A 57,234-nucleotide genomic window follows, 5' to 3' on the forward strand; every position below is an offset into this window, starting at 1 on the left:
GGCGCGGCGCGGTGGGACGACTTGCTGCCACCGGACTGCGTCGGTGCGCGGGTCGCCGGGACGCTGCTGGCGGCGCTGCCCGGCGGGTCGAGCAGGATGGTGAACTCGCGCAGGCTCTTGCCCGAGGCGTTGTTCACTTCGACCAGCAGATCGAGATAGGGGTCGTTGACCGGCACGGCGCTGGTGATACGGATCACCTTCTTGCCGTTGGCGCCGTCGACCACCGAGAACTGGAGGGAAACCGTCGGGGCCGCCGCCACGCCAGCCTGGGCCGCGTCTTCAGAGGAAGCCATGCGGGCGGTGAGGTTCTGCAGCTCGGCGGGGCTGTCGGGATTGATCGGGATTTCGGCCAGCAGTGGCTGTCCGAGGGCGGATTTCACCTGGATCTGGCCCAGCTCCAGAGCGGCTGCCTGGCTACTGCCGAGGGCGAGCGCCAGCAGTATCGACAGCTTCAGCGAACGATTCATCGTGTTTTCCCCCGAACGACCCCGTGACATTCTTATCGGCACACCGAAACACGGCAGCACCCGCAACGAGGCGTCACTTTAGTTAGATACAAGCCAATCAACAATAGCGTTGATCAGTATTTACAGCACCTTGCTGGCGCTTCTTCTCGTGAAACGATACCCCCGGGAAACCAAAAACCCGCTCCCCGGGGGCATCGCCTGCATCAATGCCCGGTCGGCTGGGATGTCGAGTTCAGGGCCTTCAACTGGGCCTGGAGTTCGGCAATGGTCTGGTCCTGCTGCTTGAGCTTGGCATCGGAGTCGTGGGACTTGCCCTCCTCCTTCGCTACATCGCCCTGCAGTTGCTTCACCGTCGCCTGCTGCTTCTGGATGGCTTGGTCGAGCTGCTTCTGGTCACCGGCCGGCGAAGCAGGCGTCGTCGACGGCTGTGCCGCCCGGGCAGGTAGAGCGAACACCAGCGCACACATTACCAACCCGGTCAGCACATGCTTCATTACAGATAGTCCTTGATGAGAAGTTCAGCGATTTGAACGGCGTTGAGCGCCGCACCCTTGCGGATGTTGTCCGCAACAACCCACAGGTCCAGGCCGCGCTCGTGCGAGATGTCTTCGCGGATGCGACCCACGAAGACGGGATCCTTGCCGGCCGCATCGCTCACCGGCGTCGGGTAGCCACCCGCTTTGCGCTCGTCGATCACGACTACGCCCTCGGCCTGTTCAAGCAGCTCGCGCGCTTGTTCGGCGGTGATCTTGTCGTGGGTCTCGATATGCACCGCCTCGGAGTGGCCGTAGAACACCGGCACGCGCACCGCGGTGGGATTCACCTGGATGGTGGGATCTTCGAGGATCTTGCGCGTCTCCCACACCATCTTCATTTCTTCCTTGGTGTAGCCGTTGGGCTGGAAGTCGTCGATGTGCGGAATCACGTTGAACGCGATCTGCTTGGAGAATTTCTGAGTTTCCACTTCCTGGAAACTGAGCAACGCGGCGGCCTGCTTGCCCAGCTCTTCCAGGCCACTGCGACCCGCGCCCGACACAGACTGGTAGGTCGCCACGTTGATGCGCTCGATGCCCACCGCGCGGTGGATCGGCGCTAGCGCCACCAGCATGCCCATGGTCGAGCAGTTCGGGTTGGCTATGATGCCGCGCGTGGTGTACTCGGCAATGGCGTGCGGGTTCACCTCGCTCACCACCAGGGGGATATCGTCCTGGTAACGAAACTCGGAGGTGTTGTCGATCACCACGGCACCGGCCGCAGCGGCACGCGGCGCATGCTCGCGGCTCACCGAACCGCCCGCCGAAAAGAACGCAATGTCGACGCCGTTGAAGTCGTAGTCCGCAAGGTTGCGCACGGTGACCTGTTTGCCGCCGAAGGAGATTTTCTCGCCCGCCGAACGCTCGCTCGCCAACGGCACGAGCTCGCTGATGGGGAATTCACGCTCGGCCAGGATGGCCAGCAGGGTTTCACCCACGGCGCCCGTTGCGCCGATCATTGCCACCTTGTAGCTGCTCTTCTTGCTCATATCCCGTAATCAGGTTGGAGGATGGGGAGAACCGCCCCGATCTCCGCATCTGCGGAAATCTAGCCGGGGCGGCGCGCAAAACAACAACAAACACGCATGGGCGTGAATGTCATCACGCTTTATGTACGGACCGGTGCGCCAGAACCGCCGGATTGAGCGGGGTCGGCGGTTTTCCTGCCGCCTCACCAAAGCCCAGCGCGGCTATCACATTGTCCACCGCCAGGTTGGCCATGGCGCGGCGGGTTTCTTCGCTGGCGCTGGCGATATGCGGGCTGAGCACGGCATTGTCGAGCGCCAACAGGTCCGGATGGACCTGCGGCTCGCCCTCGAACACGTCCAGCCCAGCCGCCGCCAACCTGCCCTCGCGCAACGCCACAGCCAAGGCCGCGTCGTCGACGATGCCGCCGCGGGCAACATTGACCAGCACGGCGGACGATTTCATCTGGGCCAGCTCCGGCGCACCGATGGCATGCCGGTTCTCCGGTGTAAACGGCAGCACCAGCACCAGGAAATCCACCTGGCGCAGCAGCTCCGCCTTGCCCACCAGGGTGGCCTTGCACTCGCGCTCCACCATCTCCGGCAGGCGCGAGCGGTTGTGGTACAGCACCTTCATGTCGAAGCCGGCCGCACGACGGGCAATGCCCTGCCCGATGCGCCCCATGCCGAGAATGCCCAGCGTGCGGCCGTGCACGTCCAGCCCCATCCAGTCGTCGAAGCGCATGTTGCTGCCCGGCCACTGCCCCGCCCGTAGCCAGCGCTCCGCTGCACCCACGCGGCGGGCCGCCGTCAGCATCAGTGCCCAGGCGAAATCGGCCACGCTCTCGCTCAACACGTCCGGCGTGTTGCTGGCGAGAACGCCGTGGCGCGTCAGCGCCTCGAGATCAAGATTGTTGTAGCCGACGCCCAGGTTGGCGACTGCTTTCAGGCGCGTGTTGCCGTCGAGCACGGTCGCATCAATGCGATCGCCCAGGCCCACGACCGCAGCGTCGACACCGGCCAGCTTGCGCTTGAGTTCGTCGGCCGAGTGGCGATGCTCAACGGCTTCGGCGTCAACGTCGAAGTGTTCCGCCAGGCGGGCTAGTACGTCGGGAAACAGAGGGCGGGAGACCCATACTTTCGGTTTGACTGTCATCAGCATGCACTTCTTCGTGCTGCGCCAGCCCGCAAGCGGACTGACGCGTTTCAGGGAATGCGGGGAGATACCTCGCCAACATCGCCGCATTGGCCGCGGTGACGAAGCGCTTGATCCATCAGAACGAGGGCCACCATCGCCTCGGCGATCGGCGTCGCGCGAATGCCGACGCAGGGGTCGTGGCGCCCCTTGGTGACCACGTCCACCGGCTCGCCGGCGAGGTTCACACTGCGACCGGGAATGAGGATGCTCGAGGTCGGCTTCAGGGCGATGGAGGCCAACACAGCCTGCCCCGTACTGATGCCACCGAGGATGCCGCCCGCATGATTGGATGCAAAGCCGTCCATCGCCATCTCGTCGCGATGCTGGCTGCCGTGTTGTGCGACCACGCCGAAGCCGTCACCGATCTCCACGCCTTTCACGGCATTGATCGACATCAGCGCGGCAGCGAGTTCGCCATCGAGCTTGCCGTAGATCGGCTCGCCCCAGCCCGGCGGCACGCCGTCGGCCACCACATTGACGCGCGCGCCTACCGAGTCGCCCGATTTGCGCAAGGCGTCCATGTAGGACTCCAGCGTGGCAACCTCATGCGCATTCGGCCAGAAAAACGGGTTCTGCTCGACGGCGTCCCAGTCGAACGAGCCGGGCGTGATATCACCGATCTGCGCGAGATAACCGCGCACGCGCACGCCATAGCGCTCAGCCAGCCATTTCTTGGCGATCACGCCGGCCGCCACACGCATGGTCGTCTCACGCGCCGAGGAGCGGCCGCCACCGCGAGGATCGCGGATGCCGTACTTCTGCCAGTAGGTGTAGTCCGCATGCCCGGGGCGAAAGGTCTGGGTGATGTCACCGTAGTCCTTGCTGCGCTGATCGGTGTTGCGGATCAGTAGCGCGATCGGCGTGCCGGTCGTCTTGCCTTCGTAGACACCGGAAAGGATCTCGACGTCGTCCGCCTCACGACGCTGCGACGTGTGGCGGCTCTTGCCGGTGGCGCGGCGATCCAGATCGGCACGGAACTCTTCCACGGCGATGGGCAGCCCCGGGGGGCATCCGTCGATCACACAGCCAATGGCCGGACCGTGGCTCTCGCCAAACGTAGTGACGGTGAGGAGTTTGCCGAAGGAATTGCTGGACACGGTGCGCGGGTCGTCCGAGGGATAACCCTCACAGCTTACCGCGACGCAGCAAATCCTGCGCCCTTTGTATGAATCTCGCGCCACTCGCGCGCCAGCATGGCAAAGATGACGTCATCGACCCACTCGCCCCGGAACCACAGGCTCTCGTGAAAATGGGCTTCCTGACGCATGCCGACGGCCTTCAGCAGCGCCATGCTGGATGCATTGCGCGGGTCGACGGAGGCATGCAAGCGATGGACGTCCAGCCTGCTGAACAACGCCCGGAACAACCCACCCAAGGCCTCGCGGGCAAAGCCGTGGCCTTGCGCCGAAGGCGCCAGCGTAATGCCGAACTCGGCCTGCTTGTCATCAGAGAGGCAAAGCCCGAGATCGCCGATCAAACTGCCGTCGTCAATGCGACGAATGGCCCACTGGAACCACTGGCCCGGCAACGGCTCAGCGATACCGGATTGGTTACAGATGAAACCCTTCGCCTCGCTCAGAGTCTCGGGCCGCCATCCCTGGTAACGCGACACCTCCGGATCCGCGCGATAGGCGAACAACGCCGCCGCATCGCTTTCGCGCAAGGCATCGAACCATAGTCGTTCCGTCGACAGGTCCATCAGGCTCAACGACCGTGACGGGCCTGTGCCGCCGCGCGAATCGCCGCGGCATGTTCGATCAGGTCGCGGCGTTCCAGCGCGAACACACCCATCGCGCCCACCTTGAACTCGATCCACACGAATGGCACTTCCGGCAGCAACTCGACCAATTGACGCTCGCTTTCACCGACTTCCACGATGAGCAGACCGTCTTCTGTGAGGTAATCGGCCGCTTCGTCGAGCATGCGCACGCAGATGTCCAGGCCATCCTCGCCCGAGGTCAGGCCAAGCTTAGGCTCGTGGCTGTATTCGCCCGGCAACGCGGCGTACTCGTCCTCGGTGACGTACGGCGGATTCGACACGATGAGGTCGTAGCGACGACCCTTAAGGCCATTGAACAGATCCGACTTCACCGCCTCGACGCGACCTTCCACGTGCTGGAACACGATGTTCTCGCGCGCCAGCGACAAGGCATCGTCACTGATGTCGACAATGTCCACCTGCCAGTCCGGGTTGTACTCGGCCATGGCGATACCAATGCAGCCCGAACCAGTGCACAGGTCCAGCGCGCGCTCCACGTGACGATGATCCAGCCACGGCTGGAAGCCCGACTCGATCAACTCGGCGATGGGCGAACGCGGCACCAATGCGCGACGGTCGCTCTTGAACTTCAGGCCTGCGAACCAAGTTGTGCCGACCAGATACGCCACCGGCAGACGCTCATTGACGCGGCGCTCGATCAGCGCCAGCACGCGTTCGCGTTCTTCCGTAGTGAGCCGGCCCGCGCCGTAGGCCGGCGGGATATCCGGCGGCAGATGCAAGCTCGCCAGCACCAGATGAGTGGCTTCGTCGATGGGGTTGTCGTGGCTGTGCCCAAAGGTGAGCCCCGCCGCCGAGAACCGGCTGGCGCCGTAGCGGATGAAGTCGATGATGGAGGCGAGTTCGTGGGTCACGGCGGGCACTGGGAGCATCAAAGGGGGCGCAGAGTATAGCCGGTGCAACCCCGTGCGCCCCGCGAAGGGCCCCGATGCGCCGCAAGGCGTAATCGGCGCGCGCTTCATTCATACTTGGCGGATGACTTTCAACGTACTCCTGCAATACATCCTGCCCCACCGTGCGTTGTCGCGGGTGGTCTACTGGGCCACGCGCTGGACCTTCAAGCCGTGGAAGAACTTCCTGATCAGCACCATCGTGCGCAACTATCAGGTCAACATGGCCGAGGCAGCGCAGCCCGATCCGCTGGCCTACCAGCATTTCAATGCGTTCTTCACCCGCAAGCTGCGGCCCGATGCCCGCCACGCAGACGCCAATCCCAATGCCCTGATCTCGCCGGCAGACGGCAAGATCAGCCAGATGGGCAAGATCGTCGACGGCCGCATCTTCCAGGCCAAGGGCCAGGAGTACACCGCCGCCGAATTGCTCGGTGACGAGGCCAGCGCCGCGCCGTATCGCAACGGCCGCTTTGCCACCATCTACCTGTCGCCGCGTGACTATCACCGCGTGCACATGCCGCTCAAAGGCACGCTGAGGGAAACCGTGCACGTGCCCGGCCGCATCTTCAGCGTGGCGCCGTTCGCAGTGGAGGCCATCCCACGCCTGTTCGCGCGCAATGAGCGACTGGTCTGCCACTTCGACGGTGAGCATGGCCCGTTCGTGGTGGTGATGGTCGGCGCCATCCTGGTGTCCAGCGTGGCCACCGTGTGGGACGGTCTGGTGATCCCGCCGTACGCCTCCTCGATCCGCCGCAAGTCCTTCGCCGGGCAGAACATCACGCTTGAACGCTTTGGCGAGATGGCCCGCTTCAACATGGGCTCGACCGTCATCCTGCTGCTCCCCGAAGGCATGGCAGAACTGGATGGGCTTACGCCGCAGCAGGCGGTGCAGGTCGGCCAACGGCTCGGCGAGCAGCACCAGGGCTGACCGAGCCCGCGCGTCAATTTTTTGACGCGCCGAGTGACACATTTTGTCGTTTTGTGACCTTTTTGGCGCAACCACCCGCCGGGCGCAGTTATGCTCCCGGCCCGGCGGCGCCTTGCGCGTGCCATCCCCAGGTCAGATCGAGGAGAGCCCGTGCGCATCGTCACCCGACTCATCGCCATGAATCGCGGACGCCAGCTTGGCAAGCAGTTCCGTGAGATCGAGCGCCAGATCCAGGCACTACCCAAGCGCAGCCGCGCCCGCCTGGGCACCATGGCATTGCGGGAGATCGGCCAGGCCTCGCGCTGCGACTTCCCCCATCTGTACGGCACGCCGCCGGAAGAACGCTACATGCCCTGGGGCCAAGGCACGGATGTCGGCCTGGCCCGCGCCCGCTCGGACAATGCCGAAGTCGCCATGCGCGGCATCGCCCTATGGCTGGCCGTGGCGTACCACGAAACCAAGAACACCCCGCACCAGAACATCAAGCCGCACCACCGCGACCTGATGCGCCTGCTGCGCGAACTCAAAGAAGACCATCGCGCCGACCCCATGCGCGACTGGATGCAAACCACCGCAGCGGCCTGAGCTCCTCGCCCGCCTCACGAAAAAACGCCGCCCTCAAAGGCGGCGTTTTTCGTTGGAGCACCATTGATCGCTAGCGCGATGGCGTCAGCGGCAGGTCGGCAGCTTGAGCACCTGCCCCGGCTTGATCTGGTGATGCTTGAGGTCGTTCATGTCCGACACCTCCTGCAACGACGAGCACCCCACCTTGCTGACGATGCTGGTCAGCGTGTCACCGCGCTTGACCACATAGCTACGCATGCGCGACGTGCTGCTGGAGCTGCGCGAGGACGATGCCGGCGGCGGAGACGGCGCGGGTGGTGCCACCGGTATCACGGCGGTATGCAGGTCGTTGGCCAGAATCGGCCATGGGCCATCGGTACAGCGCGCCTCGTACGGCTTCTCCAGTACCTTGGGCACCATGATGCGTACGCCCGCCGGCTGCGCCACCTGCGGGTCCAGGCGCGGATTGAGGTTGCGCAGCGTGCGGAACCAGCCATCCTGCATGCCTGCGGCGGAGCCCAGGCACACCGTCAGCTCGGTAAGCGATGCCGGGCGTTTCAGCACGACGCTGCCCTGCGCCCCATCCACGCGCGGGAAACGCAGGTTGTAGCTTTCCGGATGCAGGAACAGCCACGCCGCCGCCAGCACGGAAGGCACGTAGTCGCGCGTTTCCTGCGAGAGCTGGTTGTAGATGGTCGGGTCGTACAGGCTCACCGACGTGTTGTCGCCCACCAGACGACGCATGCGACCCTCGCCGCCGTTGTAGGCAGCCAGCGTGAGCTCAAGGTTGTTGTTGAACGCCTTGAGCTGTTCGTCCATGTATTCCGCGTTGGCGCGGGCGGATTCGGCGGGGTCGAAGCGCGAGTCGAAACCGTTTTCGGTATTAAGGCCAAAGCGCAGGCCGGTGGCATACATGAACTGCAACGGGCCCGCGGCGCCGGAACGCGACACCGCATGCACCTTGCCGCCCGATTCCTTAGCCATGATGCCGAACAACAGCGCTTCGGGCAGATCCTGCTTCTGGTATTCCGGCCACATCTGATAGCGCAGGAACTGATAGTTGACGTAGGCATCCATCAGATTGCCGCGCCACTGCGTCAGCCACATCTCCAGCGCGGCCTTCACCGGGCCGTTCATGGCGATCAGTTGCGACAACTGTTGACCACGCAGCAAGGTCACGCTGCGCTGTGCTTCCGGCAGGCTGGCGGCTCCGGTCTTGCCGGCATCGCTACCTTCCGGCTGATCGTTGCCCATGCTGCCCAGGTCGTCACCCAGATCGAAGTTGCCGTCCTTCAGACGCAGCAAGCGATCGAACACGGAAAAGAAGCGCTGCGGATCGCAGCCGGGCGTCGAGGGGCAATGCGCGGAGGCGTTTTTCAACTGATCCAACGCCGTGTTCAGCGTCTGCTGCGAGGCCTGGGCGTTGCCGGCGCGCGCCTGCGCGAGCGCCGTCTCGTAGCCCTTGCTGGCCTGGTCCAATTGCGCGTACAGCTGGTTGGCCTGCGGCGTGGCGGCGGGCTTCGTGCCCCCTCCACTTGAACAACCCACCAGCAACAACAGTGCGCCGGCCAGGGGAGCCATGCGCAACGAACGGGGAAAAACAGGGGAAACCATGGACGACTTCACTGTCGGGCCGAAAGGGCGACCTTACTGCGCCCGGCCGTGTCGACTCAACCGAAAAAACCACCACGTCGTGCCAGCGTATGCCGCTACGCTCATGTAACGGCGCAAGAACCTGATGGCTAGCTACAATCGCAGGGCATCTTAAGGATAGAACGCCATGACTGAGATTCTTATCGGCCGCAACGACGACACCAGCGTCAGCCTCGATCCACGCTACGGCAACCGCCACGGCATGATCGCGGGCGCCACTGGCACCGGCAAATCGGTGTCACTAATGGCGTTGGCCGAAGGTTTCTCGAAGTTGGGCGTGCCCTGCTTTCTCGCTGATGCCAAGGGCGACCTCGCAGGTCTCTCCATGCCTGCCGGCGAACCGGGTGACAAGCTCCAGGCGCGCCTGGACAAGCTTCATCTCACCGACTGGAAGCCGCAGGCCAACCCGGTGATCTTCTGGGACATCTACGGCAAGCTCGGCCATCCAGTGCGCGCCACCATCAGCGAGATGGGCCCCACCCTGCTCGGCCGCATCATGGAACTCAACGACACGCAGGAAGGCGTGCTCGAAGTGATCTTCAAGGTCGCAGACGACCAAGGCTGGCTGCTGCTCGACCTGCCCGACCTGCGCGCCATGCTCGGCTTCGCCAGCGAGAACGCGAAGGACATCTCGGCGCACTACGGCCTGATCAGCACGCAGAGCATCGCCGCGATCCAACGCGCACTGCTCAAACTGGAGCAGGACGGCGCCGACCAGTTCTTCGGCGAGCCCGCGCTGGAACTAGCCGACCTGATGCGGCAAGACATGAGCGGTCGCGGCGTGATCAACGTGCTGGCTGCTGATCAACTGATTCTGAAGCCGCGCCTGTATTCCACTTTCCTGCTGTGGCTGCTATCGGAACTGTTCGAGCAGTTGCCGGAAGTGGGCGACCTTGACCAACCCAAACTGGTGTTCTTCTTCGACGAGGCGCACCTGTTGTTCGACGACGCACCGTCAGCGCTGCAACAGCGAGTGGAACAGGTCGTGCGCTTGATCCGTTCCAAGGGCGTGGGCGTGTACTTCTGCTCGCAGAATCCGGACGACGTGCCCGGCAATATCCTGGGTCAGCTCGGCAACCGCGTGCAGCATGCGCTGCGCGCATTCACGCCGCGCGACCAGAAGGCAGTCAAGGCAGCGGCGGAGACCTTCGTGGCCAACCCGAAGCTCAATGTGAGCGATGCCATCACGCAACTGGGGGTTGGTGAAGCCTTAGCCTCGACCCTGCGTGATGGCGGCGTGCCCTCGCCCGTTGAGCGTGTGCTGGTGACGACACCCACCGCGCGCATCGGCGCGATCACCGATGCCGAACGCGCCACGGTGCGGCAGCGCTCGCCAGTCGGCGGCAAATACGACACGCCGATCAACCGTGAATCGGCCGCGGAAATCCTCGCCCAGCGAGCGAGTACGAAGGCCGCGGATCCGCAGACCATCGGCAGGCCGGCACCCGGCGGCACAGCAACGAAAGAAGAACCCGGCTGGACCGACGCCGTGCGCGATGCACTGCTCGGCACCAACCGCCGTCAGGGCATGATCGAGGCGATGGCGAAATCCGCCAGCCGTGCGGTGGGCTCGAAGCTTGGTCAGCAGATCGTGCGCGGCGTGCTCGGCGGCATCTTCGGCGGCAAGCGCTGAGCAACTCTTTCTCCCGACGCCTCCCATGCTTGCGGAGGCGAGGTATCCCATGCCGCGCATCCAAACGATTTCAGTCGATACGCCACTTGCCGAACGCATCGTCGCCGGCCTCAGCTACCCGTTGCGTGGTGGCGGGCTGGCAGCCTGCGTGGTTCTGGCGCTAGGCCAGTGCCTGGTGATGATCCCCGCCTATGTCGGCATATTCGTCGGCTTTGCCCTGTGGACGGCGACATGGCGCTACGCCGCCGCGTGCATGCTGCACACCGCCAACGGTTTCGCCGACCCTCCGGATGTCGGCATCGAGGAAGACCCGGCGGCCGGTCACTGGCTCACCATCGTCCACATGGCGGTAGTCGTCGTCTGTGCTGCCAGCACGGTGCTCTACCCCGCCATGTTCTGGCCGCTGGTGCTGTTCTTCGCACTCACCTTGCCGGCCATCGACATGTCGCTGGCATTCGATGGAAATCCGCTGGTCGCGTTCAATCCGCTGAACTGGCAGGCGGTGATCGGGCGACTCGGCGTCGGCTATTTCATCCCGGTGATCATCAACCTGTTGATCGGTGGATTGGTCCTACTGCCGTCGCGCACGCTGTCGTGGATGCCGATGTGGGCATCGCTGCCACTGTTCGCCTTCGCGTACACCTACCTGATCATTTTCAACCTGCACTTGATGGGCGCGATGATCCATCAACGCCATGAGCAATTCGATCTGAAGCCTGAAGCAGAAACATTGGTGCGCGAGAGTGGTCAGGACGAAGACGAACGTCTGCTCGTCCAAGTGCGTGACATGGCGATCGTCGACCGGCGCGCGGCCATCGGCATGCTGGTAGAGCGCATGCAGGGACGCAGCGCGCCGGCCTCGCTGCATCAGGCGTATCGCGAGCTGCTGCGAAAGGAAGGCTTGACCGCGGGCCTGCTCGAACATGGGCACATCTGGATCGCGGCCCTCATGACGCAAGCTGAAACGCGTCGCGCACTGTCACTGACGCAGGAATGCGTGAATATCGACCCGGACTTCCTCCCCGACGCACCCGATACGGTCGCCGCCCTGGCCGAACGAGCCTGCAGTTCGGGCATGACCCAACTCTCTCTGAAACTTTGCCGCAGCTTCCTCCGCCGTTGGCCGCGATCGCCTGACTGCCCGCGCATCGGGCTGCTTGCCGCCAACCAGTTGGCCGAACGCCTCGGCTTGCACGCTGAAGCCGCCGTCTTGCTGGGCAAGCTCGCCGCAGCGTGGCAGGAACACCCTTTACACCCCACCCTCGCGGCGCTTGCATCACAGATGCAACGAACCACCAACACCGCACGAAGCCCCTAATCACCGCCGTGCCTTCGCCTCACCTGCAGGCACGATCGCCGCGACGTGCAAGCCGGTTAACATGCGCCAGACGCATCACGTAATGGATCACCCCGCACATGAGCCGCTGGCGCCCACCTTCGCCCTCGTCCACCGCCATCATCACCCGCGAGGGCTTCGAGAAGCTCAAGGCCGAACTGGACCATCTCTGGCACACGCTGCGCCCGGAAGTGGTGAAGGCGCTAGCCGCAGCGGCGGCGGAAGGTGACCGCTCGGAGAACGCCGAGTACACCTACCGCAAGAAGCAATTGGGTGAAATCGACCGGCGCGTACGCTACCTGAGCAAACGCATCCCTTCACTCAAGGTGGCCGAGGGCGCGCCGGCCGATCGTGACGCGGTGTTCTTTGGGGCGAACATCGAGCTGGAGAACGTCGATTCAGGCGAAAGCGTGCTCTATCGCATCGTCGGCCCGGATGAAACCAACGCACGACTAGGCTGGATCAGCATCGATTCGCCGCTCGCCCGGGCCGCTCTGAAAAAACGCGTGGACGACGAGTTCGCCGCCGAGCTGCCCGGCGGACGCACGCACTTTGTGATCGTGGGCGTCAGCTATTGATCACTGCCCGCTGAGCAGCGCCTGTACTTCCGCCTGATGGGACTCGATGAAACGGATATTGTCCGCGTTGACCCAGGTCTGGTTGAGGTTGCCTGAGAGCGATGGATTGTTGCGCGCTTGCACTGCCATGATCGCGTTCATCAGGGCGATGTTGGCAAGCATGAATTCGCGCGGTGTGAAACCGTACTTCTTCACCAGCACGGGAATACGCGGATCGGCCGACATGGCCTGATTGGTCAGATCATCCAGGCTACGCACCTTGGAGGCATCCGGTGCAGCCTGCGGCGGAATACCCGAGGCGCGCGCCTCGCGCGTCGCCGCAGCGAGGCGACCGAACACATCATCGGTGAGCTTGTACTGCTTGATCTGTTGCTTGTCCGCCTGCGGCAAGCTGGGCGGTACCACCCGCGTCGGCGCGGCCTGGGCCGACGCCGATGGGGCCGGTACGGATTGGGCCTGCTCCGTTTGGGCCTGCTCCGTTTGGGCCTGCTCCGTTTGGGCCTGCTCCGCTTGGGCATGTACCAGCGGCGCTGCACCTAGCGCCAAGGTAATCACGGCCAGTCGGCACGCAACAAGAACACGATCAGAAGCGACCATCGGCAATCTCCAGCAAAGGCATCACCCTATCATCGGGTGCTTGAATGACACTTCAGTCGCGCAGAAGTTGCTTCAGGTCCACGTGATAGGCCGCGTCGATCTGCTCGAGCCGGGCCTTTCTGGCCTGATCGTTAACCCACCGGCCGTGTATGGCTTGCTCGCGCATCAGGCGATACTCCATGTCGACGAACGGGCGAAGCACGCTGTTGTCGGCGGGCGCAAAGCCGGCGAGATCAGGAATCCGTGCAAGATTCGCGCGCTCTCGCTCGCCCGCCGCCCCGGGTGCATGCCCATAACCGTGCATAAAGTCGGTTAACTGGCGACGCAACGGCTCCGCCATGCCTTCGCGCACGACCAGCACGCCCGATGGGATGAGGGTGGAACGCCAGATCACGCGCAATTGCGCAGCTTCGGCCGGAAAGTTGTGTTGGAACAGGTCAAGATCGGGGTTGTTGCAGGTCGCCACGTCCACTTCGCCATTGCTGACGGCGAGCGCGTTGTTCTGATGATTGCCCACGCGAACGCTGGCGAAGAACGTATCGGAGTTGAGCCCATTGGGCGCGAAGACCTCAGCTTCAGGCGCGACGTAGCCGGTAACTGACAAGGCTTCACCGCGTGCGTAACGCCAATGCTCCGGCTTGGCGAGCAGCTCGTTGAGCGAATGAATCGGACCGTCGGCGCGCACGATCAGCATGGCGACGTTGCCCTTGGCGCCGTCGCTCCGCACGAACTGCGCCACCACGCTCATATGCTGGTGCTCCACCGCCTCTATGGCCAGACGCCCCGACAGGAAAGCCACGTCCACGCGCTGCTCGCCGATGGCACTCGACAGCCCTGCGTAGCTACTCACTGACACGGTGGTCACGGGATGGCCGAGCTTGCGCTCCAAGTCCTCCAGCAATGGTCGCCATTGGTCGCGTGATTCCGCCGCGCTACCGATGGGAAGAATGCCGAAGCGGATGCTGGAATCGCTCGGCGCCTGCACGACCTCGTCCGCCCGGATCGAAGCGAAAGGCACGAGTGGGCAAGCCAGCCAGATCGCCCAAAGCCATCCGTTACACAGCCGCCTACAAAGCACCCGCCAAGCCGTTTTCATGCCCGCTCCCCAGTGCCCCTGCGCTCCTTGTAGCGCGATTGGAGGGCCGCCGCAATTTGCCGCAAAAGCGGCGCCAAGGGTCAGAGCAGGAGCGGTGCCGGATACGCGCGGCCGGCGCGGCGAGGCTGGTAGCACGGGGTATGCCGGTGAAACGTTTCCATGTCGCTTTCCGGGTGCCAGCCCGGCAGACCGGCAAGCGGCAGCGGGCGCAGTTCCAGGGGATCGCACAACAACCGTCCCGCTTCGATACCCTGGGCGCAAGCAGCGACCGCATCGCCCTCGTCGTCGCTCGCCATGCACGCCAGCGCCTTGCCGACGAGGAGCTTGCCAGGCGTCAGTGCGTGCTCCAGCAGGGCATGGCCGAACACCTGAACGGTTGCACGCCCATCCATCCAGGCGGTCCTTTCACGCCAGAACAGCCCGTACCAATCGTGTTCGTTCCACAAGTCGAGCAGCAAGCGATCGCGTAGCGTCACGATCACGCCTGCCTCGTCGAAATGCGTCAGGGCATACTGGGCACGGGAACGCTCTCGCGGCCCCATCACCGCAATGTCGGCCATCTGCCGCACATTCAACGCGCGCTTGAGCATCGGGTAGCGCAACCACGCCATTGCGTTGAACAGGTCATGCCAGTTCGCCTCACGCGTGGCAATCTCGCCTCGCTCCGCGATGCGCTGTTCGTAATGGAGCCCATCATTGAGCAGTTCCAGCGTCTGCGCGACGAACCGCTCGCGCTGGCCGGTGGGACGCACCGCGTTCAGTTCATCGATGGATGGCCAATAGGTGCTCTGCATCCACGCCGCGTACTCGCGCCAGCCATACAGTGGCCAGCGCGCAAACACTTCAGGGGCGACGCTATCGCGAGGCGGCGCGATGTAACGCATCACGCCCCCAAAAATCAGCCGGCCAGGCGCGCGTGCAAGTCGTGCTCGTCGGCGTCTTCAATCACCACGTCGACGAACTGACCCGGCTTGAGCAACTGCCCGTTGGCGATGTGCACCACGCCGTCGATCTCCGGCGCATCGGCAGCAGAGCGCGCGACGGCACCCTCAGCGCCGGCTTCGTCCACCAGCACCTTCATGGTGCGGCCGATCTTGCGCTGCAGTTTGGCAGCGGAAATCTCCGCCTGCACAGCCATGAACTGCTCCAGGCGATCCTCCTTGAGCTCTTCCGACACCGCGCCCGGCAACTCGTTGGCCTTAGCGCCGTCCACCGGCGAGTAGGCGAACGCGCCCACGCGATCGAGTTCGGCTTCGCGCAGGAAGTCCAGCAGCTCCTCAAACTCGGCGTCCGTCTCGCCGGGGAAGCCGACGATGAAGGTGCTGCGGATGGTGAGGTCGGGCACCACCTTGCGCCAGTTGCGGATGCGCTCCAGCGTCTTGTCGATGTTGCCCGGGCGCTTCATCAGCTTGAGGATGCGCGGGCTGGCATGCTGGAACGGAATGTCGAGGTACGGGAGGATCTTGCCCTCGGCCATCAGCGGCATCACTTCGTCCACGTGCGGGTACGGGTAGACGTAATGCAGGCGCGTCCACACGCCAAGTTCGGAGAGGCCTTCGCATAGCTCTGTCATGCGCGTGCGGTAGCTCTTGTCGCGCCACTGGCGCTCGGCGTACTTCATGTCCACGCCGTAGGCGCTGGTGTCCTGCGAGATCACCAGCAGTTCCTTCACGCCACCCTTCACCAGGCGCTCGGCTTCCACCAGCACCTCGTCTACCGGGCGCGACACCAGATCGCCGCGCATCGACGGGATGATGCAGAAGCTGCAACGATGATTGCAGCCCTCGGAAATCTTCAGATAGGCATAGTGCTTCGGCGTGAGCTTGATGCCCGTGTCCGGAATGATGTCCAGCAGCGCGTTGCGCTGGGGCGGCAGTGCTGAGTGCACGGCGTTCATCACGCTGGCGTAATCCTGCGGGCCCGTAATGGCGAGCACGTCCGGATAGGCCTCGCGAATCAGCTCGGAGCGCTTGCCCAGGCAGCCGGTGACGATCACCTTGCCGTTCTCGTGCAGCGCCTCGCCGATGGCGTCCAGCGACTCCTGCACGGCCGCATCGATAAAGCCACAGGTGTTGACCACCACCGCATCGGCTGCGCCGTAGCTGGGCACGATCTCGTAACCCTCGACCTTCAACTGGGTGAGGATGCGCTCGGAATCCACGAGGGCCTTGGGACAACCCAGGCTGACGAAACCGACTTTGGGCGAAACCTGCGACATGGCGTGGGGACCGTAACTATGCGGAAAACGGACCATTATATCGCACCCAAGCCCTCATCCCTGAATGGCTAGAATTGAACTTTGCCACTGCCGCCGAGAACGAGCCATGGGCCAGACCATCAATCTCAACACCACGCGGATGCAATGCATCAACGCCTATCTGGCGCAACCGGCAGGAACACCCAAGGGCGGCATCGTGGTGATCCAGGAAATCTTCGGCGTCAACGACCATATCCGCCGCGTCGCGGATGGCTTCGCTGAGGCCGGCTACACAGCGATAGCGCCATGCTTCTTTGATCACCTCGAGACCGGGGTGGAGCTTGGCTACAACGAGGAAGGCTACCAGCGGGGGCGCACACTGATCACCGAGCTGGGATTGGATCGCGCCGTCGAGGACGTAGCCAGCGCCGCCGAAGCCATAGCCTCGGCTGGTCGCATCGGCACTGTCGGCTACTGTTGGGGTGGCACCGTCGCCTTGCTCGCGGCTCTGCGCCTTGGCATGCCCTCGGTGAGCTATTACGGCTCCCGTAACGTGCCGTTCCTGGCCGAAAATCCCAAGGCGCCGGTGATGTTCCATTTCGGCGAGAAGGACAAATCCATCCCGGCGGAGATGGTGCAGAAGCACCGCGACATGCTCCCGCAGATGGATGTATTCACCTACCCGGCCGACCATGCCTTCAACCGCGATGTCGGACCGCAGTACGACGAGACGAGCGCGAAACTGGCCTACCAGCGCACGCTGGCGTTTTTCGACAAGCATTTGGCACGCGGCGAATGAGCGACTCAGCCTTTGCTCTCGACCCGCGTCTCGATAACGACACGCGTCATGTCACCTCGCTGGATCTGTGCGATGTGCTGCTGATGAACGACGCACGCTTCCCTTGGCTAGTGCTCGTGCCGCGTCGATCCGGCATGGTCGAACTGTGCGATCTGCCGCCGGACGACCAGGCACAGCTTTGGCGTGAAGTGACGAGGGCTTCGCAGGCGCTGCGCTCGCTCGATGCGTTCGACAAGCTCAACCTAGGCGCCCTGGGCAACATCGTGCGGCAACTGCATGTGCACGTCGTGGGACGTCGTGAAGGCGATGCCGCGTGGCCCGGCCCCGTGTGGGGCAGCGGTGCAGCGAAGCCTTATGACGAAGAAGCCCTGGCCTCGAAACTGCGGATGTTGCGCACCGCCTTGATGTGACGTTCAAAAAAAAGCCCGCGGAATCCGCGGGCTTTTTCGTGTTTCCGTGCAGCTTATTGCATGTGCTGCTGCGGCGGGGGCGCGTCGGCCTTTATCGGCGCCTTGTAGTCTTCCAGATCACGCGCCTTGGTATCGACCACACTGATCTTCTTCAACGTGCCGCCATCGTCGTAATAGACGGTGAAGCCATAATCCATCTGCAGACGCGCCATGTACTGCAGGTGCTGCTTGCGCACCTTCGAATCATCGCTCGGCTCCAGAAGCACCGTCTTGGGCAGCTTGCCCTGGTCCTTGAGGTAGGCGAAATGGCTACCGGTATCCAGCGCCGACAGCACAGCGCCGTCCACGATGAACTGACCGCTCTTGTAAGCCTGGATCACCGCATCGAACTGACTCTTCATATCTGCGGTGCGCACTTCGTCCTTGGTGCCGCCGCGATGGCAACCGGCCAGCACCAGCATGCTGCCCAGCAGGATGGCTGCGCCCACGCGGGTCAGCAGCGTAGAAAAACGGGTCATGCGGGATCTCCTGCAATGCATCGAAGTGAACGTGTTGAGTTTAGCGCCACCCCGGCCCCGTACAGGGAATCCGAAAGGCAACCATTCAGGTGAATCTGGCCGTTCTTGCGAAGAACAATGAACGACTGGTTCAGGTGCGAGGCAGCGTTACGCCTTGCTGGCCCTGGTACTTGCCGCCGCGATCCTTATAGCTGGTCTCGCACTCCTCGTCGGACTCGAGAAACAGCATCTGGGCCACGCCCTCGTTGGCGTAGATTTTCGCGGGCAGCGGCGTGGTGTTGGAGAACTCCAGCGTCACATGCCCTTCCCACTCCGGCTCCAGCGGGGTCACGTTGACGATGATGCCGCAACGCGCATACGTGCTCTTGCCGAGGCAGATGGTGAGTACCTTGCGCGGAATGCGGAAGTACTCGACCGTCCGCGCCAGCGCGAAGGAATTGGGCGGGATAATGCAGACATCCGCCTCCACGTCGACGAAGCTGGACGGATCAAACGCCTTCGGGTCGACGATGGTGGAGTTGATGTTGGTAAAGATCTTGAACTCGCGCGCACAACGCACGTCGTAGCCGTAGCTAGACGTGCCATACGACACCAGTCTGGTGTTGTCGCGCGTCTTGACCTGGCCCGGCTCGAACGGCTCGATCATGCCGTGCTGCTCGGCCATTCGGCGGATCCACTTGTCGGATTTAATGCTCACTCGGGCTCCCGAAGGGCTGGGCTGTCACGCCATTCGGCGTAAAGATCGGAAAAATAGCGGAAATGGCAGGTGGGCCGCCAGTCATGGCGGATGAGACAGGGCTCCTCGCCCTGCCCCACGGCGCCAAATAAGTCGTGCTCGAGCCCTTACGGTGTCCCCTGCACCATGATCTTCCCCAGGCCCAGCGACTTGTTGCGCGGCTGCCGCGACAGGCGCCCCGCCGCATTGCGGGCTATCTCGCGATAGCGCGCAGCGAGGTCCGAATCAGGGATGGCGACTACGGTCGGTGTGCCGCCGTCGGCTTGTTCGCGGATGCGGATATCCAGCGGCAACGACCCGAGGTAGGCCACGTTGTACTGCTCAGCCATGCGTGCGCCGCCGCCCTCGCCAAAGATGTGCTCTTCATGGCCGCAATGGGAGCAGATGTGCGTGGCCATGTTCTCCACCACGCCGAGCACCGGCACTTCGACCTTCTCGAACATCTTCAGCGCCTTGCGTGCGTCGAGCAAGGCGATGTCCTGCGGCGTGGTGACGATCACCGCACCGGCCACCGGCACCTTCTGCGACAGCGTGAGCTGGATGTCGCCCGTGCCGGGCGGCAGGTCGACGATCAGGTAATCGAGCTGCTCCCAGCGGCTGTCGTTGATCATCTGCATCATGGCCTGGGTGACCATCGGGCCGCGCCAGATCATTGGCGTTTCTTCCTCGATGAGGAAGCCGATGGACATGGCCTGTAGACCATGTGCTTCCAGCGGAATGATGGTTTTGCCGTCCGGCGACTGCGGCTTGCCCGTGATGCCGAGCATGCGCGGCTGGCTGGGGCCGTAGATGTCGGCGTCGAGCACGCCCACTTTGGCGCCTTCGGCGGCCAGCGCCAGCGCAAGGTTGGCGGAGACGGTGGATTTACCCACGCCACCCTTGCCCGACGCCACCACAATGATGTTTTTCACGCCCGGTATCGGCGCCAGGGTGCCCTGCACCTTGTGTGCGTGGACGCGCGTGCCAACCGACACCGCAGCCGTGGCAATGGCCGGGTCGGCCTCCAGCGCCTGCTTCACGCGGGTCGCCACAGCGTCGGCCACACCCTTGGCCGGATAGCCCAGTTGGATGTCCACCGAGACACGATCACCATCCACGCCGACGGCGCGCACGGTGTCCGCAAAGGGGGCTCCGGTATGGGAATCAACGAGTTCGCCGAGAATGTGGCGGACCAGAGCTTCGCTCGCCTGCGTCATATCGAAATCTAGGGCTGTCGTGAGGATCGCCCATTATGCCAGCCCGCTCATGGAAGCCGCCTGCGCCCCTTTCGCATTGCAGCTTGACGGGCTCGCGCAAGGTCGGTCAGGCTCCAAACATACGCTTTCGTACGGGAGGATCATTCATGAAGTCACTGCTCCGCGCCGCCATCGTCGCCAGTCTCCTGCTGGGCACCAGCGCCGCTTTTGCCGCCGACGTGACCCCGGTGGGCACCTGGAAGACCATCGACGATCAGACGGGCAAGCCCAAGTCGATCGTGAAGATCACCGACGAAGGCGGCGAACTGAAGGCCACCGTGCTGGAGGTACTGCAGTCCGACGAGGGTCCGCACCCGATCTGCAAGAACTGCGACGGCGAACGGAAGGACCAGCCGATCGAAGGCATGAACATCATGTGGGGCGTCCATAAGGACGGCGACATCTGGGATGGCGGCAAGATCCTCGACCCCAAGACCGGCAAGGTCTACAAGGTGAAGCTGCAGCCCAGCGATGACGGCAGCAAGCTCACCGTCCGCGGCTATATCGGCTTCTCGCTGCTCGGCCGCAGCCAGGAGTGGCAGCGCCAGCCGTAAGTCCATCTCAAGCCGGAGCGCACTTGTGCGCCCCGGCTTGAGAGCATCAACACTCAGCCTGCCGTGGCCTCGGCGCGATGCACCGCCACGCCACGCGCCGTAAATGCCGAACGAGTGGCCTTGTCGGCCGAATGCTCCACCACCAGGTGCTGCACCCGCGCCAGTTCGGCCACCTGATGCGCCGCCACCGCGCCCAGCTTGTCATCAGTCGCCACGACCACGGTTTCGTCGCTGGCCTCGATCATGGCGCGCTTGAACAGCGACTCCTCGCTGTCGAATCCCCATAAGCCATGCGCGGCGTCGACGGCGCAAGCGCCAGGGAAACAGAGATCGGCACGCACGCGGCGCACCTGATCCACCGCCTGCGCACCAGTCGCGCCGCCGATGGTGACATCAATGCGCCCACCGATCAGCAACACGTCGAAGCCTTCGCGATCGAGCAGCACCTGCGCGATGTGCGGCGCGTTCGTGATCACGGTGAGCCGTGCATCGCGTGGCAAGGCCGCCGCGATGGCCGCATTGGTGCTGCCCGCGTCGATCAACAGCGTCTGTCCGGCCTGCACCAGACTCGCCGCCTTGCGCGCCAGTGCCTCCTTGCGCGCCGAGTGTTCGTGGCGACGCTGCTTCAGCGGTGTAAGCGTGACGGCCGGCAGCAGCGCGCCGCCATAGACTCGCTTGCATAGTCCCAGTGCCGCCAGCTCGCGTAGATCGCGGCGAATGGAGTCTTCGGAGACTTCAAAAGCCGCGGCCAGCTCCGCCGCCACCACGCGCCCCTCTGCACGCAGGCGTTCAAGGATGCGTTGCTGCCGCTCTTCCGGCAGCGCATTGCTATCGACCACGGGCGACTTAACCATGCGAGACCTCGCTGAGTGGCGTATCGAGCAATTGCAGTTCCACCAATTGTTGACGCAAGCCATCGGCGTCGCGGAACCACCAACCGTGCATGCCCAGCGCTTCGGCCGCCGCTACGTTGCGAGCCGAATCGTCGATGTACAAAGCCTTGGCCGGGTCGACCGCGTAGCGCTCCAGGAGCCGCTGATAGATGCGCGGATCGGGCTTGATGAGCTTTTCTTCGCCGGACACGACAATGCCTTCGAACCATTGCAGGAACGGGAAACGTTGCCGGGCAATGGGGAATGTTTCCTGCGACCAGTTGGTCAGCGCGAGCAGCCGCACGCCACGCGCCCGCAGCTCCGCCAGCAATGCGACGCTCTCATCCAGTGCACCGACCAGCGTTTCTTCCCAGCGAAGATGGTAGGCATCGATCAGTTCGGCGTGTTCGGGAAAGCGGGTACGCAGTAGCGCGGTCGCTTCCGCCCAGGGGCGACCTGCATCCTGTTGCTCGTTCCACTCGCTGCTGCAGACGTCACGCAAAAACCACTCCATCTGCGCTTCGTCGTCGATCAGTTGCCGATAGAGCCGGCGCGGATCCCAACCGATCAATACGTTGCCCAGATCGAAGACCACGGTATCGACTTGCTTGTTCATCGCTTCACGATCCTTGCCGAAAGTCCCACCAGTACCAACAGTCCCGCCACGGCAACGAAGGCTATCGGCAAACTGCTCGCATGCGCCACGAAACCAATCAACGCCGGACCACTGAGCAAACCTGCATAACCGAGCGTTGTCGCCGTGGCAATGGCAATGGCCGGCGGCGTGCCAGGCAAGCGCCCTGCCGCACTGAACATCACCGGCACGATATTGGAAGCGCCAAGGCCGATAAGCACGAAACCCGCCAGCGACACGACCACGCCACCCACGCAGGCCACCAGCAGAAAGCCCACGGCCGCCAACGCCGCACCAATGCGCACGGCCCACTCCGGCCCGTAACGACCCACGATGCGATCACCTGTCAGTCGCCCCGTGGCCATCGCCACGGAGAAACAGGCGTAGCCGAACCCTGCAGATGCTGGCGAAACGCCGCGGAAATCGCGCAGGAATACCGCGCTCCAATCCAGCATGGCGCCTTCGGCGAGAAAGCTGACAAAGCACAACAAGCCCAGCAACCAGGCCAGCGCATGCGGCATGCCTAACGGCTCTTTGCGTGATTCAACGGCAGCAGGCGCATCGTCGAGCAGATCGCTCCGCAACCACAGCACCATCACCACCAACAGCACAGCGATGGCGCTGGCGGCGAACGTCAGCGATACGCCGACAGCGAGCAGTCCGCTCATCACCGCGGCGCCCGTAAGGCCACCCAGGCTGAAAAGACCATGGAAACCCGACATCAATCGGCCACCATCATGGCGTTCGACGTCCACCGCGTGGGCATTCATGGCCACGTCGACCGCACCCAGCATCACGCCGAAATAGAGCAAGGCCGCGACCAGCGCAGCAATGCTCGACACCATCGCCAACGCGGGCAACGCAGCACACATGAGTAGGCCCGAAACGACAATCACCGTGCGATTGCCGAGCCTGTGCGCCAGCCAGCCCACGAACGGCATGGAAAGCATCGAGCCACCACCGAATGCCAGCAAGGCAAGGCCGAGCTGAGCGTCATCGAGCCCCAGCCGCGCCTTGGCGTACGGGACCATGGGTGCCCAGACCGACATGCCGATGCCGGAGACGAGGAAAATCAGGCGGGTGGCCCGCTTAGCGGCCGGCAGCGTCGAAACGGCCTGGCTACGTAAAGTATCGGTGGTGACGTCCACAGGCGTACCCATCTGCAAGAATGGATATAAATGTATTAAATCGTGCACAAACGTGCAAGTCATTTATGACGACTGCCGGCGCACCACCGGATTGCCCCGGGTTTGCCCCAAGGGTGTGACACCCTCGCGGACATCGCACGCGACAACAAGGACTGTTTTGCATGACCACTGTTTTTACCCACGCCGTCGTCCCTTTGATGCTCGGCGCAGCCGCCGGCCGCCAACGCATCAGCGGTCGCTTGCTTGCCGCGGGTGCCCTGGCCGCCATGCTTCCGGATGCGGATGTGCTCGCCTTCCATCTGCATATTCCTTACGCGAACGCGTTCGGCCATCGCGGTGCCACACACTCCATCGCCTTTGCCGCCCTGCTGGGATTACTGGCCACATGGGCCCATCGCAGCCTCAACAGCACGGCGCAACGAGCAGGATGGTTCGTGGGGCTAGCCACGCTTTCGCACCCGCTGCTCGATGCATGCACCGATGGCGGTCTCGGCGTAGCCCTGTGGTGGCCCTTCAGCGATGCGCGATGGTTCGCGCCATTCCATCCCATCGCCGTGTCACCCATCGGAGCACGCTTCTTCAGCGAGCGCGGCTGGCATGTGATCGTCTCGGAGCTGTGTTGGGTGTGGTTGCCGGTTGCTGTGCTCGCCGCCTGCATGCTTATGGTGCGACGGGCGTCCAAACCGCTGTGATGCGGTGCCCCTGGCGACGCATGCCATAATGGACAACCCCGTCCAACAAGACTGTTGCCACCCCATGAGCCGCCGCCTACTCGTCACCAACGCGCTGCCCTATGCCAATGGCCCGCTTCACCTGGGTCATCTGCTGGGCTACATCCAGGCCGACATCTGGGTGCGCGCGCAGCGGATGCAAGGCAACGAGGCCATCTATGTATGTGCGGACGATGCCCACGGCACGCCGATCATGTTGGCAGCGGAGAAAGCCGGCTTGTCGCCGGAGACGTACATCGAAGGCATCCGCGTCGGCCACGAGGCTGACTTCGCGGCCTTCGGCGTGGCATTCGACCATTACCATTCCACGCACTCGGAAGAGAACCGCGAGCTCGCCTCGCTGATCTACACGCGCCTGCGTGACGGCGGTTTCATCGCCCGCCGGGACATCCAGCAGTTGTTCGATCCGGAAAAGGAGATGTTCCTGCCGGATCGCTACATCAAGGGCACCTGCCCCAACTGCAAGACACCCGACCAGTACGGCGACAACTGTGAGAACTGCGGCGCCACCTACGCGCCCACCGATCTCATCAACCCCTACTCGGTGATGTCGGGCGCCACGCCGGTGCTGCGTGACTCGGAACATTTCTTCTTCGAGCTGGGCAAGTTCGAAACGCTGCTGCGCGACTGGTTCGCCGGCAAATTCACCAACGGCCAACCGGTGGCGAACAGCGGTGTAGCCGCCAAGCTTCGCGAATGGCTGGACGGCGGCCTGAAAGATTGGGACATCTCGCGCGATGCGCCCTACTTCGGCTTCCCGATTCCCGACGAACCCGGCAAGTTCTTCTATGTGTGGCTGGACGCACCCGTAGGTTACCTCGCCAGCTTCAAGGCGCTGTGCGACCGCACCGACCTGAAGTTTGAGGATTTCCTGTCGCCCGACAGTCGCGCCGAGATGCACCACTTCATCGGCAAGGACATCATCAACTTCCATGGCCTGTTCTGGCCGGCGATGCTGCACGGCGCGAATTTCCGCGTGCCGACGGCGCTGCACGTCAATGGCTACTTGATGGTGAACGGCGCAAAGATGTCCAAGTCGCGCGGCACCTTCATCATGGCGCGCACCTACCTGGACTCGGGCCTGCATCCGGAATTCTTGCGCTACTACTTCACCACCATGCTGAGCGACGCACCGGTGGACGTGGACCTGGACCTCAAGACCTTTGAGGAACGCGTCAACTCGCACCTGGTCGGCAAGTGGGTGAACATCGCCAGCCGCACCGCGGGCTTCGTGCATAAGTTCTTCGACGGCCGCCTGGCGCCCGCGTTTAGCGCGGAAGAACAGGAACTGTGGCGCGAATTGCTTTCGCTCTATGGCGACGTACCTGCGTTCTACAACAGCAAAGACTTCGCGGAAATGTCGCGCCGCTTCGTGACCATGGCCGACATGGTCAACGGCTACATCGCGGCCAAGGCACCGTGGGCCATGGCCAAGGACGAAGCACTTCGCGGGGAGCTGCACCAGGTGTGCTCGTTCGCGCTGGCTGCGTTCCGCCTGCTCGCCGGCGTGCTGAAGCCCGTAGTGCCCGCCACGGTGGAAGCCGCCGAGCGCTTCCTTGCCGCGCCGATCACCGGCTTCGACGATGCCCGCGCGGAACTCCACAACCACACCATCAACGCGTTCGAGCCCTTGCTCGGCCGCATCGATCCCAAGCAGGTCGAAGCCATGGTCGAGGCGTCCAAGGATTCCCTCGCGCCGATCGAGGCCAAGCCCGCTCCCAAGAAAGCCAAAGAACAAACCAAGACCATGACTGAAGCCAGCACCACGCCCGCCACCGACGCCACTGCCGTCATCGGCATCGACGATTTCGCCAAGCTCGACCTTCGCATCGGCAAGGTCACCGCCTGCGAGTTCGTGGACGGTTCGGACAAGCTGCTGCGCTTTGAGTTGGACGCCGGCACGCTGGGCACGCGCCAGATCTTCTCGGGCATCCGCGCCGCCTACGGCGAACCGGAGAAGCTGGTGGGCCGCAACGTGGTGTTCATCGCCAACCTCGCGCCGCGCAAAATGCGCTTTGGCCTGTCCGAAGGCATGATCCTGTCCGCCGGCGACGGCGGCAGCGACCTGTTCCTGCTCGACGCGGACCAGGGTGCGACGCCGGGCGCAACCGTTCGCTGATCGCTTTCTTATGTCGCTAGCCGACCGCATCGACGCCCTGCTCCCGCAGACGCAATGCGAACAATGCGGCTATCACGGCTGCCGCCCTTATGCGGAGGCTATTGCGCGCGGCGACGCCAGGATCAATCAATGCCCACCGGGCGGTGCCGCAGGCATCGCCCGGCTAGCGGAACTACTCAACGTGCCGGCGTTGCCGCTTGATCCGGAGCATGGGATCGAAAAGCCACGCACGCTCGCGCGTATCGTTGAGGCCGATTGCATCGGTTGCACCAAATGCATCCAGGCCTGTCCGGTGGACGCCATCATCGGTGCGCCCAAGGTGATGCATACGGTGGTGAGCGACGATTGCACCGGTTGCGAGTTGTGCGTGCCGGCCTGTCCGGTGGACTGCATCGTGCTCGAACCGATGCCACAGGCGCAGGTAGACGATCTTGCCCATGCCCATGCCGATGCCGCCCGCTTGCACTTCCAACGTCGCGAGTCGCGGCTGACGCGTGAGAAAGCACAGCGAGAAGCTGAGCTTGCCGCACGCAAGGCGGAAATGGCGGCGGTGCAGACACCGACCAATCCTGTACTGGCGGCGCTGGCTCGCGCCAAGGCGAAACAACAAGGAAAGCCCCAGTGAAGAAAGCCGACGTCGTCGAGCTGTTCACCCGCTTGCGCGAACTCGATCCGCACCCGACCACAGAACTCGACTACACCACGTCGTTCGAGTTATTGGTCGCGGTGGTGCTCTCTGCTCAGGCCACCGACGTGGGCGTAAACAAGGCGACCAAGAAACTCTACCCCGTCGCCAATACGCCGCAGGCGATCCTCGATCTGGGAGAAGAGAAGCTCAAGACGTACATTGCCACCATCGGCCTGTTCAACAGCAAGGCCAAGAACGTGATGGCGCTGTGCCGCATCCTGGTGGACCAGTACAACAGCGAGGTGCCGCGCACGCGCGAAGCACTGGAAGCCCTCCCTGGCGTCGGCCGCAAGACGGCCAACGTGGTGCTCAATACGGCCTTTGGCCAGCCGACCATCGCCGTCGACACACACATTTTCCGCGTCTCCAACCGCACCGGCCTCGCTCCCGGCAAGGACGTGCGCACCGTGGAAGACAAGCTGGAGAAAGTGGTGCCGGCCGAGTTCAAGCAGGATGCGCATCACTGGCTGATCCTGCACGGCCGTTACGTCTGCAAGGCGCGCAAGCCCGACTGCCCGCAGTGCGTCATCCGCGACCTGTGCCGCTTCAAGGAGAAGACGCCGGCCTGAGCGAAATCGTAATAAACGGGTGGCGGAGCAACACTTTTGTCATGCCACCGACACACAGCCCCTTTACGTTGCATCGCCGAATCGCAAATTTTTGCGATAACCATATAAGGGCGAGCCTGCATTGCATCGCCCCACCACCCGGGCGATGGCATGAAAAAACAGACACTGGCAACGATGCTTTGGGGCTTGGGCGCGACGACCTCAGGCGAAGCATTCGCCGAAGAAGCCATCGAGTTCTTCGTCGATCGCAAAACCAAACAGATTTTTGCCGAGCCCGGCCCCGGCCGTGATCGCCTGGGCAAGTTCGTCCAGGTCGACGAGACGACCGTGACGAAGGTGCCAGGCACTGCCACGGGTGCCGACCCCACACCACCATCGCAAGCACCAGCGCCGACCGTCGTAGCGCCAGCGGTTGCTGCGGCACCGGCACCCGCCAAGACGGAAGCCACGAGCAAGAAGTGGTATGACCATCTCTCACTGCGCGGCTACTTGCAGATGCGCTACAACCACGGCATCGGCGAGGACGCCTCGTTGCTCCGCTCGCCGGGTGATCGCTTCATCGGCGACGACCAAACCATGGGTCTGCGTCGGGCGCGTCTCGTCATCAGCGGCGACATTGCCGACAACGTATCGATTTATCTGCAGCCCGATTTCGCCAGCACGCCGACCGGTTCGAGCACATCCAATTTCGCGCAGCTGCGCGATGCGTACGCGGATATCTATTTCGATCCGCAACGCGAGTACCGCGTGCGCGCCGGCCAGTCCAAGATTCCCTATGGCTGGGAGAACCTGCAGTCCAGCCAGAACCGCCTCGCCTTCGATCGCGCCGATGCGCTCAATGCGGGTATCCGTGACGAACGTGATATGGGCGTGTTCTTCTACTACACGCCCAGCGAAATCCGCAGCCGCTTCCAATACCTGGTGAAGTCGGGCCTCAAGGGTTCGGGCGACTATGGCGTCGTTGGCGTAGGCATCTACAACGGACAAGGTGCCAACCGCGCCGAGCGCAATGGTGAGATGCACGCCATCGTGCATCTCACCTACCCATTCAAGTTCGACAATGGCCAGTATCTCGAAGTGGGTGCCGACGCCTACTCCGGACGCTTCAAAGTGGCTACACCCGCCCCCATCACCGTGGGCAAGCGCAACGTGACGCCCGTGGATACATCGTCGAAGAACGGCACACTCGACCAGCGCGTTGCCGTGCACGCCATCTACTACCCGCAGCCCTTTGGCCTACAGGCGGAATGGACGGTGGGGCGCGGGCCACAGCTGGACTTCGACAAGGGCATCATCCGCACGCGCTCGCTGCGTGGCGGTTATGTGCAAGCCATGTACAAGCTGGACACACGCCACAGCGGCACGTGGCTGCCCTATCTGCGCTGGCAGACTTACCGAGGCGCGGCCAAGTTCGACACGAATAATCCACGCATGCTGGTCGACGAGACGGAGCTCGGCGTCGAGTGGCAGCCGTCCAATGCCATCGAGATCACCATGGCATACGCCAATATGCGACGGACCAATGTCACGGCATCGCCGTATTCAGTCCTCAGGGGCGATCTGTTTCGCATGCAACTACAGGTGAACTACTGAGGCATCGATGCAAGCGAACGTCATGAGTCCAACACGCCATGTCATCGGCGTGTAGCGACGTGTTGCGGTCAGACGACACCACTTTGCGAAAAAATGCATGACAAGTGGCATACAACGCGAGGTATGCAGCAGGAAACCTCACTAATTCCTCAGCCTTTCGCGCAAGTTCATCAAGCTTCAAAGGTGCTGCAGGCCTAAGGTCAAACCTCCCCCGGAACTCTCCCCGTCAGGAGGCACCACCATGAAGCGCTTCATTCTCACCGCTGTCGTGGCTGCAGTTGCACTCGCCTGCGTTGGTCAGGCGCAAGCTACCGTCGAAACCTATACCGTCGACCTCAATGGCTACGCCGTCATCGGGTTTGTAGGAAGCACCCCGGACGACTATGCACGCGCCCAGCAGCAGGCAAGCAGCTGGGAGCTGCAGCGCCACCTGATGCTCAAGCCGCAGTCGATCAAGGCGGTAGCCATTGATGAGTCACAAGGGGTCGCCCTCAACCAGGCCCAGTTACGTGACGCCATCGTGCAGGCCGCGCTCGCCAAGACGCCCTGAACATACATTCCCTTCACGCTTTCAACAGCGTCGCGCATAGGCGCTGAAACAGGAAGGAAGACGGCGGGCCGACGGGCTCGCCGTTTTTCTTTTCGCCTTGTTGGATTGACGCGGCGCGTCTCACTTGCCAACGTGACACCCTGGAATCCCGACCGCCTTCGTGGCCGGGAAAAGATCCACAAAAGGTAGATTGCGGATCATGGAGGCTGGCACGGTGAACGTGGTGCCATTGCCGAGTCCAATACGGGTGTGATGGCATGCATATTCTGCTGGTAGAAGACGATGCCGAACTGGGCGGCGCGATCAAGCACGCGCTGGAGCACCAATCCTATGCGGTGACCTGGCTGCGCGATGGCCGCGAGGCCATGGAGGCCCTGCGCGGCGACCCCGTGGACCTGGTACTGCTCGACCTCGGCCTGCCCGGCAAGGACGGGCTGGAAGTGCTGGGCGAAGCCCGACGCTCGGGCGTGAAGACGCCGGTGCTGGTGATGACCGCCCGTGATGCACTGGAAATGCGTATCCGCGGACTGGACCTGGGTGCAGACGACTATCTGGTCAAACCATTCCATCTCGGTGAGCTGGCCGCGCGTATCCGCTCCCTGACCCGCCGCACCCAAGGTCTGGCCGACAACCTGGTCGAAGTGGGTGGCCTGCGCCTCAACCTGGCCACGGCCGAAGTTGAGTTCCGTGGCGAGCGCGTCACGCTGACGCGCCGCGAATTCGCCCTGCTCCGCGTGCTAATGGAGCGCGCCGGCCGCATCGTGCGCCGGGAAGCGCTGGAGAACTCCGTCTACGGCTTGGACACCATCGTGGAGCGCAACGCCATCGAGGTGCAGGTGCACTGGTTGCGACGCAAACTCAGCCCGGAAGTGATCCACACGGTGCGCGGCATCGGCTACATGATTCCGCGCGAGCCCCAATGACCCCTCATCCGGCCAGCCTTCGTACTCGCCTAACCTGGCTAATCATCGCGGTGATGGTCGCTGTGCTCATTCCCTTGGGCTGGATCAGCTACCGCCGCGAACTACGCGAAATGAACGAGCTGCTGGACGGTCGTCTGGCCCAGGCCGGCCGCACGCTGGGCACCCTGATCGCCCATGGCCAGGTGCCACTGCGCGATGCCGACCTGCCGGCCATCCAGCAGAACGGCGACAAGCATGGCCACGGCGTGGTCGTGTCGGTGCATCCACGCAATTACGAGCCCGAAGTCGGCTTCCAGGCCTACGACCCGCAAGGCGACCTGATCGCCGCCACCTCCAATTTTGCCGACCTGTCGCCGCCCACCGTCGAAGAGCGAGGCTTCCGCGACATTCAGCACGAAGGGCGGCAATGGCGCACCTTCACCCTGCAGAATCGCGCGAATCTAGTCATCCGCATTGGTGAACGCTCGGACAACCGCAGTGACATCGCGCGGGGCTTGGTGATCGAGCACGCGCTACCGCTGCTGATCGGTCTGCCGCTACTCGCGTTGTTGGTGAGTCTGGCCGTGAAACGAGGCCTGCGCCCCGTCGCCGTGCTTACGGACATGTTGGATCGACGCACACCCGGCAGCCGCAAACCCATGCCGGCCGAGCTCGCGCCCAGCGAGATCAAACCGCTGATCGCCGCGCTCAACCAACAATTGGAAAGGCTGGAGGACGCGCTGGATCGCGAACACCGCTTCGCCACCGATGTCGCACACGAGCTGCGCACGCCGCTAGCGGCAACGATGATCCATCTCGAAAGCGCGATGATCAGCAACGACCCCACCGAGGTGGAGTTCACCGTGCGCAACGCCCAGCAGAGCATGGCGCGCCTCGGACGCCGCATCGAGCAGATCCTGGCCATGGCGCGGCTGGAAGCCGGCGCGGCGTCGCAGCAGCGCACGCCGATGGACCTTATCCGCATCGCCACCGAAGTGATCGAAGAACTCGCCCCGCTGATTGTCGAGAAAGACATCGAAATCAGCCTGACCCACGACGAGGACATGATCGTCGTGCTTGGCCACGAAGTCGCGCTCACCGCCATGTTCCGCAACCTGATCGAAAATGCCTTGCGCTACACCGAGGCAACCGGCCAGGTCGACGTTTCCATCCGCCGGGAAAGCGGACAAGCCATCATCGACATCTGCGACAACGGACCGGGCATCCCCGAGGACCGGCGCCAAGCCGTGTTCCAGCGTTTTCACCGCGAAGTGGAAAGCGCCACGCGTGGGTACGGCCTGGGCCTGAGCATCGTGCAGCGAGCCATCGAACTGCACGAAGCATCCATCGAGCTGCTGGAATCGCCATTGGGTCGCGGTCTGCTCGTGCGCATCCGCATGGCCTGCCAGCAGCACTAAAGCTTCAAAGCTTTCCCACCCGCTGTTCCGGGCCACCGCCATGCGGCGACCGGTGCCCTGCGCCATCTCACGCCCCGCGCGAATCTTTTATTTCAGGCACTTGGCGTCGCCATTCCGCCGAACAGCCAACCTTCAGCCACCCAAAAGGTTTCCACAAGATTGCGCTGCGATCATGCCGAGCGTCGGGGCCTCCTGCCCCTATTCCGCTGCGAGACACACCATGCCGCTTCACAGGATCTGCTCCGCACCACCTCGCTGACGGGCTTCCCGCCCCTTCTTTCCATGCCGTGACAGCCTCACCGTCACGCCACGGCGCCCCGAGCGCTGGTGCAACGTTGGAACCGTCCCATGCTTGGCCTTGTCCGAATCGCCCTGTCACGTCCGCTCACGTTCATTGTGCTGGCGGTGCTCATCCTCATCGCCGGTCCGCTGGCGGCGTTCCGCACGCCCACCGACATCTTCCCGAACATCGGCATTCCGGTGATCAGCGTGGTGTGGAGCTATAACGGCCTGCCGCCCGACCAGATGTCGGGCCGCGTCGTCTACTACTACGAACGCCAGCTCAGCACCTCGGTTAACAACATCGAGCACATCGAGTCGCAGTCGCTGCCCGGCATGGGCATCGTGAAGATCTTCTTCCAGCCGGGCGTGGATATCCGCACCGCGACGGCGCAGGTCACCTCGATATCGCAGACGGTGCTCAAGCAGATGCCGCCGGGCATCACGCCGCCGCTGATCCTCAACTACAACGCCTCGACCGTGCCCATCCTGCAGATGGCGTTGTCGAGCAAGAGCATGTCCGAGGCCAAGATCCTCGACCAGGGCCTCAACGTGATGCGCCCGATGCTGACCTCGGTGCCCGGCGTGGCCGTGCCGACGCCCTACGGTGGCGCCGCGCGCCAAGTCACGCTGGACCTTGACCCGCGCGCGCTCGCCGCAGATGGCCTCTCCGCGCAAGACGTGAGCAACGCGTTGGCTGAGCAGAACCAGATCATCCCCGTGGGCACGGCCAAGATCGGCACGTACGAATACCACGTGCAGCTCAACAACAGTCCCGAAGCCATCAGCGAGTTGAACCAACTGCCGGTGAAAACCGTGCACGGCGCCACCATCACCATCGGCGACGTGGCCCACGTGCGCGACGGCGCGGCTCCGCAGACAAATATCGTACGCGTGGACGGCAAGCGCGCGGTGCTGATGCCTGCGCTGAAAGTCGGCGACGCTTCGACGCTTTCCGTGGTGTCCGGCATCAAGGCGCTGATGCCGCTGGTGCGCGAAACGCTGCCGGACAGCCTCAAGGTGACGCTACTGAGCGATCAGTCGACCTTCGTGAAGGCGGCCATTTCCTCGGTGGCACGCGAAGGCATCATCGCCGCGCTGCTGACCTCGGTGATGATCCTGATTTTCCTCGGCAGCTGGCGTTCGACGGTGATCATCGCCGTATCGATTCCGCTCGCCATCCTCTCTGCCATCGCGCTGCTGTCAGCCACCGGCCAGACACTCAACGTGATGACGCTAGGCGGCCTGGCGCTGGCCGTGGGTATCCTGGTGGACGATGCCACGGTAACCATCGAGAACATCAACTGGCATCTCGAGCAGGGCAAGAGCGTCCATGACGCGATCATGGATGGCGCGAAACAGATCGTGACGCCGGCCTTCGTCTCCCTACTCTGCATCTGCATCGTGTTCGTGCCGATGTTCATGCTCGACGGCATCGCCGGCTTCCTGTTCCGCCCGATGGCGCTGGCCGTGATCTTCGCGATGGTGTCGTCCTTCGTCCTGTCGCGCACGCTGGTGCCGACGTTGGCGATGTACTTGCTCAAGCCCCACCACACCGAAAAGGGTGAAGGCGATCATCCGGAGGACGAGTACCTCAACCATCACGAGGGTGATCAGCCAGCGTCGCGCAAGCGCAGCGCTTTCCTGGGCGCGATGGTCAAGTTTCAGCAGCGTTTCGAACATCGCTTTGCCCAGGTGCGCGACGTCTATCATGCAACGCTGACCGTGGCACTTACCCACCGCAAGCGCTTCATCATTGGCTTCATGGCCTTCGTGCTCGCTTCGTTCGCACTAGTGCCCTTGCTTGGTCGGGATTTCTTCCCCGACGTAGATGCCGGCGCTATTGCCTTGCATGTGCGCGCCCCCATGGGTACCCGCGTGGAAGAGACGGCCGCCGAGTTCGACCGCATCGAAGCGGCCATTCGCAAGGTCGTTCCGCCCGACCAGTTGGATACGGTCATCGACAATATTGGCCTGCCGTTGTCCGGCGTAAACATGGTCTACAACTCCAGCGGCACCATCGGCCCACAGGATGGCGATATCCAGGTCGAGCTGAAGGAGAACCACGCACCGACGGCTGAGTTCGTGCGCGAACTTCGCGCGCAGCTTCCGCGTGAATTCCCCGGCACCGAATTCGCCTTCCTTCCCGCGGACATGAGCTCGCAGATCCTCAACTTCGGTGCGCCCGCGCCGCTGGACGTCACCATCTCCGGCCGCGACCTGAAGGCCAACGAGACCTACGCCACCGAGATCATGAAGCGCTTGCGCCAAGTGCCCGGCATCGCGGATGTCCGCCTGCAGCAGAGCACCAGCTACCCGCAGCTCAACGTGACGGTGAATCGCACGCGCGCCGACATGCTCGGCGTGACCGAGCGCGACGTCACCAACACCATGGTGGCTTCACTGGCGGGTAGTTCGCAGGTGGCGCCGACGTTCTGGCTCAATCCGAAGAACGGCGTGTCGTATCCCATCGTCGCGGCGACGCCGCAGTACAAGATGGACACCATGGCTGATCTCGCCGGGCTGCCCGTCACGCCCGCAGGCGCCGGCGCGAGCCAGGTGTTGGGCGGCCTTGCCACCTTCACGCGTGTGCCGAGTGCTGCGGTGGTATCGCACTACAACATCATGCCGTCGTTCGACATCTACGCATCGGTACAGGATCGTGACCTTGGCGCGGTCGCCAACGACGTGCAGAAGGTGCTCAACCAGTTCGCCGCTACGCGTCCAAAGGGCACGCTGGTCAGCCTGCACGGCCAGGCCGATACCATGAACGACGCCTTCAGCGGCCTGATCTTCGGTCTGGTCGGTGCAATCGTGCTGATCTACCTGCTGATCGTGGTGAACTTCCAGTCGTGGCTCGATCCGTTCGTGATCATCACCGCCCTGCCCGCAGCGCTCGCCGGCATCGTGTGGATGCTGTTCCTATCGCACACCACGTTGTCGGTGCCTGCATTGACCGGCGCGATCATGTGCATGGGTGTCGCCACCGCCAACTCCATCCTGGTCGTCAGCTTCTGCCGCGAACGCCTCGCCGAACACGGTGACGCGGTGAAGGCAGCGCTGGAAGCCGGTTTCACACGCTTCCGTCCGGTCTGCATGACCGCGCTCGCGATGATCATCGGCATGATGCCGATGGCCATGACGCAGGAACAGAACTCGCCGCTGGGTCGCGCCGTCATCGGCGGCCTGCTGTTCGCCACTTTCGCCACCCTGCTCTTCGTGCCGGTGATCTTCAGCATCGTGCATGGCCGCGAGCAGGCGCAAACCCAATCCGATTCCGCTCTTGGAGAACCCGTCCATGTCGCATGACGCCACCATTGCAACGCCTGCGCGAACGCCGAAGCTCGGGCGCGCGGTGCGTATCGGCCTGGCCATCGCCGTCGTCGCCACCATCGCTGGCATCTCGGTACGTGCCTACGACTACCACCGCGTAGTGAAGTGGACCGACGCGCAGATCACGCCCACCGTCCAGTTGGTAACAGCCGAAGGCGGCGGCAATGGTCAAGCGATGACGCTGCCCGGCCATTTGGACGCCTGGATCAGCGCGCCCATCCACGCACGCGTAAGCGGTTACCTCAAGAGCTGGAGCAGCGACATCGGCAGCCAAGTGGCGGCAGGCCAGTCGCTGGCCGAAATCGATACACCGGAACTGGATCAGCAGTTCGAGCAGGCCAAGGCGAATCTCGCCCGTGCGCAGGCCAATGCTCGCCTGGCCGTACTCACCGACAAGCGCTGGAAGAACCTGCTCACCTCCAACTCGGTCTCCAAACAGGAGGCTGATGAGAAGGCTGGCGAAGCGGAGGCCGCGCAAGCCAACGTGCTCGGCGCGCAAGCCGATGTCGATCGCATCGCGGCGCTGGAAGCGTTCAAACACATCACCGCGCCATTCGCCGGTACGGTGACGGCGCGCAATACCGACATCGGTGATCTGATCAGCGCCAACAGCGAAAGCTCACCATCGCTATTCACCGTGTCCGACACCACCCGTATGCGCCTGTATGTGCAGGTGCCGCAGGGTTACGCCGACTCGATCAAGCCCGACATGAGCGTGCAGCTCGATGTGCCCGACCATCCGGGCGAACAGTTCACCGGCCGCCTGATCGGTAATTCCGGCGCGGTGAACCAGGTTTCCGGCTCGCTGCTGGCGCAGTTCGAAGTAGACAATCCCAAGGGCGCGCTGCTGCCTGGCGCGTATGCCGAAGTGCATCTGCCAATGGCGGCCAACAGCCACACGATGACGGTGCCAGCCACCACACTGATCTTCCGCGCGCAGGGTCCACAGGTTGCCGTGGTCGGCACCGACAACAAGGTGGTGCTGCGTGACGTGCATATCGCGACGGACCTGGGCGACCGCCTGCGCATCGACAAGGGCCTGCAGCCCGGCGACCGCGTGATCAATCACCCGTCCGATTCGGTGATGCAGGGCGACGTGGTACAGATCGCACGCGCGGATGCCGATGGCGCCGCCAAACCGGAGTGACCTCATGACACTCAACCCGCCCTTCCTCCGTCGACTCCTGCCACTGGCCCTGGTCGCCGTGCTGCCGGCGTGCTCGTTAGCGCCTACGTACAAGAAGCCTGACGTCGGCCCGGTGCCCGATAGCTACGCTGGTCAGACGGCGGAAGGCCTGTGGTCGCCGGCACATCCGGCCGACACTGCGTCGCGCGGCCCCTGGTGGTCGGTGTATGCAAATCCTGGGCTCGACAAGCTGGAGAACCAGCTCGATACATCCAATCCGAGCCTTGCCGTCGCACTCGCACGTTACGATGCCGCGCGTGCGCTACTCGGCGAAGCCCGCTCCGACATGTATCCGACGCTGGGCGTCGATGCCGCTGACTCGCGCAACCGCCAGTCAAACAATCGCCCGCTGCGCGGCAGCAACCAGCCGAACGAATACAGTGCCAACACGTTCGGGTTTGGCCTGGGCTACGAGATCGATCTGTGGGGGCGCGTGCGCAATGAGGTCGCCGCGGGCAACGCCAATGCCACGGCTGCGCAGGCCGATCTCGCGTCGGTGAAGCTTAGCCTGGAGGCGCAGCTCGCTGACCTCTATGTCGCCCTTCGAGGCTACGACGTGCAGGAGCGTATCCTAAAGGACACGCTGGATGCCTACCAGCAAGGTCTGGACCTGACCGAGCGACGATTCCAGGGCGGCGTTGCCTCAGGCCTCGATGTCAGTCGCGCAAAGACGCAGCTGTCCGACGCACAGGCACAGGTATCCGAAGTGGTCGCCCAACGAGCGCTAACCGAACACGCCATTGCCACGCTGGTGGGTGAATCTGCCTCGCGCTTCTCGCTGGCGCTCGACAACACGCCAATGAACGTACCGGCGATTCCGCTGGGCGTACCGTCGCAATTGCTGGAACGCCGCCCCGACATCTCCGCGGCCGAACGCCGCGTGTTCGCAGCGAATGCGGAGATCGGCGTCGCGCGTGCGGCGTTTTTCCCGCGCTTGAGTCTTTCCGCCATGTTCGGCTTTCAGGACACCGGCATGGGTAACCTTTTGAGCGCCGGCAATCGTTACTGGGCGCTGGGGCCCGATCTGGCCATGACACTATTTGACGGTGGTCTGCGTCGCTCCAAGGTGCAAGCCGCGCAAGCCAATCTGGATGCATCCGCCGGGCTGTATCGCGGCACCGTACTGAACGCGTTCCAGCAGGTGGAAGACAATCTCACCCTGCTTCAGCAACTCGGCAAGGAAGCGCACCAAGAAGATGATGCCGCGAGCGCCGCCCGCGACTCGCAGACGATCTCCACCAATCGCTATCGCGAAGGTGCGGTGAACTATCTCGACGTCGTGACTGCGCAGACAGCGGCTTTGCAGGCCGAGCGCAGTGCGGAACAGGTGCGCACAAGGCGCTTGCAGGCGAGTGTGGATTTGATCCGTGCACTCGGTGGTGGCTGGGACTCAGCACAGCTGTCGACCACCGCCAGTACAGTGGCCGACAGCACGTCCCAGGCCCGCTGACGCGACGGTACCTACGCCGTCACGACCGCCCGGGGATCTAAGGAGCCCCTCATGAGGAGAGGGAGGGGAGGCACAAGAGGCTCCTTTTCATGACGAGCGGCCCTATGCCGCTCGTCGCACGCCTTCCACGCGCTGGTTGAGCTGCTGCCAGTCCACCACCAGCTCACAGCCGCGCGCCGAGGCATTTCTACCCCATTCGCGCAGCAATTCCAGACACGCCTGGTCGACGTGATGGAGACCACCCACATCCAGCTGCACGCGCGTATTCGGCGGCACGCGTTCCAGCGTACGTGCCACAGACGGAACGCGCAGGAACGTCGCGGAGCCTTCCAATCGCAACGAAGCGGTACCCGGTTCTTCGTGATGATCCAAGCCCACCTTCAGACGCGACGAGTGCAACGCCAGGCGGAACAGCGACAACGCAAAGCCGATCAGAACACCTGCAAGCAGGTCGGTCGCCACAATCGCCGCAGTGGTGGCCACGTAGATCCACGCCGTGCCCTTGCCGTACTGCGCCAGCGCCTTCACCTGCTTGAAGTTCACCATCTTGATACCGGTGAACACCAGGATGCCCGCCAGGCACGCCACCGGCGTCATGCGCATCAGCCACGGCAGCAACGACGCGAACACCAGCAACCAGCCGCCGTGCATGATTGTCGCCATGCGCGTGGCCGAACCGGCCTGCACGTTGGCGGCGCTGCGCACGATCACGCCGGTCATCGGCAACGCGCCGAACAGGCCGCAGATCATGTTGCCGACGCCCTGCGCGGTCAGCTCGCGGTCGTACTTGGTGCGCACACCATCGTGCATGCGATCCACCGCAGCGGCGGACAGCAGCGTTTCAGCGCTAGCGATGAAGGCGAACGTCAGTGCCGCGATCATCAGCGACGGCTCGAGCAGCCCAGCCATGCTGGTAAAGGTCGGCAACGACACGGCAGAAAGCAGGTTGGACGGCACGTCCACCGTCTTCACCGACAAGCCGGCGAACTGCACCACAGCCGTCACCGCGATCACGGCGAGCAATGCGCCCGGCACGAAACGCAGCTTCGCGGGACGCAGCTTTTCCCAGCCAAGCATGATGGCAATCGTGCCCACACCTACGGCCAGTGCCGTCATGCTTCCTGCATCGCCCTGCACCGCATCGATCACCGCACCGGGAAGCGCAGCGAAGTTCTCAAGACCACGCGCCTTCGGCAAAGCATCCATCAGCACGTGCAACTGCGAGGCGACGATCAGCACGCCAATGCCCGACAACATGCCCGCCACGACAGCCGGCGAACACATGCGGAACCATACGCCCACGCGACACAGGCCGGCAGCGACCTGGATCAGACCGGCCAATAGCACGACCGGACCCAGCGCCATCACGCCATGCTCGCGCACCAGTTCGAAAACCAGTACGGCGAGGCCCGCCGCGGGGCCGCTGACCTGCAGCGGCGAGCCGGCGAACATGCCCACCACCAAGCCACCCACGATGCCCGTGATCAGGCCTGTCGCCGGCGGCATGCCCGAAGCGATGGCGATGCCCATACACAAGGGCAACGCCACCAGGAACACCACGATGGAACCGAGCAGGTCACGCCCGAACAGTCCCTGCTTAAAGTAGTTGCTTATCACGACGGCGATCCTCAGGCAGCCGACGCAGTAGGCATGGAGAACCGCGCATGGGGCGTCGCTTCCGGCATGTCATCGCTGCCAGATTCGATCTGCACGAAACGACCGTGCTGCGCATCAAACGCTTTCAATCCCGCGTGTTCGATGTCATATACCCAACCGTGGATGCGCAGCTGGCCACTCGCCAGCGCCGCGGCGACAGTGGGCAGCGTGCGCAGATTTTCCAACTGCCCCACCACGTTTTCTTCGGTAAGGCGACGCAATCCTTCCGAACCGTGCAGGCCCGGGCCGTTCTGTTGAACGACGTAGCGCGCGACATCGGCATGCATCATCCACGCCGCCACCGACGGCATGTCATGCACCAGCTCGGGGTGCTGCAGCGCCTTCATCGCACCGCAGTCGGAATGGCCGCAGATCACGATGTGCTTGACCTTGAGCACCTTCACCGCGTACTCGATCGCCGCCACCACACCACTCACGTGCTGCGCATACGGCGGCACGATATTGCCGATATTGCGATACACGAACAGCTCGCCCGGCTGGGCGGAAAACATCAGCTCTGGCATCACGCGCGAGTCGGCGCAAGTGATGAACATGGTGCTGGGGCTCTGTCCCGCCGCCAGCTTGCGAAACACTTCGCGCTGAGCGGGGAAAACTTCATTACGGAATTGTTCGAAACCTTCGATCAGACGCTTCATGCGAATACTCCAGACATAAATTCGATAAGACGCCCACGGCGCGACGCGCGCCATACACTGGGCGTTGGGGATAAAGAAGGAACAGATGGCCCAAACCACGCGCGGACGCACGAAGCGCACCGCATGCGCGGAATCAGTTCACTGAGGGAGCCATCAAGCGCGGCAGACCGACAAGGCGTGCGCGCACGGAAACGCTTGCCGCATCAGCGGCAGCGCTGTCAGACGGCTTCTGGCGGGCGCAGTTGGGGCGCAGGGGTGTGCAGGCTCAGGTCGTAGCTGACCGAAATAGGAGCCTGGGTGAGCATGGGCGCCCACAGATAAGCCACGTCGAACGGATGGAGAATGTCATCCATGCCGCCGTTCGTGGTGTCTTCGAAAGAGGACTTGGTGGTGTTGTCGTCCGCCGCCGTGTCGGCAACGTCGTCAACCACGACCATCGCAGCCACTGCCTTGTCGCCCGACACTGCGGACGAGAACTTCACCGGACGCACGGGCGTGCCGACCAGCAGAAGCAGGCCGAACAGGCACGCCAGGAACATGGCGAAGCGGGAGTGGAGGAGACGCGAAGTCATGGGATCGAAGGTATCGGAAATCACATGACAGCCGCAAGACTTTGCGCGAGATCAATCACGCATCTTCAGAAATATGCCAGCGCGCATTCATGTTCGAGGCGAACATTGCGCAAAAAACGCTGCGAATAAAAAAGCAAAACGGCGGGCAATGCCCGCCGTTTTTCCGTCCTTGGGTCGAACTCCCTTGCGATAGCCGTACCGCCGATCCGATTAGAACGGGTAGTAGCGGAAGGAGGTGAAGAACATGTTCTCCGTGGCCTTCGGCGAAGCGAGACCATTGCCGACCGGACCGCTGACGCCGTTGATGAAGCCCTGACCCGGGAACGCTTCCTTCTGCGTATACGAGTACTGCGCACCGAACTGCATCTTGCCGAACTTGCCCTGGTAGAACTTCCACCAGAAGCCGGCGGTGCCCTGCCAGATCTCGCGGGCGTTGCCCACGCAGTTGGTGTTGCCAGCGATGTCGCAGCCGCTGTTGTTGTACGCCGGGTTGCCGTAGCCGAGGGCCGTGGTGCCGTTGTTGAAGTCCTTCTTGCTGGCCTGTTCGCGACCACCGAAGAGATAGACGTCCACATCGGAGTTGGCGTGCCAGGTCAGACCCGTCAGGAGCATGTTTTCCTTGATCGGGGCAATGTTGCCGTTCGGGCTGAAGGTCACGTCGGAAAGCTGGGCGCTGCCGTAGCGGCCGATGCCCTTGCCGTCCATGCCCGAGAACTGCCAGTCCAGGGTCTTGTCGATAAGCGGCAGGACCACGCCAAGGCCCCAACCACCGCCCCACGTGTCGTGGTTCTGGTACGAACCATTGATGGCATAGCGGTTGTAGAAGGCACGGCCCACGCCGAACACTTCGTAATGGCCATAGCCCGGGTCAGCAGCAAACTTCACGATGACGTCGGGGATGTGGTTCAGCGACAGCGTGTTGGCCGAGTCGAAACCCGAACCAGCAGAGATGTTGTAAGCCGTCTGCTGGACCGGTGCCTTGGCCTGGTTCGGGCTGCTGTAGAACGTGGTCTGCGGGTTCTCGAGCGAGATACCGAGCCAGTAGGTCTTGTCCCAATCCTTGACCAAACGGATCTGGTCCTGACGCGCCCAGGTGAAGCCCGGGATGTACTGTGCGTCGATCTGCGGCGGGGTCAGCTCGTTGCGCGGCAGCATGCCCTTGCTGCTGAGCGTCAGCAGCGACCAGTTCTGACCGGCCAGCAAGTGCAGGCCCGAGGTGTCCCAATCGGCCGTCATGTAGACGTTGCGCATGCGCGGGTTGAACGAGTTGGACTCGTTCGAGTTCGCGGTCTGGGCGCCGCCCAGGAAGTCCATCTCGATGTAACCAGCCAGGTGCGTATCCGGGCTCACGTCACCCTGCACGAGGGCCGACAGGCGGCTCTGGCGAGCGCTCATGCGGAACTCGTTCATGTGCGCGGTCTGCACGTTCTTGTACGGAATCGCGCTGTAGTTCGAGGCGATGTCCGCGCCTTCCTGAGCCGAACGGTAGACCGATTCAGCAGCGAGGAAGCCGCCCAGCGTGATGTTCACGCCCTTGTAGGACAGCTTGTCGCCCGACTTCTTCACCTGTGCATCGGTGGCAGCGACCTGCTTCTGCACGGTCTCCACGGCCTGGCCGGTGGACACGTTGATGTCAGACTGCGCATCCGTGCGCTGCTCCAGTTCGACGACCTTCGCCTGCAGGGCCTGCAACTGGGCCTTCAGCGCTTCGATCTCCGCGGCCTGCGTCGACTGCGAGGTGCTGGTCTTCGAGGACGACGCCGGGGCCGGGTCGGCCATGACGTGGATGCTGGTAACGCCCAAACCGGCAGCAATCGCCACCGCGAGCAACTTGGAACGCATGGATATTCTCCGCATGTAGGTAAGAACCACCTGGACCGCCCCCTTTGATCCCCTTCGATCTCCGGCTGTCCAAGCACAATCGGTGCGGAGGATGGGCTCGCGGCTTTACCGTTAGATGGACGTTATGTGACAAAACGAAGACATGCGTTCGCACGCGTACGGAAATGACTTCCTTACAAGTCGCAGAGAGCAGGCCTGGAAGCCGTGGCTGGTATGATTGATGGCATGGATAACCTCAACAACAGCATGGCCGGCCGCATGGCCGAGCGCTTCCGGGGCTTTCTGCCGGTCATCGTGGACGTTGAAACAGGCGGCTTCGATTCGGAACGGGATGCACTGCTGGAAATTGCCGCCGTCATATTGCGCATGACGCCCGAGGGCTACCTGCAGCCCATGCCGGCCGTTGCTGCTCACGTACACCCTTTCCCGGGCGCCAACATCGACCCTCGGGCCCTGGAAATCACCGGCATCGACCCGGACAACCCGCTACGCGGCGCGCTTGACGAGCGCCTGGCGCTGGATCACGTGTTCAAGCCCATCCGCGACGCGATGCGCGACATGGATTGCCAGCGCGCCGTTCTGGTGGGCCACAACGCGGCGTTCGACCTCGGCTTTCTCAATGCAGCCGTGCGCCGCACAGGTCATAAGCGCAATCCGTTCCACCCCTTCAGCTGCTTCGATACCGCCACCTTGAGCGGCCTGGCATTTGGCCAGACGGTATTGAGCAAAGCGGTGCAAGCCGCCGGCATGGCATTCGATACGCGCGAGGCGCACTCCGCTATTTATGACGCCGAGCGCACGGCCGAACTGTTCTGCACCATCATCAACCGCTGGCGCCGTCTGGAAGAATTCGAGCGCGACCAGATCGGCGTTGAGTCCATGTAAAGACGCGGTGTGGCTCCGCGTCAGTTTGGGCCGTGCGATTTAATTCCTTTTTTATCAGCACGCTATGACAGTCATCTGCAAACTGTCATATCGCTGAAACATTGAACTCATTTCATTGCAACACGGCGCGCATGAAATAACGGCGGGCGGAATCCCTCCGTGACCCTTACTGGAGCTACCGTGTTGATCTCAACAAAATCTCTGACTCGCATCGGCACGGCCGCTGTGTTCGCGACGGCGTCGCTGTTCACTATGGCCGCGCAGGCCACCGACATCACCGGCGCTGGCTCGAGCTTCGTCTATCCGGTTCTCTCGAAGTGGTCCGCGGGCTACGCCGAGAAGACCGGCAACAAGCTCAACTACCAGTCCGTCGGCTCGGGCGCCGGCGTGGCGCAGATCAAGGAAGGCACCATCGACTTCGGCGCCACCGATGCACCGGTGAAGGCTGAAGATCTCGCGCAGTTCGGCCTGGGCCAGTTCCCGGTCGTGGTGGGCGGCATCGTGCCGGTGGTGAACATCCCGGGCGTGGAAGCTGGCCAGGTCAAGCTGGACGGCGCCACCCTCGCCGACATCTTCCTCGGCAAGATCACCATGTGGAACGACCCGCGCATCGCCGCGGCGAACGCTGGCGTGAATCTGCCGGCCAAGAAGATCACTGTCGTGCATCGCTCGGACGGTTCGGGCACCTCGTTCAACTTCACCAACTACCTGTCCAAGGTCAGCCCGGATTGGGCCGCCAAGGTCAAGTTCGGCACGGCCGTCGAGTGGCCGACCGGCGTGGGTGGCAAGGGCAACGAAGGCGTGTCGCAGTACGTCAAGCAGATTGTCGGTTCTATCGGCTACGTCGAGTACGCCTATGCCGTCAAGAACAAGATCAGCTGGGTGAACTTGAAGAACGCTGCCGGCCAGGTTGTGGCGCCGAGCGCTGAAGCCTTCGCCGCCGCCGCCGCTACGGCCGACTGGGGCAGCGCCAAGGACTTCAACGTGATCATGACCAACGCCTCCGGTGCGCAGGCGTGGCCGATCACCGCGACCACCTGGGTCGTCATGTACAAGCAGCCGAAGAACGCCGAGCACACCAAGGTGGCTTTCGAGTTCTTCAAGTGGGCGCTCGAGAGCGGCCAGAAGGACGCCGCCTCGCTCGACTACGTCGCGCTGCCGGACACCTTGGTCAAGAAGATCGAGGCTTACTGGAGCACCGAGTACAAGCACTAAGGTAATCGTCTCGCCGGTCACGCAACAGCAACCGGCAAGGCTTAACCTGATGGCTTGACCGTACGACAACGGCCGCCCGACTAACCTCGGGCGGCCTGTTGTTGAAAGGCGCCCGGAACTGGCGCATCGTCCATGGACCGCGCGGCCTGCAACCGTCCGGTCTGAATGCCGAGGAATCCTCCGCACATGCAAGCCAATGTAGGCGCCGTTGCCGCCATCGCGACCCAGGAAGAGCGCGCACACCGCGACGCCCGGCACGACCGCCTGTTCAGCTGGCTCCTCATGGGCTGCGCCCTGCTGGTGCTCGCCTGCCTTCTTGGCGCTGCGGGCGCCACGCTATGGGGCGGTCGACACGCCTTCGGCACCTTCGGCTGGCATTTCCTCGTCAGCGACGCCTGGGATCCGGGCTCCGATACCTACGGCGCACTCGTGCCGGTGTACGGCACCCTCATGACCTCGCTGATCGCTCTGGTCATCGCCGTGCCGATCAGCTTCGGTGTGGCGCTCTATCTTTCCGAGGTGGCACCGCCGTGGCTGCGCACGCCAGTGGCCTCGGCCATCGAACTGCTGGCCGGTATCCCTTCGATCATCTACGGCATGTGGGGCCTTTTCATCTTTGCGCCCTTCTTCGCCGATCACATCAAGCCCTGGCTGACCAACTATCTGGGCAATAAGCCGGACGACGGCAAGTTGTCATGGGTGGCCCAGCACACCTTCATTGGCAAGCTGTTCGGCAGCGACTATCCATTCGGCGCCAGCATCCTGACCGCAGGCATCGTGCTCGCGATCATGATCATCCCGTTTATCTCTTCCGTGATGCGCGAAGTGTTCCAGACGGTGCCCTCGCGCTTGAAGGAATCAGCCTATGCGCTGGGCTCAAGCACCTGGGAAGTTTCCTGGGACATCGTGCTGCCCTACACACGCTCTGCGGTGATCGGTGGCATCTTCCTCGGCCTTGGCCGCGCGCTGGGCGAGACGATGGCCGTGACGTTCGTGCTCGGCAATGCGATGCAGTTGTCGGCGTCGATCCTCGATCCGGGTGCGTCTATCGCCTCCACCATCGCCAACCAGTTCAGCGAGGCCGCCGGCCTGCAGAAGTCGACACTGATGGCGCTGGCCTTCCTGCTGTTCGTGGTGACCTTTATCGTGCTGCTGATCGCCCGTTGGATGCTGCGCCAGCTCGCCCACAAGGAGGGCCGCTGATGGCCTCCAGCTCGTTCATCTATACCAAGCGCCGCATCAAGAACATCGTGGCGCTGACGCTCAGCGTGCTGGCCACACTGATCGGACTGATCTTTCTCGCGTGGATTCTGTGGGAAACACTGCGCCAGGGCGTGAGCGCCCTCAAGCCGCAGCTATTCACCAAGATCACGGCCTACGGCGAGGATGGCGGCCTGGCCAACGCCATGGTCGGCAGCTTCGTCATCGACCTCATCGGCATCCTTATCGCCACGCCCATCGGCGTGCTGGCCGGTACATGGTTGGCGGAGTACGCCAACGGCACCAAGCTGGGCGAATCGATCCGCTTCCTCAACGACATCCTGCTGTCGGCGCCATCGATCGTGCTCGGCCTGTTCGTCTACACCATCGTGGTGTTGCCGAGCACATCGTTGACTAACGGCTCCACCACCTTCTCCGGCTGGGCCGGTGGTGTGGCGCTGGCGCTGATCGCCCTGCCGGTGATCGTGCGCACCTCGGACGAAATGCTGCGCCTGGTGCCCTCCACACTGCGCGAAGCCTCGCTGTCGCTGGGCATTCCGCAGTGGAAGCTGACCACACAGATCCTGATCCGCGCCGCGCGCTCGGGCATCATCACCGGTGTGCTGCTGGCGCTGGCCCGCATCAGCGGTGAAACCGCCCCGCTGCTGTTCACGGCGTTCGGCAACAACTACATGACGTTCAATCCGTCGGACAAGATGTCCAGCCTGCCGCAGATGATTTACCAGTACGCCAACGATCCGGGCGAAGGCCTGCATGCCATCGCATGGGCTGGTGCGTTCGTACTGACCATGTTCGTGCTGTTGCTGAGCCTTGCTTCCCGTCTGGTCCTTTCCCGTTCCAAGGTGTCACATGACTGAGTCCGCTGCCGCCGGCATCCACCCGCAGTCCGCGGCCACGCCTGCACCCATCGCGCCCACCAAGCTGAAGGTGCGCGACCTGCACTTCTACTACAACGGATACCATGCGCTGAAAGGCATCAACATGGACATCCCGGAGAAGAAGGTGACGGCCATCATCGGCCCGTCCGGCTGCGGCAAGTCCACTCTGTTGCGCATCTTCAACCGCATTTACGCGATCTACCCCAAGCTGGAAGCCAAGGGCGAGATCATCCTGGACGACGAGAACATCCTCGATTCGCGCTATTCCATGAACCGCCTGCGCAGCAAGGTCGGCATGGTGTTCCAGAAGCCGGTGCCGTTCCCGATGACCATTTTCGAGAACGTGGCCTACGGCATTCGCCACCACGAGAAGCTCTCGCGCGCCGACATGGATATCCGTGTCGAGCAGGCGCTGCGCAGCGCGGCCTTGTGGGACGAAGTGAAGGACAAGCTCAAGCAGAGCGCGCTCGGCCTATCCGGCGGTCAGCAGCAGCGCCTGTGCATTGCCCGCGGCATCGCGCTGAAGCCCGAGGTGCTGCTGCTCGACGAGCCGACCTCGGCGCTCGACCCGATCGCCACTGGCCGCATCGAGCAGCTGGTGGAAGAACTCAAGAGCGAGTACACCATCGTCATCGTCACCCACAACATGCAGCAGGCGGCCCGTTGCTCGGACCTCACCGCGTTCATGTATCTGGGTGAGTTGATCGAGTTCGACCGCACCGAACAGATCTTCACCAAGCCAGGCAAGAAGCAGACCGAGGATTACATCACCGGTCGCTTCGGTTAAAAAGTAACGCTACTCCCTCACCCCCAACGGGGAGAGGGCTGGGGTGAGGGGCCACGCCGCCTCACCTTCCAATGACAGGGACTCTCCCATGAGCGGCAGCAGCAAAGAACACATCATCAAGAGCTACGACGACGAGCTGACCCGCCTCACCGGCGAAATCGTTCGCATGGGCGAGCTTGCGGTGAGCCAGTTGGAAGCAGCCATCGACGTGATCGACCGCCGTGACGAGCGCGCCGCGCAGCACGTGGTCAGCAACGATGACGCTATCGACCTGCTTGAGCAGGAAATCAGCCACGACGTGGTGCGCCTGCTGGCGCTGCGTGCACCTATCGCCGGTGACCTGCGCAATGTGTTCGCCGCGCTGCGCATCGCAGCCGACATCGAGCGCATCGGCGACTACGCCGCCAACGTGGCCAAGCGCTCCATCCCGTTGTCGATGGTGGCCCCTATCGCACCGACGAACGGCTTGGGCTATCTGGCCGAGCTGGCCGCGAAGGAAGTGCGTGACGTGCTGATGGCCTATCGCGATCGCGATGCCGAACGCGCCTATCAGGTGTGGAAGGACGACGCGGATCTGGACGAGGCCTATACCGGCTACTTCCGCCAGCTGCTGACCTACATGATGGAAGACCCGCGCAACATCACGCCCTGCACGCACCTGCTGTTCATGGCGAAGAACATCGAGCGGATCGGCGACCACGCCACCAACATTGCCGAAAGCATCTGGTACCAGGTGAACGGCGAACCGCTCACGGCGCAGCGCGCCAAGCGCGACTTCACCTCGAACCCGGAACCCACCAAGCTCGGTCACAAGCCGGACTAACCCAAACGTAGCGTCGCTCCAAAAGGCCCGCTAGACGAGCGGGCCTGCCGGTAAACAGTATCGTTACGGATCGAGCTGCGCACAGGGGATGACACCATCGGTGCCATGCCATTGGGGCGCGCGCCCGCTTTCATTGATGTGGCATCAAACCATCAAAAAAACCACCTTGACTCCGCATCAAGGGAGAATCTGTGGTGGATTGAGTTCCAGATACGCCTTGCCGGTAACGGGCACGCCGTTGACCACGCCGCTAACCGTAGAATCGCCCTCCCAATAGTAAGTATTGGGGACACCGACCGAACCCGCCAACGTCTGCACGACACCGCCGGTCAAGCCAGCAAAGGTGGCCATTTCCTGGTCTTGAACCAAGGCCGTCACGGTCACCTGTCCACCCGGCAGCTTGAGGATTTGCTGGGTGTGATAGACGAGCCCGCTCCTGGGACTGGTCCAGGTCACGCCGGTTGACTGATCGTCGATTTCGCTGGGATCGATCACGCTGTAGCTGCCATCGGCCGCGATATAGGTACCGTAGGTCTGCGTGGTATTGCCGCTTGCATCCTTAAGTACCGAGACGTCGTATTTGCGGCCATCGGATAACTCAACCGCGTACCAGTCCCACCCGGTTGGTGTGGTGGCAGAGAAAGCAGCGCCCCATTCGTGGTCGAACCAAGCCGAGCCAGTTACGTTCACCACAAGGCCGTGATCGATGATGGTGCCCGATGCACTCAGGCTGGGAAATGAGTAGTAGTTGAGAGCGCCGGTCGTCGTCGGAGGCATGATCCCGCCATTGCCGTTCCAGACAACGCCGTAATTTTCCGGCTGCACATTCAAATGAGCCAGATAGTCGAGAGTGTACATTCCGGTAGCCATTGAACCGGATCCGCTACGGGCATTGGCATTCCAGTCGTCTATTTGAATGTTATATCCGCCTCCCGGAGGAAGGACATCCGGCTGGATGGAGACCCGCGCATCATTCTCGTGCACGCCGCGATTCAAATCGGTGATTGCGAAGTTGCCGATATACCCCGAACTCAGCGGATACGTGCCCAAACCCAAGCGAAAATCGGTGACCTGGAAACCGTAGTCGTGCGTAACGCCGAAAATATCTTTACCCGTCAGGTGCCCGGTGTAGTACCACCATTCAATGGTTGCGTTGTGGGGAGACTCGTCGGCCGGAATGGAAAAGTACGGTGATGTCGACTGCGCATACACCAAACCACCGAAGCCGAGGCTGACGCCAAGGCATAGGCCCGCAGCCTGGTGCAATCGACGCCGAACAAGGATTGCCGTAGCCAAACAAGAACACATGCATTGCAGTGAGGAAGTCATGGGCTCGCCTCCACGGACTAGAAGGAATTCATCCTCAAAAAGGCCGTTCTGCTGCCACAGGCTCTGCGCATCGGCTCACAGTCCGCCTCTGTACGGCTAGGCGAGCCCACGAGCACTGCACCGTTTGCACGGCACCGTCAATAAATCACCAAGCAACGGGCGAAGCCGGCGGTGAAATGACCTAACGTGATTAACCCCAGCGAGTACGCCCGAGATCTGCGAACGGCGAACCCGGACGACACCCCTAACTGTCAAACCATGCGCCGCCCCTTGTGAGTCGACTGTGAAAGACCCACGCGCATCACACCATCCACCGACCTGTTCTTCATCGCCAAGAACATCGAGCGTATCGGCGGTCGTGCCACTAAACATCGCCGAGATCATCTGGCATCCGGTGAACGGAGAACCGCTGACGGCGCAGCGCGCCAAGCGTGACTGAAGAAGCCATGTAGAAGCGCGCTTGTGTGCGACTAGGGTTGTCCCACCGTCGCAGTAGCGCACATGTGCGCTACTGCAGAAGAGCAGGCTTAGTGAGCGCCACTGGTGAGTTTCAAGCCCACCATACCCAGCACAACCAAACCCACGCAGGCCAGTCGCAACGGCGAGGCAGAGTCACCGAACAGCACGATGCCGAGGATGACGGCACCCACCGCGCCGATGCCTGTCCAGATCGCGTAAGCGGTGCCGATGGGCAACGTTTTCAACGCCATCGACAACAGCACAACGCTGGCCGCCATCGCTGTGCCGGTGATTACGCTGGGCCATAGGCGGGTAAAACCTTCGGTGTATTTGAGCCCGACCGCCCAAACCACTTCGAGCAGACCGGCGAACATCAGATAGATCCAGGGCATGATGCGCTCCTCTGGATGAAGAGCAGGGTCGTCCCCGCTGGAAGAACGTACTTGCGGGGTCGTCCCCGCAGACCGGTCCCATTGCGGGACCGGGCTATCCATTCTACAGATACTGCCTGAACGCTATCTCAGGACGAGATCTTGCTGCCCAGTTCGCGTGCGTCCCGGCGTGCACGCGTCGAATGCACGATGCCGTAGACGCCGATGACGATCCACGCCACCTGCATCAGGAAAGCGGGCCAGTTCATGGCGGGGCCGAACACCAGCGACAGGACCACACCGAGCGCGCCCAGCACGTTCATCAACTGGTACACCAACCCGTTGCCGTGCAGCTTGTGAGCCTGCAGCAGCAGGAACGCCAGCAGTACCAGGATCACGCCGATATAACCGGCCCAGTCATGCCAGAAGAAGGTCATCGCTTGTCACTCCGTTGTCGCAGCGCTTCGAACAACACGATGCCCGTGGCCACGGACACATTGAGGCTCTCCATCACACCTGGCATCGGGATCTTCGCTACGAAATCGCATTTGTCGCGCGTCAGACGGCGCATGCCCTCGCCTTCGCTGCCCAGCACGAGCGCCACGGGGCCTCGCATGTCGATGCCGTAGACGGTTTCGTCCGTATCGCCGGCCAGACCGGTGATCCACACACCCGCGTCCTTGAGCGTGCGCAACGCACGGGCAAGATTGGTTGCAGCGATGAGCGGCACGCGATCTGCGCCACCGGCCGATGCCCGGCGTACCACCGGCGTCAGGCCCACGGCGCGATCCTTCGGCACGATGACCATGGTCGCCCCGGCGGCTGCCGCACTGCGCAGGCACGCACCAAGGTTGTGCGGGTCGGTGACGCCATCGAGCACAAGTACCAGCGCGTTCTGACCAGCCGCTTCGAGCAGGCTTTCGATGTCGTTCTCTGAGCCCATCGGCGGCGCTTCATAGCGCGCCACCACGCCCTGGTGCCGCGCCTCGCCCGACACGCGGTCCAGTTGCTCGCGTGGACGGTGATGCACAGGAATATTCAGTTCCTTGGCGCGCGTCGCCAACTCCTGCACACGCGCGTTGCGCTGGCCCTGTTCCACCAGCACTTCACGAACGCGCGAAGCATCATTGCTCAGCGCGCCTTCGACCGGGTTGATCCCGACGATCCAACTATCACTCATCGTTTGCCTTTGTTCTTTTTGACTTTCTTGACGTGTGCATCGGCCTTGTCCGGGGCCTTCTTCTTGCCCGAGGCGACGCTCTTCACCTTGGCCAACGCGCCCTTTGCCGCAGCCTTTGCCTTGGAGAACGGACTTGCGACCATGGGCTTGTCATGCGTGGTCGCCTTGCGTCCCACAGGTGGCAACGGCGGCAGGGATATGGCGGGACCGGCATTATCGCGCGTCGCAGGTCGTTCCGCGCCCTTGCCGCTCCCCTTGTTGCCCTTACCCTTAGGCAGGGAGTAGCGCTCGCCCGTCGCGGCGTAGTCGTATCGCCGCTCGCTATGCGGCGGCGTGAAGCCTTCCTTGCGCGGCGAGACCAGGCGGAAGTCAATCTTGCGGTCTTCCAGGCTCGCGCGCAGAACCTGGATACGCACATGGTCGCCCAGGCGGAACTGCACGCCGCTGCGCTCACCCTTCAACAGATGGCGCACCGGATCGAAGTGGTAGTAGTCGTTGGACAACTGGCTGATATGAACCAGCCCCGACACCTTCGAATCGTCCAGCTCCACGAACAAGCCAAACGAGGTGACGCCAGTGACGGTGCCGTCGAACTCGCTGCCAACATGCTTGGACATCCAGGCGCATTTGAAGCGCTCGTCCACGTCGCGTTCGGCTTCTTCCGCACGGCGCTCGCGCTGCGAGCAATGCACGGCCATGGCCGCCATTTCGCTGGCGCTGTACTGATAGGCCGCCGGCTTGCCATCGGCCACGGCATAGCGGATGGCGCGATGCACCAGCAGATCTGGATAGCGGCGGATCGGCGAAGTGAAGTGCGCGTACGCCTCCAGCGCCAGACCAAAGTGACCTCGGTTGTCGGGCTGATACGCCGCCATGCTCTGCGAGCGCAACAGCACAGACTGGATGAGCTCGCGCTCGGGGCGGTCGCGTACCAGGCGCAGGATGTCGGCGTAATCGGCCGGCGTCATGTCCTCCACCGGAGGCATACGCAACTTGAACTCGCGCAAGAACTGCTGCAGGTCTTCGTATTTCTCGGCCGGCGGCGGCTCGTGCGCGCGGAACAGTGCGGGGATCTTCTTCTTTTCCAGGAACAGCGCCGCTTGCACGTTGGCAGCGATCATGCATTCCTCGATCAGCTTGTGCGCGTCGTTGCGCTCGGTGGCGCCCATCGTCTCCACTTCACCGCGCTGGTCGAGGCGGAACTTCACCTCCGGCGTTTCGAAATCGATAGCGCCACGGCGCTTGCGCTGCTCCGCCATCAATTTGTAGAGCCCGTGCAGATGCTCGACCTGCGGCAGCACATCGGCCAGTTCGTGTCGCGCGTCGGCATCATTGAGGCCAATGGCCTGCCACACGCGGTCGTAAGTGAGGCGCGCATGCGAGCGCATCACGGCGTTGTAGAACTTGGACTTGGTGACTTCGCCTTCGGCGTTGACCACCATGTCGCACACCATGCACAGGCGCTCGACCTTGGGGTTCAACGAGCAGATGCCGTTGGAGAGTGTCTCCGGCAGCATTGGCACGACAAAACCGGGGAAGTAAGTGGACGTGCTGCGCTCGTAGGCTTCCTTGTCCAGCGCGGAACCCAGCTTGACGTAGTGCGACACGTCGGCAATGGCCACCACCAGTCGATAACCACCACCGCGCTTGGGCTCGGCATAAACGGCATCGTCGAAATCGCGTGCGTCGGCACCATCGATGGTCACCAGCGGCAGCGAGCGCAGATCCACCCTGCCCTCGCGCTCGGCGGCCGTCACCTGCGGCTCCACCTGCGCGGCGTCGCGCGTCACCTCAGCGGGCCAATCGTGCGGCAGGTCGTGGCTGGCGATGGCCATTTCCACCAACAAAGATGGCTGCAGGCGTTCGCCCAGCACAGCGCGGATGGCACCCATCGGGCCGCGATGCGGCGTCGGCGGGTCGGTGATCTCGGCCACCACGATCTGGCCGGAGCGCGCACCCATGTCTTGGCCCGGCACGATCATCACGTCCTGGTGGACGCGGCGGTCGTCAGGCGCCACCAGGGTCACGCCGTTTTCGATCACCACACGGCCGACCAGTCGCGGCGAACGGCGCTGCAATACTTCGACGATCGCACCCTGCTTGCGTCCGCGACGGTCGATGCCAACCACGCTTGCCAACACCCGGTCGCCGTGCAGCACGGTGCGCATCTGTTGAGGCGAAAGGTAAAGGTCGTCGCCACCGCCATCCGGACGAAGGAAGCCATAGCCCTCGGCGTTGGCGAGCACCACGCCCTGAATCAGATCCAGTTTGTTGGCCGGCGCGTAGCCCGCGCGACGCCCGAGCAGCAACTGGCCGTCACGCACCATCGCACCCAGGCGCTTGCGCAATGCATTGAGGTCGTACTCGTCGTGAAGAGACATCGCCTCGGCGATGCGTGCCTCGGTCAAGAGTTCGCCGCGTTGTTCAAGCAGGGCGAGGATCGCCTCGCGGCTGGGGATCGGTCGATCGTAGCGCTGCGCTTCGCGCTCGGCATGGGGGTCATCCACCACGCCGACGTCTGCGCGCTGCCGCGACGGATCGAGCGCCGAACGCTTCGGCCGGGCACCGCCCGACTTCGGCGGTTTCGGCCCCCGTTTGGCGTCCTGCTTGCTGCTGCGCGGTTCTTTCTTTTTGGTCACATCCGTGCCTTTTCTTGGTTTTATCGGGGTTCCGGACCGCACGAGGCGCAACCCGGGGAAAACTTAGGTGAAGAATAGTTGACAACCTGCCAACACATGCCTAATCTACGCGGCTCACGCAGACCACTTAGCGAAGCGTGACACCTGCCCAGGTGGCGGAATTGGTAGACGCACTAGTTTCAGGTACTAGCGGGTAAAACCGTGGAGGTTCGAGTCCTCTCTTGGGCACCAGATAATAACAGTTAAGCCCCGGATTCTATTGAATCCGGGGCTTTTCTTTTGCGCGACCATCTCTATTGCGCGACCGTCGCGGCCCCTGGGTGCTCCCTATTCGTGTTCTCAAGCCGTTGTTTTTACTGGTTCGTCGCTAGTACGAAAAACTAGCGGTGGAAGCCAATCGCGCGTGCGAAAGTAGACGCCGTCGCGAAGACCTGTGCCGCGAACCAACGGCAAGAAACGATCGCACTCCGGCCCACGCTCAGTCGGTAGCGATTTGAGGGCACGTTGGTTGACAATAAGAAGCACACCGCACCCGCCATCCGGACATTGAAGGGAATCCATGTCAGAGAAAGTTTGCTTCGTAATCGCGCCAATCGGTGAGGCTGAGTCGGACACGAGGAAGCGCTCCGATCAAGTTCTCAAACATGTAATCGCGCCAGCGGCTTTAGCTTGTGGATATAAGGCTATTCGGGCCGATCAAATTTCCGAACCTGGAATGATCACGAGCCAAGTGATTCAACATATCGTTGAAGACCCGCTTGTGATTGCAGACTTGACAGACCGCAACCCAAATGTCTTCTACGAGCTGGCAATTCGGCACGCGATTCGGAAGCCTCTCGTCCAACTCATAAAAAAGGGCGAGCAAATCCCTTTCGATGTCGCAGGCACCAGAACGATTCATGTTGACCATCGCGACTTGGACAGCGTCGAAGAAGCCAAGCGCGAGATCGGCTCGCAGATTCGCGCTCTAGAAAACGACTCTTCTAAGCTGGAAACTCCAATCTCTGTTTCCCTTGATCTTCAAATGTTGAGGCAGAGCGACAACCCCGAACAACGTTCTCTTGCGGATGTTCTTTCCGCTGTCACGGAACTTCGATCCTCGGTATCGGGCATTGAAAAGCGGCTGGAAAATCCCGATTCGCTGATCCCCCTCCCCTTCCTTGCCGAGATGATAGAGCGACGAGACATTCGCTCCAGTCGTACTCGCAGTATGCTGGCAGACCTTCGCCACATGATTCGGGAGCTAACTTCCGAAGACGAGAAGCCAGATTCAAAGAAGTCAAAGACCGATCATCGGGAAATACTTATGCGTATTGAGCATTTGACGAGGATGATCGGCGAGCGCGAGTTCTGAGGCGCCAATCCACCCTCATAGGCATCTACGCAGACACCTCGCGTCGCTATATGTCACCTGTCCCTACATGTGGACTGACAAGTGATTGAAACCACCAGATTTTCTGGCGGCTCCAGGTACTAGCGGGCAAAACCGTGGAGGCTCGAGTCCTCTCCTTGGGCACCGATTATAGAAGAAGCCCGCAGCGATGCGGGCTTTTTCGTTTCTGAGGATTTGCCCGGGCGCTTGGTCCCCGCCAGGTACTCATGCGCGGCCCCTACCCCTCCTCAGGGGCGAGACGTTTCATCTCCGAATGCGTGTTCCTGCATCGCCGGTCCCGTCATCGGCTGCAGCGAGCTAAAGTTCTCTCAACGAGAGCTTGAGTGCCCATCCAAGCCTGGGTCAATCGGCGGTCACCAATAGCCTCCAGGACGCGCGTGGCTGCCGTGTGGCGCAGCGCGTGCGGAACGCGGTCCGTGGCACTCACGCCAGAGGTCCTGCAACCGACGCATGTTGAGCTGCTTGAACGGGCCGACAAGGACGTCCAGGAATGCCCGAAGTGCCTCGAAGTAACGATCAGTGATCGGGATGCAGCGGACGCTCGCTTGGCTCTTGAGCCGCTCGCGCTTCCGCAGGTGAATCTCGCGCGCATGAAGGTGGACGTCCCCCTTGCGTGCATGCTCGCCGTGTCGTGTAGCCTCTCGCGATGTCGAGCGGCTCGTTATCGTGATGGAATGCTTGTTCCGTTGCGCGCAAAGCCGGACGACTAACCACACAAACAATTGAGAGCAGTCCGATTCCTTTTTGCTGAACTGATGAGTTAGAAGAAGCTCAATCGATGGCAGGCATTTGCTATTCGTGCCAACAAAAGGATGTGACTCGTGAGCAACAACTGTGGTTGCCCGGTTTGTCAAAAACGGAGACAACAAGACCTCGCTAGGCGACGTTTCCCCGCATTCGACGCAAAGGCACACGCGAAGCAAGTCCAGGACGCGAACGCCGCAGCGAATGCTGCTTTCCTTCGTGATGATGGAGATGACACTACGCATGCAGGGACGTGTTTGTTGGTGAACAACCAGACAGGCGCCCCTCTAGCCAACTTTCCGTACACAATCGTCCTCGAAGATGGCACGGAAATCAGCGGCGTAACTAATGACTCTGGTTACACGCAGTTGGTACAGACCTCCAATCAGCCACATATAAGGGTCAAGGTCTCGTCATGACCGAACAAACGCACACCGCCGAACTC

53 protein-coding genes, 1 tRNA gene and 2 pseudogenes (1 of these 56 only partly in view) are annotated in these 57,234 nt (G+C 62.7%); 29 read left to right on the forward strand and 27 right to left on the reverse strand.

Going from position 1 to position 57,234, the window contains the following annotated elements; translation table 11 throughout:
* From DyAD56_RS22325 to prmB, 7 genes and pseudogenes are all read right to left on the reverse strand, one after another.
* Window positions 1–467 (reverse strand): annotated as a pseudogene (locus tag DyAD56_RS22325) (fimbrial protein FimV); the annotation flags it as partial.
* Between the two features lie 203 nt (window positions 468–670).
* Window positions 671–961: a hypothetical protein gene (locus tag DyAD56_RS22330; protein ID WP_102305039.1), complete on the reverse strand. Its 291-nt coding sequence runs from the start codon at window positions 959–961 to the stop codon at window positions 671–673.
* Entirely contained in the window at window positions 961–1,989 is a 1,029-nt protein-coding gene (locus DyAD56_RS22335; RefSeq protein ID WP_102305040.1) for an aspartate-semialdehyde dehydrogenase, read from the reverse strand. The genes DyAD56_RS22330 and DyAD56_RS22335 overlap by 1 nt, the downstream gene beginning before the upstream one ends.
* A gap of 112 nt (window positions 1,990–2,101) precedes the next feature.
* Window positions 2,102–3,121, reverse strand: coding sequence for a D-glycerate dehydrogenase (locus tag DyAD56_RS22340; protein ID WP_102305132.1), 1,020 nt, complete (start codon window positions 3,119–3,121; stop codon window positions 2,102–2,104).
* 50 nt (window positions 3,122–3,171) lie between these two features.
* Complete coding sequence (aroC, locus tag DyAD56_RS22345; RefSeq protein WP_102305041.1) at window positions 3,172–4,260, reverse strand: chorismate synthase; 1,089 nt, start codon at window positions 4,258–4,260, stop codon at window positions 3,172–3,174.
* 35 nt (window positions 4,261–4,295) lie between these two features.
* A complete protein-coding gene (locus DyAD56_RS22350) occupies window positions 4,296–4,862 on the reverse strand; it encodes a GNAT family protein (protein WP_102305042.1) in 567 nt (188 codons plus the stop codon).
* Window positions 4,863–4,867: 5 nt separating this feature from the next.
* Window positions 4,868–5,812, reverse strand: a complete 945-nt coding sequence (prmB, locus tag DyAD56_RS22355) for a 50S ribosomal protein L3 N(5)-glutamine methyltransferase (protein WP_199179090.1) — start codon at window positions 5,810–5,812, stop codon at window positions 4,868–4,870.
* A 103-nt stretch (window positions 5,813–5,915) separates the two neighbouring features.
* On the opposite strand from prmB, the gene asd reads away from it, so the two are divergent.
* Together asd and DyAD56_RS22365 are read left to right on the forward strand one after the other, a co-directional pair.
* On the forward strand, window positions 5,916–6,761 hold the full coding sequence (gene asd / locus DyAD56_RS22360) for an archaetidylserine decarboxylase (protein WP_102305043.1): 846 nt from the start codon (window positions 5,916–5,918) through the stop codon (window positions 6,759–6,761).
* A 150-nt stretch (window positions 6,762–6,911) separates the two neighbouring features.
* The gene (locus DyAD56_RS22365) at window positions 6,912–7,346 is read left to right on the forward strand and encodes a hypothetical protein (RefSeq protein WP_102305044.1); all 435 of its coding nucleotides are present in this window, start codon (window positions 6,912–6,914) and stop codon (window positions 7,344–7,346) included.
* An 84-nt stretch (window positions 7,347–7,430) separates the two neighbouring features.
* Here the strand turns inward: DyAD56_RS22365 and DyAD56_RS22370 are convergent, their stop codons facing one another.
* Window positions 7,431–8,939 carry a transglycosylase SLT domain-containing protein gene (locus DyAD56_RS22370; protein WP_102305045.1) on the reverse strand — a complete coding sequence of 503 codons (1,509 nt, stop codon included), beginning with the start codon at window positions 8,937–8,939 and terminating at the stop codon, window positions 7,431–7,433.
* A gap of 166 nt (window positions 8,940–9,105) precedes the next feature.
* Here DyAD56_RS22370 and DyAD56_RS22375 point away from each other — a divergent pair, with 166 nt between their 5' ends.
* From DyAD56_RS22375 to greB, 3 genes are all read left to right on the forward strand, one after another.
* Complete coding sequence (locus DyAD56_RS22375) at window positions 9,106–10,611, forward strand: helicase HerA-like domain-containing protein (protein ID WP_102305046.1); 1,506 nt, start codon at window positions 9,106–9,108, stop codon at window positions 10,609–10,611.
* 49 nt (window positions 10,612–10,660) lie between these two features.
* Window positions 10,661–11,929 (forward strand): hypothetical protein, encoded by a 1,269-nt coding sequence (locus DyAD56_RS22380; RefSeq protein ID WP_102305047.1) that lies wholly within the window; start codon window positions 10,661–10,663, stop codon window positions 11,927–11,929.
* A gap of 98 nt (window positions 11,930–12,027) precedes the next feature.
* On the forward strand, window positions 12,028–12,525 hold the full coding sequence (gene greB / locus DyAD56_RS22385) for a transcription elongation factor GreB (protein WP_102305048.1): 498 nt from the start codon (window positions 12,028–12,030) through the stop codon (window positions 12,523–12,525).
* Here greB and DyAD56_RS22390 read toward each other — a convergent pair whose 3' ends face one another.
* The 4 genes from DyAD56_RS22390 to rimO form a co-directional block, all read right to left on the reverse strand.
* Complete coding sequence (locus tag DyAD56_RS22390; RefSeq protein WP_102305049.1) at window positions 12,526–13,122, reverse strand: hypothetical protein; 597 nt, start codon at window positions 13,120–13,122, stop codon at window positions 12,526–12,528.
* A gap of 52 nt (window positions 13,123–13,174) precedes the next feature.
* The gene (phnD, locus tag DyAD56_RS22395; RefSeq protein WP_233202813.1) at window positions 13,175–14,140 is read right to left on the reverse strand and encodes a phosphate/phosphite/phosphonate ABC transporter substrate-binding protein; all 966 of its coding nucleotides are present in this window, start codon (window positions 14,138–14,140) and stop codon (window positions 13,175–13,177) included.
* A gap of 158 nt (window positions 14,141–14,298) precedes the next feature.
* Window positions 14,299–15,102: a DUF3025 domain-containing protein gene (locus DyAD56_RS22400; RefSeq protein ID WP_102305050.1), complete on the reverse strand. Its 804-nt coding sequence runs from the start codon at window positions 15,100–15,102 to the stop codon at window positions 14,299–14,301.
* A gap of 14 nt (window positions 15,103–15,116) precedes the next feature.
* Window positions 15,117–16,436, reverse strand: coding sequence for a 30S ribosomal protein S12 methylthiotransferase RimO (gene rimO / locus DyAD56_RS22405; RefSeq protein ID WP_102305135.1), 1,320 nt, complete (start codon window positions 16,434–16,436; stop codon window positions 15,117–15,119).
* A 106-nt stretch (window positions 16,437–16,542) separates the two neighbouring features.
* Here rimO and DyAD56_RS22410 point away from each other — a divergent pair, with 106 nt between their 5' ends.
* Window positions 16,543–17,214 carry a dienelactone hydrolase family protein gene (locus tag DyAD56_RS22410; RefSeq protein WP_102305051.1) on the forward strand — a complete coding sequence of 224 codons (672 nt, stop codon included), beginning with the start codon at window positions 16,543–16,545 and terminating at the stop codon, window positions 17,212–17,214.
* Entirely contained in the window at window positions 17,211–17,624 is a 414-nt protein-coding gene (locus DyAD56_RS22415; RefSeq protein WP_102305052.1) for an HIT family protein, read from the forward strand. Before DyAD56_RS22410 ends, DyAD56_RS22415 begins: the two co-directional genes overlap by 4 nt.
* A gap of 53 nt (window positions 17,625–17,677) precedes the next feature.
* Here the strand turns inward: DyAD56_RS22415 and DyAD56_RS22420 are convergent, their stop codons facing one another.
* From DyAD56_RS22420 to apbC, 3 genes are all read right to left on the reverse strand, one after another.
* A complete protein-coding gene (locus DyAD56_RS22420) occupies window positions 17,678–18,142 on the reverse strand; it encodes a hypothetical protein (RefSeq protein WP_102305053.1) in 465 nt (154 codons plus the stop codon).
* A gap of 130 nt (window positions 18,143–18,272) precedes the next feature.
* On the reverse strand, window positions 18,273–18,839 hold the full coding sequence (gene dcd / locus DyAD56_RS22425; protein WP_102305054.1) for a dCTP deaminase: 567 nt from the start codon (window positions 18,837–18,839) through the stop codon (window positions 18,273–18,275).
* A gap of 146 nt (window positions 18,840–18,985) precedes the next feature.
* Window positions 18,986–20,074: an iron-sulfur cluster carrier protein ApbC gene (apbC, locus tag DyAD56_RS22430; protein WP_102305055.1), complete on the reverse strand. Its 1,089-nt coding sequence runs from the start codon at window positions 20,072–20,074 to the stop codon at window positions 18,986–18,988.
* 146 nt (window positions 20,075–20,220) lie between these two features.
* On the opposite strand from apbC, the gene DyAD56_RS22435 reads away from it, so the two are divergent.
* A complete protein-coding gene (locus DyAD56_RS22435) occupies window positions 20,221–20,667 on the forward strand; it encodes a DUF2147 domain-containing protein (RefSeq protein ID WP_102305056.1) in 447 nt (148 codons plus the stop codon).
* Between the two features lie 53 nt (window positions 20,668–20,720).
* Here DyAD56_RS22435 and DyAD56_RS22440 read toward each other — a convergent pair whose 3' ends face one another.
* From DyAD56_RS22440 to DyAD56_RS22450, 3 genes are read right to left on the reverse strand one after another with little or no spacing between them, the layout of a single operon-like run.
* The gene (locus tag DyAD56_RS22440; protein ID WP_102305057.1) at window positions 20,721–21,521 is read right to left on the reverse strand and encodes a DeoR/GlpR family DNA-binding transcription regulator; all 801 of its coding nucleotides are present in this window, start codon (window positions 21,519–21,521) and stop codon (window positions 20,721–20,723) included.
* A complete protein-coding gene (locus DyAD56_RS22445; RefSeq protein WP_102305058.1) occupies window positions 21,514–22,155 on the reverse strand; it encodes an HAD family phosphatase in 642 nt (213 codons plus the stop codon). The genes DyAD56_RS22440 and DyAD56_RS22445 overlap by 8 nt, the downstream gene beginning before the upstream one ends.
* Entirely contained in the window at window positions 22,152–23,333 is a 1,182-nt protein-coding gene (locus tag DyAD56_RS22450) for an MFS transporter (protein ID WP_102305059.1), read from the reverse strand. The genes DyAD56_RS22445 and DyAD56_RS22450 overlap by 4 nt, the downstream gene beginning before the upstream one ends.
* A 149-nt stretch (window positions 23,334–23,482) precedes the next feature.
* Between DyAD56_RS22450 and DyAD56_RS22455 the strand changes: the two genes are divergently transcribed.
* The 11 genes from DyAD56_RS22455 (at window position 23,483) to DyAD56_RS22505 (ending at window position 38,139) form a co-directional block, all read left to right on the forward strand.
* Window positions 23,483–24,013, forward strand: coding sequence for a metal-dependent hydrolase (locus tag DyAD56_RS22455; RefSeq protein WP_102305060.1), 531 nt, complete (start codon window positions 23,483–23,485; stop codon window positions 24,011–24,013).
* Window positions 24,014–24,077: 64 nt separating this feature from the next.
* Complete coding sequence (gene metG, locus DyAD56_RS22460; RefSeq protein WP_102305061.1) at window positions 24,078–26,171, forward strand: methionine--tRNA ligase; 2,094 nt, start codon at window positions 24,078–24,080, stop codon at window positions 26,169–26,171.
* A 10-nt stretch (window positions 26,172–26,181) separates the two neighbouring features.
* Complete coding sequence (gene rsxB, locus DyAD56_RS22465; protein WP_102305062.1) at window positions 26,182–26,796, forward strand: electron transport complex subunit RsxB; 615 nt, start codon at window positions 26,182–26,184, stop codon at window positions 26,794–26,796.
* Window positions 26,793–27,428, forward strand: coding sequence for an endonuclease III (nth, locus tag DyAD56_RS22470; protein ID WP_102305063.1), 636 nt, complete (start codon window positions 26,793–26,795; stop codon window positions 27,426–27,428). Before rsxB ends, nth begins: the two co-directional genes overlap by 4 nt.
* Before the next feature lie 150 nt (window positions 27,429–27,578).
* Window positions 27,579–29,021, forward strand: a complete 1,443-nt coding sequence (locus DyAD56_RS22475) for a porin (protein ID WP_102305064.1) — start codon at window positions 27,579–27,581, stop codon at window positions 29,019–29,021.
* A 241-nt stretch (window positions 29,022–29,262) separates the two neighbouring features.
* Complete coding sequence (locus DyAD56_RS22480; RefSeq protein WP_102305065.1) at window positions 29,263–29,571, forward strand: hypothetical protein; 309 nt, start codon at window positions 29,263–29,265, stop codon at window positions 29,569–29,571.
* Window positions 29,572–29,828: 257 nt separating this feature from the next.
* Window positions 29,829–30,494 carry a response regulator gene (locus DyAD56_RS22485; RefSeq protein ID WP_102305066.1) on the forward strand — a complete coding sequence of 222 codons (666 nt, stop codon included), beginning with the start codon at window positions 29,829–29,831 and terminating at the stop codon, window positions 30,492–30,494.
* Complete coding sequence (locus DyAD56_RS22490) at window positions 30,491–31,891, forward strand: ATP-binding protein (protein WP_102305067.1); 1,401 nt, start codon at window positions 30,491–30,493, stop codon at window positions 31,889–31,891. Before DyAD56_RS22485 ends, DyAD56_RS22490 begins: the two co-directional genes overlap by 4 nt.
* A 348-nt stretch (window positions 31,892–32,239) precedes the next feature.
* Window positions 32,240–35,479, forward strand: coding sequence for an efflux RND transporter permease subunit (locus tag DyAD56_RS22495; RefSeq protein WP_102305068.1), 3,240 nt, complete (start codon window positions 32,240–32,242; stop codon window positions 35,477–35,479).
* Window positions 35,469–36,650 (forward strand): efflux RND transporter periplasmic adaptor subunit, encoded by a 1,182-nt coding sequence (locus DyAD56_RS22500; RefSeq protein WP_102305069.1) that lies wholly within the window; start codon window positions 35,469–35,471, stop codon window positions 36,648–36,650. The genes DyAD56_RS22495 and DyAD56_RS22500 overlap by 11 nt, the downstream gene beginning before the upstream one ends.
* Window positions 36,651–36,654: 4 nt before the next feature.
* Window positions 36,655–38,139, forward strand: coding sequence for an efflux transporter outer membrane subunit (locus tag DyAD56_RS22505; protein WP_102305070.1), 1,485 nt, complete (start codon window positions 36,655–36,657; stop codon window positions 38,137–38,139).
* A gap of 102 nt (window positions 38,140–38,241) precedes the next feature.
* Here DyAD56_RS22505 and DyAD56_RS22510 read toward each other — a convergent pair whose 3' ends face one another.
* From DyAD56_RS22510 to DyAD56_RS24405, 4 genes are all read right to left on the reverse strand, one after another.
* The gene (locus DyAD56_RS22510; protein WP_102305136.1) at window positions 38,242–39,753 is read right to left on the reverse strand and encodes a SulP family inorganic anion transporter; all 1,512 of its coding nucleotides are present in this window, start codon (window positions 39,751–39,753) and stop codon (window positions 38,242–38,244) included.
* Between the two features lie 14 nt (window positions 39,754–39,767).
* Complete coding sequence (locus DyAD56_RS22515; RefSeq protein ID WP_102305071.1) at window positions 39,768–40,451, reverse strand: carbonic anhydrase; 684 nt, start codon at window positions 40,449–40,451, stop codon at window positions 39,768–39,770.
* A gap of 218 nt (window positions 40,452–40,669) precedes the next feature.
* Window positions 40,670–41,023: a hypothetical protein gene (locus tag DyAD56_RS22520; protein WP_146010600.1), complete on the reverse strand. Its 354-nt coding sequence runs from the start codon at window positions 41,021–41,023 to the stop codon at window positions 40,670–40,672.
* Window positions 41,024–41,233: 210 nt separating this feature from the next.
* Window positions 41,234–42,865 (reverse strand): hypothetical protein, encoded by a 1,632-nt coding sequence (locus tag DyAD56_RS24405; protein ID WP_102305073.1) that lies wholly within the window; start codon window positions 42,863–42,865, stop codon window positions 41,234–41,236.
* A gap of 225 nt (window positions 42,866–43,090) precedes the next feature.
* Here DyAD56_RS24405 and rnt point away from each other — a divergent pair, with 225 nt between their 5' ends.
* The 6 genes from rnt (at window position 43,091) to phoU (ending at window position 48,674) form a co-directional block, all read left to right on the forward strand.
* Window positions 43,091–43,750 carry a ribonuclease T gene (rnt, locus tag DyAD56_RS22530; protein WP_102305137.1) on the forward strand — a complete coding sequence of 220 codons (660 nt, stop codon included), beginning with the start codon at window positions 43,091–43,093 and terminating at the stop codon, window positions 43,748–43,750.
* A gap of 201 nt (window positions 43,751–43,951) precedes the next feature.
* Window positions 43,952–44,965, forward strand: a complete 1,014-nt coding sequence (pstS, locus tag DyAD56_RS22535) for a phosphate ABC transporter substrate-binding protein PstS (protein WP_102305138.1) — start codon at window positions 43,952–43,954, stop codon at window positions 44,963–44,965.
* Window positions 44,966–45,151: 186 nt separating this feature from the next.
* Window positions 45,152–46,168 carry a phosphate ABC transporter permease subunit PstC gene (gene pstC / locus DyAD56_RS22540; protein WP_102305074.1) on the forward strand — a complete coding sequence of 339 codons (1,017 nt, stop codon included), beginning with the start codon at window positions 45,152–45,154 and terminating at the stop codon, window positions 46,166–46,168.
* On the forward strand, window positions 46,168–47,043 hold the full coding sequence (gene pstA / locus DyAD56_RS22545; protein WP_102305075.1) for a phosphate ABC transporter permease PstA: 876 nt from the start codon (window positions 46,168–46,170) through the stop codon (window positions 47,041–47,043). The genes pstC and pstA overlap by 1 nt, the downstream gene beginning before the upstream one ends.
* Complete coding sequence (pstB, locus tag DyAD56_RS22550) at window positions 47,036–47,851, forward strand: phosphate ABC transporter ATP-binding protein PstB (RefSeq protein WP_102305076.1); 816 nt, start codon at window positions 47,036–47,038, stop codon at window positions 47,849–47,851. Before pstA ends, pstB begins: the two co-directional genes overlap by 8 nt.
* Window positions 47,852–47,939: 88 nt before the next feature.
* A complete protein-coding gene (gene phoU, locus DyAD56_RS22555; protein WP_102305077.1) occupies window positions 47,940–48,674 on the forward strand; it encodes a phosphate signaling complex protein PhoU in 735 nt (244 codons plus the stop codon).
* A 177-nt stretch (window positions 48,675–48,851) separates the two neighbouring features.
* Here the strand turns inward: phoU and DyAD56_RS22560 are convergent, their stop codons facing one another.
* Entirely contained in the window at window positions 48,852–50,003 is a 1,152-nt protein-coding gene (locus tag DyAD56_RS22560) for a lipocalin-like domain-containing protein (RefSeq protein WP_102305078.1), read from the reverse strand.
* A 300-nt stretch (window positions 50,004–50,303) separates the two neighbouring features.
* Here DyAD56_RS22560 and DyAD56_RS24410 point away from each other — a divergent pair.
* Window positions 50,304–50,442: pseudogene (locus DyAD56_RS24410) on the forward strand (PhoU domain-containing protein); the annotation flags it as partial.
* An 88-nt stretch (window positions 50,443–50,530) separates the two neighbouring features.
* Here the strand turns inward: DyAD56_RS24410 and sugE are convergent.
* The 4 genes from sugE to rnr form a co-directional block, all read right to left on the reverse strand.
* On the reverse strand, window positions 50,531–50,854 hold the full coding sequence (sugE, locus tag DyAD56_RS22570) for a quaternary ammonium compound efflux SMR transporter SugE (RefSeq protein ID WP_102305079.1): 324 nt from the start codon (window positions 50,852–50,854) through the stop codon (window positions 50,531–50,533).
* 128 nt (window positions 50,855–50,982) lie between these two features.
* Complete coding sequence (locus DyAD56_RS22575) at window positions 50,983–51,270, reverse strand: hypothetical protein (RefSeq protein ID WP_102305080.1); 288 nt, start codon at window positions 51,268–51,270, stop codon at window positions 50,983–50,985.
* Window positions 51,267–52,013 (reverse strand): 23S rRNA (guanosine(2251)-2'-O)-methyltransferase RlmB, encoded by a 747-nt coding sequence (rlmB, locus tag DyAD56_RS22580; RefSeq protein ID WP_102305081.1) that lies wholly within the window; start codon window positions 52,011–52,013, stop codon window positions 51,267–51,269. Before rlmB ends, DyAD56_RS22575 begins: the two co-directional genes overlap by 4 nt.
* On the reverse strand, window positions 52,010–54,520 hold the full coding sequence (gene rnr / locus DyAD56_RS22585) for a ribonuclease R (RefSeq protein WP_102305139.1): 2,511 nt from the start codon (window positions 54,518–54,520) through the stop codon (window positions 52,010–52,012). The genes rlmB and rnr overlap by 4 nt, the downstream gene beginning before the upstream one ends.
* A gap of 278 nt (window positions 54,521–54,798) precedes the next feature.
* Between rnr and DyAD56_RS22590 the strand changes: the two genes are divergently transcribed.
* The 3 genes from DyAD56_RS22590 to DyAD56_RS23760 all read left to right on the forward strand — a co-directional run.
* A tRNA-Leu gene (locus DyAD56_RS22590) sits at window positions 54,799–54,883 on the forward strand.
* A gap of 328 nt (window positions 54,884–55,211) precedes the next feature.
* Window positions 55,212–56,006, forward strand: coding sequence for a hypothetical protein (locus tag DyAD56_RS22595; RefSeq protein WP_102305082.1), 795 nt, complete (start codon window positions 55,212–55,214; stop codon window positions 56,004–56,006).
* A gap of 1,198 nt (window positions 56,007–57,204) precedes the next feature.
* Window positions 57,205–57,234: the beginning of a hypothetical protein gene (locus DyAD56_RS23760; RefSeq protein ID WP_146010601.1), read on the forward strand. 552 nt of this gene lie beyond the right edge of the window; 30 of the gene's 582 nt are visible here — the first part of the coding sequence; its start codon is at window positions 57,205–57,207; its stop codon lies beyond the right edge, outside the window.

The sequence above is a fragment of the Dyella sp. AD56 genome (assembly GCF_002878475.1).
In the GTDB taxonomy this organism is placed as follows: domain Bacteria; phylum Pseudomonadota; class Gammaproteobacteria; order Xanthomonadales; family Rhodanobacteraceae; genus Dyella.

Excerpts from the sequence above, each read along its gene's own strand:
- DyAD56_RS22335 (WP_102305040.1), bottom strand. The coding sequence starts at position 1,989 with ATGAGCAAGAAGAGCAGCTACAAGGTGGCAATGATCGGCGCAACGGGC.
- DyAD56_RS22450 (WP_102305059.1), bottom strand. The coding sequence starts at position 23,333 with ATGGGTACGCCTGTGGACGTCACCACCGATACTTTACGTAGCCAGGCC.
- DyAD56_RS22415 (WP_102305052.1), top strand. The coding sequence starts at position 17,211 with ATGAGCGACTCAGCCTTTGCTCTCGACCCGCGTCTCGATAACGACACG.
- asd (WP_102305043.1), top strand. The coding sequence starts at position 5,916 with ATGACTTTCAACGTACTCCTGCAATACATCCTGCCCCACCGTGCGTTG.
- DyAD56_RS22500 (WP_102305069.1), top strand. The coding sequence starts at position 35,469 with ATGTCGCATGACGCCACCATTGCAACGCCTGCGCGAACGCCGAAGCTC.
- DyAD56_RS22515 (WP_102305071.1), bottom strand. The coding sequence starts at position 40,451 with ATGAAGCGTCTGATCGAAGGTTTCGAACAATTCCGTAATGAAGTTTTC.
- DyAD56_RS22560 (WP_102305078.1), bottom strand. The coding sequence starts at position 50,003 with ATGACTTCCTCACTGCAATGCATGTGTTCTTGTTTGGCTACGGCAATC.
- DyAD56_RS22330 (WP_102305039.1), bottom strand. The coding sequence starts at position 961 with ATGAAGCATGTGCTGACCGGGTTGGTAATGTGTGCGCTGGTGTTCGCT.
- DyAD56_RS22445 (WP_102305058.1), bottom strand. The coding sequence starts at position 22,155 with ATGAACAAGCAAGTCGATACCGTGGTCTTCGATCTGGGCAACGTATTG.
- DyAD56_RS22475 (WP_102305064.1), top strand. The coding sequence starts at position 27,579 with ATGAAAAAACAGACACTGGCAACGATGCTTTGGGGCTTGGGCGCGACG.
- DyAD56_RS24405 (WP_102305073.1), bottom strand. The coding sequence starts at position 42,865 with ATGCGTTCCAAGTTGCTCGCGGTGGCGATTGCTGCCGGTTTGGGCGTT.
- DyAD56_RS22435 (WP_102305056.1), top strand. The coding sequence starts at position 20,221 with ATGAAGTCACTGCTCCGCGCCGCCATCGTCGCCAGTCTCCTGCTGGGC.
- pstC (WP_102305074.1), top strand. The coding sequence starts at position 45,152 with ATGCAAGCCAATGTAGGCGCCGTTGCCGCCATCGCGACCCAGGAAGAG.
- DyAD56_RS22575 (WP_102305080.1), bottom strand. The coding sequence starts at position 51,270 with ATGACCTTCTTCTGGCATGACTGGGCCGGTTATATCGGCGTGATCCTG.
- DyAD56_RS22400 (WP_102305050.1), bottom strand. The coding sequence starts at position 15,102 with ATGCGTTACATCGCGCCGCCTCGCGATAGCGTCGCCCCTGAAGTGTTT.
- DyAD56_RS22340 (WP_102305132.1), bottom strand. The coding sequence starts at position 3,121 with ATGACAGTCAAACCGAAAGTATGGGTCTCCCGCCCTCTGTTTCCCGAC.
- DyAD56_RS22370 (WP_102305045.1), bottom strand. The coding sequence starts at position 8,939 with ATGGTTTCCCCTGTTTTTCCCCGTTCGTTGCGCATGGCTCCCCTGGCC.
- rimO (WP_102305135.1), bottom strand. The coding sequence starts at position 16,436 with ATGTCGCAGGTTTCGCCCAAAGTCGGTTTCGTCAGCCTGGGTTGTCCC.
- DyAD56_RS22485 (WP_102305066.1), top strand. The coding sequence starts at position 29,829 with ATGCATATTCTGCTGGTAGAAGACGATGCCGAACTGGGCGGCGCGATC.
- DyAD56_RS22490 (WP_102305067.1), top strand. The coding sequence starts at position 30,491 with ATGACCCCTCATCCGGCCAGCCTTCGTACTCGCCTAACCTGGCTAATC.
- DyAD56_RS22520 (WP_146010600.1), bottom strand. The coding sequence starts at position 41,023 with ATGACTTCGCGTCTCCTCCACTCCCGCTTCGCCATGTTCCTGGCGTGC.
- apbC (WP_102305055.1), bottom strand. The coding sequence starts at position 20,074 with ATGACGCAGGCGAGCGAAGCTCTGGTCCGCCACATTCTCGGCGAACTC.
- DyAD56_RS22440 (WP_102305057.1), bottom strand. The coding sequence starts at position 21,521 with ATGGTTAAGTCGCCCGTGGTCGATAGCAATGCGCTGCCGGAAGAGCGG.
- DyAD56_RS22420 (WP_102305053.1), bottom strand. The coding sequence starts at position 18,142 with ATGACCCGTTTTTCTACGCTGCTGACCCGCGTGGGCGCAGCCATCCTG.
- rnt (WP_102305137.1), top strand. The coding sequence starts at position 43,091 with ATGGATAACCTCAACAACAGCATGGCCGGCCGCATGGCCGAGCGCTTC.
- DyAD56_RS22480 (WP_102305065.1), top strand. The coding sequence starts at position 29,263 with ATGAAGCGCTTCATTCTCACCGCTGTCGTGGCTGCAGTTGCACTCGCC.
- DyAD56_RS22375 (WP_102305046.1), top strand. The coding sequence starts at position 9,106 with ATGACTGAGATTCTTATCGGCCGCAACGACGACACCAGCGTCAGCCTC.
- rlmB (WP_102305081.1), bottom strand. The coding sequence starts at position 52,013 with ATGAGTGATAGTTGGATCGTCGGGATCAACCCGGTCGAAGGCGCGCTG.
- prmB (WP_199179090.1), bottom strand. The coding sequence starts at position 5,812 with ATGCTCCCAGTGCCCGCCGTGACCCACGAACTCGCCTCCATCATCGAC.
- DyAD56_RS22350 (WP_102305042.1), bottom strand. The coding sequence starts at position 4,862 with ATGGACCTGTCGACGGAACGACTATGGTTCGATGCCTTGCGCGAAAGC.
- pstA (WP_102305075.1), top strand. The coding sequence starts at position 46,168 with ATGGCCTCCAGCTCGTTCATCTATACCAAGCGCCGCATCAAGAACATC.
- pstB (WP_102305076.1), top strand. The coding sequence starts at position 47,036 with ATGACTGAGTCCGCTGCCGCCGGCATCCACCCGCAGTCCGCGGCCACG.
- sugE (WP_102305079.1), bottom strand. The coding sequence starts at position 50,854 with ATGCCCTGGATCTATCTGATGTTCGCCGGTCTGCTCGAAGTGGTTTGG.
- greB (WP_102305048.1), top strand. The coding sequence starts at position 12,028 with ATGAGCCGCTGGCGCCCACCTTCGCCCTCGTCCACCGCCATCATCACC.
- DyAD56_RS22455 (WP_102305060.1), top strand. The coding sequence starts at position 23,483 with ATGACCACTGTTTTTACCCACGCCGTCGTCCCTTTGATGCTCGGCGCA.
- metG (WP_102305061.1), top strand. The coding sequence starts at position 24,078 with ATGAGCCGCCGCCTACTCGTCACCAACGCGCTGCCCTATGCCAATGGC.
- DyAD56_RS22595 (WP_102305082.1), top strand. The coding sequence starts at position 55,212 with ATGTCAGAGAAAGTTTGCTTCGTAATCGCGCCAATCGGTGAGGCTGAG.
- DyAD56_RS22410 (WP_102305051.1), top strand. The coding sequence starts at position 16,543 with ATGGGCCAGACCATCAATCTCAACACCACGCGGATGCAATGCATCAAC.
- DyAD56_RS22495 (WP_102305068.1), top strand. The coding sequence starts at position 32,240 with ATGCTTGGCCTTGTCCGAATCGCCCTGTCACGTCCGCTCACGTTCATT.
- rsxB (WP_102305062.1), top strand. The coding sequence starts at position 26,182 with ATGTCGCTAGCCGACCGCATCGACGCCCTGCTCCCGCAGACGCAATGC.
- phoU (WP_102305077.1), top strand. The coding sequence starts at position 47,940 with ATGAGCGGCAGCAGCAAAGAACACATCATCAAGAGCTACGACGACGAG.
- DyAD56_RS22505 (WP_102305070.1), top strand. The coding sequence starts at position 36,655 with ATGACACTCAACCCGCCCTTCCTCCGTCGACTCCTGCCACTGGCCCTG.
- DyAD56_RS22390 (WP_102305049.1), bottom strand. The coding sequence starts at position 13,122 with ATGGTCGCTTCTGATCGTGTTCTTGTTGCGTGCCGACTGGCCGTGATT.
- DyAD56_RS22380 (WP_102305047.1), top strand. The coding sequence starts at position 10,661 with ATGCCGCGCATCCAAACGATTTCAGTCGATACGCCACTTGCCGAACGC.